Source organism: Stenomitos frigidus ULC18 (assembly GCF_003003795.1).
In the GTDB taxonomy this organism is placed as follows: Bacteria; Cyanobacteriota; Cyanobacteriia; order Leptolyngbyales; family Leptolyngbyaceae; genus Stenomitos; species Stenomitos frigidus_A.
The window spans coordinates 1-41,450 of the sequence record NZ_PVWK01000109.1 but is presented as its reverse complement, the minus strand read 5'-3'; the positions used below and the strand labels follow the sequence as shown (position 1 = coordinate 41,450).

General features: G+C 50.6%; 38 protein-coding genes, 1 tRNA gene and 1 riboswitch. Of the genes, 26 read left to right on the top strand and 13 right to left on the bottom strand.

Annotated features, from left to right (window positions below):
• Nucleotides 1-1,189: 1,189 nt before the first annotated feature.
• A complete protein-coding gene (locus C7B82_RS20230) occupies nt 1,190-1,624 on the bottom strand; it encodes an acyl-CoA thioesterase (RefSeq protein ID WP_106258076.1) in 435 nt (144 codons plus the stop codon).
• A 74-nt stretch (nt 1,625-1,698) separates the two neighbouring features.
• On the opposite strand from C7B82_RS20230, the gene C7B82_RS20225 reads away from it, so the two are divergent.
• Nucleotides 1,699-2,349, top strand: coding sequence for a TetR/AcrR family transcriptional regulator (locus C7B82_RS20225; RefSeq protein WP_106258075.1), 651 nt, complete (start codon nt 1,699-1,701; stop codon nt 2,347-2,349).
• A gap of 12 nt (nt 2,350-2,361) precedes the next feature.
• Here C7B82_RS20225 and ada read toward each other — a convergent pair whose 3' ends face one another.
• Nucleotides 2,362-3,447, bottom strand: coding sequence for a bifunctional DNA-binding transcriptional regulator/O6-methylguanine-DNA methyltransferase Ada (gene ada / locus C7B82_RS20220; protein WP_245940012.1), 1,086 nt, complete (start codon nt 3,445-3,447; stop codon nt 2,362-2,364).
• A 262-nt stretch (nt 3,448-3,709) separates the two neighbouring features.
• Here ada and C7B82_RS20215 point away from each other — a divergent pair, with 262 nt between their 5' ends.
• The 5 genes from C7B82_RS20215 to C7B82_RS20195 all read left to right on the top strand — a co-directional run bounded on the left by C7B82_RS20215 (nt 3,710) and on the right by C7B82_RS20195 (nt 10,106).
• Entirely contained in the window at nt 3,710-4,048 is a 339-nt protein-coding gene (locus tag C7B82_RS20215) for a Y-family DNA polymerase (RefSeq protein ID WP_106258073.1), read from the top strand.
• 524 nt (nt 4,049-4,572) lie between these two features.
• Nucleotides 4,573-5,919, top strand: coding sequence for a CmpA/NrtA family ABC transporter substrate-binding protein (locus C7B82_RS20210; protein WP_106258072.1), 1,347 nt, complete (start codon nt 4,573-4,575; stop codon nt 5,917-5,919).
• A 297-nt stretch (nt 5,920-6,216) separates the two neighbouring features.
• Nucleotides 6,217-7,056, top strand: coding sequence for a nitrate ABC transporter permease (gene ntrB / locus C7B82_RS20205; protein WP_106258071.1), 840 nt, complete (start codon nt 6,217-6,219; stop codon nt 7,054-7,056).
• 113 nt (nt 7,057-7,169) lie between these two features.
• Nucleotides 7,170-9,164: an ABC transporter ATP-binding/substrate-binding protein gene (locus tag C7B82_RS20200; RefSeq protein WP_106258070.1), complete on the top strand. Its 1,995-nt coding sequence runs from the start codon at nt 7,170-7,172 to the stop codon at nt 9,162-9,164.
• Between the two features lie 93 nt (nt 9,165-9,257).
• A complete protein-coding gene (locus tag C7B82_RS20195) occupies nt 9,258-10,106 on the top strand; it encodes a nitrate ABC transporter ATP-binding protein (protein WP_106258069.1) in 849 nt (282 codons plus the stop codon).
• A 67-nt stretch (nt 10,107-10,173) separates the two neighbouring features.
• Here the strand turns inward: C7B82_RS20195 and C7B82_RS20190 are convergent, their stop codons facing one another.
• A complete protein-coding gene (locus C7B82_RS20190; RefSeq protein WP_146141212.1) occupies nt 10,174-11,064 on the bottom strand; it encodes an SMP-30/gluconolactonase/LRE family protein in 891 nt (296 codons plus the stop codon).
• Between the two features lie 3 nt (nt 11,065-11,067).
• On the bottom strand, nt 11,068-11,850 hold the full coding sequence (locus tag C7B82_RS20185; RefSeq protein ID WP_106258067.1) for a hypothetical protein: 783 nt from the start codon (nt 11,848-11,850) through the stop codon (nt 11,068-11,070).
• Nucleotides 11,851-12,687: 837 nt separating this feature from the next.
• On the opposite strand from C7B82_RS20185, the gene C7B82_RS20180 reads away from it, so the two are divergent.
• The 9 genes from C7B82_RS20180 (at nt 12,688) to C7B82_RS20145 (ending at nt 24,597) form a co-directional block, all read left to right on the top strand.
• A complete protein-coding gene (locus C7B82_RS20180; RefSeq protein ID WP_106258066.1) occupies nt 12,688-13,578 on the top strand; it encodes a carbonic anhydrase in 891 nt (296 codons plus the stop codon).
• A 123-nt stretch (nt 13,579-13,701) separates the two neighbouring features.
• The gene (locus tag C7B82_RS20175) at nt 13,702-13,860 is read left to right on the top strand and encodes a hypothetical protein (protein WP_425443637.1); all 159 of its coding nucleotides are present in this window, start codon (nt 13,702-13,704) and stop codon (nt 13,858-13,860) included.
• Between the two features lie 138 nt (nt 13,861-13,998).
• Nucleotides 13,999-15,933, top strand: a complete 1,935-nt coding sequence (locus tag C7B82_RS20170; protein ID WP_245940011.1) for an iron uptake porin — start codon at nt 13,999-14,001, stop codon at nt 15,931-15,933.
• Nucleotides 15,934-16,409: 476 nt separating this feature from the next.
• Nucleotides 16,410-17,081: a MotA/TolQ/ExbB proton channel family protein gene (locus C7B82_RS20165; RefSeq protein ID WP_106258065.1), complete on the top strand. Its 672-nt coding sequence runs from the start codon at nt 16,410-16,412 to the stop codon at nt 17,079-17,081.
• Nucleotides 17,082-17,304: 223 nt separating this feature from the next.
• Nucleotides 17,305-17,487, top strand: a riboswitch (cyclic di-AMP (ydaO/yuaA leader).
• Between the two features lie 94 nt (nt 17,488-17,581).
• The gene (gene ntrB, locus C7B82_RS20160) at nt 17,582-18,439 is read left to right on the top strand and encodes a nitrate ABC transporter permease (RefSeq protein ID WP_106258081.1); all 858 of its coding nucleotides are present in this window, start codon (nt 17,582-17,584) and stop codon (nt 18,437-18,439) included.
• Nucleotides 18,440-18,541: 102 nt separating this feature from the next.
• Complete coding sequence (locus C7B82_RS20155; protein ID WP_106258064.1) at nt 18,542-19,957, top strand: ABC transporter substrate-binding protein; 1,416 nt, start codon at nt 18,542-18,544, stop codon at nt 19,955-19,957.
• A gap of 177 nt (nt 19,958-20,134) precedes the next feature.
• Entirely contained in the window at nt 20,135-20,974 is an 840-nt protein-coding gene (locus C7B82_RS20150; RefSeq protein WP_106258063.1) for an ABC transporter ATP-binding protein, read from the top strand.
• A 462-nt stretch (nt 20,975-21,436) separates the two neighbouring features.
• Nucleotides 21,437-21,601: a hypothetical protein gene (locus tag C7B82_RS32530; protein ID WP_219904607.1), complete on the top strand. Its 165-nt coding sequence runs from the start codon at nt 21,437-21,439 to the stop codon at nt 21,599-21,601.
• 191 nt (nt 21,602-21,792) lie between these two features.
• Entirely contained in the window at nt 21,793-24,597 is a 2,805-nt protein-coding gene (locus C7B82_RS20145) for a response regulator (protein WP_106258062.1), read from the top strand.
• A gap of 96 nt (nt 24,598-24,693) precedes the next feature.
• Here the strand turns inward: C7B82_RS20145 and C7B82_RS20140 are convergent, their stop codons facing one another.
• A complete protein-coding gene (locus C7B82_RS20140; RefSeq protein ID WP_245940010.1) occupies nt 24,694-25,041 on the bottom strand; it encodes a hypothetical protein in 348 nt (115 codons plus the stop codon).
• A 619-nt stretch (nt 25,042-25,660) separates the two neighbouring features.
• Between C7B82_RS20140 and C7B82_RS20135 the strand changes: the two genes are divergently transcribed.
• The 6 genes from C7B82_RS20135 to C7B82_RS20110 all read left to right on the top strand — a co-directional run bounded on the left by C7B82_RS20135 (nt 25,661) and on the right by C7B82_RS20110 (nt 30,411).
• Nucleotides 25,661-26,617 (top strand): formylglycine-generating enzyme family protein, encoded by a 957-nt coding sequence (locus tag C7B82_RS20135; RefSeq protein ID WP_106258061.1) that lies wholly within the window; start codon nt 25,661-25,663, stop codon nt 26,615-26,617.
• Between the two features lie 15 nt (nt 26,618-26,632).
• Entirely contained in the window at nt 26,633-27,595 is a 963-nt protein-coding gene (locus C7B82_RS20130; protein WP_106258060.1) for a CobW family GTP-binding protein, read from the top strand.
• 60 nt (nt 27,596-27,655) lie between these two features.
• Nucleotides 27,656-28,405 carry a nitrile hydratase subunit beta gene (gene nthB, locus C7B82_RS20125; RefSeq protein WP_106258059.1) on the top strand — a complete coding sequence of 250 codons (750 nt, stop codon included), beginning with the start codon at nt 27,656-27,658 and terminating at the stop codon, nt 28,403-28,405.
• An 11-nt stretch (nt 28,406-28,416) separates the two neighbouring features.
• Nucleotides 28,417-29,040 (top strand): nitrile hydratase subunit alpha, encoded by a 624-nt coding sequence (gene nthA, locus C7B82_RS20120; protein ID WP_181357582.1) that lies wholly within the window; start codon nt 28,417-28,419, stop codon nt 29,038-29,040.
• Nucleotides 29,041-29,176: 136 nt separating this feature from the next.
• Nucleotides 29,177-29,575 (top strand): nitrile hydratase accessory protein, encoded by a 399-nt coding sequence (locus tag C7B82_RS20115; RefSeq protein ID WP_106258058.1) that lies wholly within the window; start codon nt 29,177-29,179, stop codon nt 29,573-29,575.
• Nucleotides 29,576-29,847: 272 nt separating this feature from the next.
• A complete protein-coding gene (locus C7B82_RS20110) occupies nt 29,848-30,411 on the top strand; it encodes a hypothetical protein (RefSeq protein ID WP_106258057.1) in 564 nt (187 codons plus the stop codon).
• A 159-nt stretch (nt 30,412-30,570) separates the two neighbouring features.
• On the opposite strand, the gene C7B82_RS35220 is transcribed toward C7B82_RS20110, so the two are convergent.
• The 4 genes from C7B82_RS35220 to C7B82_RS20090 form a co-directional block, all read right to left on the bottom strand.
• Nucleotides 30,571-30,732, bottom strand: coding sequence for a hypothetical protein (locus C7B82_RS35220; RefSeq protein ID WP_219904606.1), 162 nt, complete (start codon nt 30,730-30,732; stop codon nt 30,571-30,573).
• 29 nt (nt 30,733-30,761) lie between these two features.
• Nucleotides 30,762-30,998: a DUF4327 family protein gene (locus C7B82_RS20100; RefSeq protein ID WP_245940009.1), complete on the bottom strand. Its 237-nt coding sequence runs from the start codon at nt 30,996-30,998 to the stop codon at nt 30,762-30,764.
• 131 nt (nt 30,999-31,129) lie between these two features.
• The gene (locus tag C7B82_RS20095) at nt 31,130-31,543 is read right to left on the bottom strand and encodes a protein tyrosine phosphatase family protein (RefSeq protein ID WP_106258056.1); all 414 of its coding nucleotides are present in this window, start codon (nt 31,541-31,543) and stop codon (nt 31,130-31,132) included.
• 161 nt (nt 31,544-31,704) lie between these two features.
• A complete protein-coding gene (locus C7B82_RS20090; protein WP_106258055.1) occupies nt 31,705-32,082 on the bottom strand; it encodes a response regulator in 378 nt (125 codons plus the stop codon).
• 146 nt (nt 32,083-32,228) lie between these two features.
• Between C7B82_RS20090 and C7B82_RS20085 the strand changes: the two genes are divergently transcribed.
• A tRNA-Lys gene (locus tag C7B82_RS20085) sits at nt 32,229-32,300 on the top strand.
• A gap of 143 nt (nt 32,301-32,443) precedes the next feature.
• On the opposite strand, the gene C7B82_RS20080 is transcribed toward C7B82_RS20085, so the two are convergent.
• Together C7B82_RS20080 and C7B82_RS20075 are read right to left on the bottom strand one after the other, a co-directional pair.
• Nucleotides 32,444-33,076 (bottom strand): response regulator, encoded by a 633-nt coding sequence (locus tag C7B82_RS20080; protein ID WP_106258054.1) that lies wholly within the window; start codon nt 33,074-33,076, stop codon nt 32,444-32,446.
• Entirely contained in the window at nt 33,073-34,347 is a 1,275-nt protein-coding gene (locus tag C7B82_RS20075; protein WP_106258053.1) for a sensor histidine kinase, read from the bottom strand. Before C7B82_RS20075 ends, C7B82_RS20080 begins: the two co-directional genes overlap by 4 nt.
• A gap of 149 nt (nt 34,348-34,496) precedes the next feature.
• Between C7B82_RS20075 and C7B82_RS20070 the strand changes: the two genes are divergently transcribed.
• From C7B82_RS20070 to C7B82_RS20055, 4 genes are all read left to right on the top strand, one after another.
• Nucleotides 34,497-35,771 carry an HlyD family efflux transporter periplasmic adaptor subunit gene (locus C7B82_RS20070; RefSeq protein ID WP_106258052.1) on the top strand — a complete coding sequence of 425 codons (1,275 nt, stop codon included), beginning with the start codon at nt 34,497-34,499 and terminating at the stop codon, nt 35,769-35,771.
• A gap of 125 nt (nt 35,772-35,896) precedes the next feature.
• Nucleotides 35,897-37,102: an ABC transporter permease DevC gene (gene devC / locus C7B82_RS20065; RefSeq protein WP_245940008.1), complete on the top strand. Its 1,206-nt coding sequence runs from the start codon at nt 35,897-35,899 to the stop codon at nt 37,100-37,102.
• A 66-nt stretch (nt 37,103-37,168) separates the two neighbouring features.
• A complete protein-coding gene (locus C7B82_RS20060; RefSeq protein ID WP_106258051.1) occupies nt 37,169-37,879 on the top strand; it encodes a DevA family ABC transporter ATP-binding protein in 711 nt (236 codons plus the stop codon).
• A gap of 265 nt (nt 37,880-38,144) precedes the next feature.
• Nucleotides 38,145-38,609 carry a VOC family protein gene (locus C7B82_RS20055; protein WP_106258050.1) on the top strand — a complete coding sequence of 155 codons (465 nt, stop codon included), beginning with the start codon at nt 38,145-38,147 and terminating at the stop codon, nt 38,607-38,609.
• Nucleotides 38,610-38,612: 3 nt separating this feature from the next.
• Here the strand turns inward: C7B82_RS20055 and C7B82_RS20050 are convergent, their stop codons facing one another.
• Nucleotides 38,613-39,806: a pyridoxal phosphate-dependent aminotransferase gene (locus C7B82_RS20050; protein WP_106258077.1), complete on the bottom strand. Its 1,194-nt coding sequence runs from the start codon at nt 39,804-39,806 to the stop codon at nt 38,613-38,615.
• A gap of 200 nt (nt 39,807-40,006) precedes the next feature.
• Nucleotides 40,007-41,389 (bottom strand): photosystem II reaction center protein CP43, encoded by a 1,383-nt coding sequence (psbC, locus tag C7B82_RS20045; protein WP_106258049.1) that lies wholly within the window; start codon nt 41,387-41,389, stop codon nt 40,007-40,009.
• Nucleotides 41,390-41,450: the final 61 nt, after the last annotated feature.

Sequence of the window (41,450 nt, the reverse complement as noted above, 5' to 3'; positions counted from 1 at the left end):
CGTCATTCAATTGAAGGCAAGGGAATCCTTCTCAACTTTACCCCCTTGTGACCCGTCAACAATTAATTGACAGACCACTAGCCTCTACACTAGAAGAATAATCAAATTATTTTTTTGCAGCTATTGAAAGCAGGAGACCTGCCTACGACAGCGAATGTGAACGGATGGGACTGCTTGCCCCATAACCTCAAGTTCAGCTAGATGCACCACGGGAGAAAAAACCTCAGCGGCGTTGTCAAGATGATGCGCTAACACTGTAATTTGCTTGTGTGCGAACGAAACCCTTACCTATAAGGCAAGCGCGATCTGTGAGTGTATGTGCTTCCATGACCCAGTGTTGTTCAAGCATTGGTGTTGAGCAGCAACTTAGCTTCAACTTGAGCAACACAACCGATGAAAACAAAGCGTGGTAGATACGAAGGAGTGAGAGCGTATCAAGTCTGAGCAATCTGTAAGTACTAGGCGATTGGGAGACTTGATGGTCACTTGAGATATGGCTCTGGTAGATGTAAAAACAACTCTCTGCTACACTCCCCGTGGATCGTGCAGCATGGGTTTAGCACCGTTTGGTTGCGGCCTTTGGATTGCGGCCTCTTCCCGTCCATCGTCCACATTTCACTTATCGTTTGACAAGAAATGGCTCAAGGTTTTACCGAATCTTTAAACTTCTTATCATACCCAACGCATTATAAAAGTATACCAGTACAAATGCTGAAAAAAGTCAGTACAAGTGCTACTGTCGTTGGTTGTACTCAGCCGTTTAACTGAAAAGCTCTTTGTAAACTAAAAAAATCTTTCTCAAGGCATGTGGGTTATAACTCGGATCACGGTTTGAGAGGATAGTTGAAAAGCCCTCGCTTATGGCACCACTTGCTCGTGCTTGGCAAGCCGGACTAACGAGAAAAAATTGTTGATAGAAGTTAAAAATTAAATCCGGTCATCGCTGTAGTGCGTTTGCATAGCGTGCGCGTACCACAGATGCCTCGTTTCTTCTCTGGAGAGGCTGTGCCACCGCCGGCAAGAGGGCCGCACTATAAATTACCCAAATAAATCTTTAACTTTATATCAATGGGTTCAAAGTTTGCTTGATCGAGCCTTAAGCCCTTTTTGTGACCGGATGGTGGAGCCGTTCCCCGTTTTTGATTTCCTTTTGTGAACGGTCTTCTAGCCTAGAGTGCTATCTTGCGACTCACGCCATCTCAATGACTGCCGTGGTTGAATGCAAATAAGTCGCAAACAGAGCACGCTCCTCGGAACGCAAGCGTCTGGGTCGCATGGTGTCGCGATCGACAAACAAGCCTTTTTGCCAACCTTCTGCTGTCAGCGTTTGCTGTTGGTTGTAAAAGCGAAATTGCATGACGGCAGAGGCCTGTCGTAATTCAGAAAGCCACAGCTCGACCCCCACCCGATCGCCCAAATACAGTGGTGACTTGTACGTGATGTTAGTTTGTACCAGAACAGGCGCAAACCCTTGCTGAAAGATGTCCTGCGTTGGCATACCGATCGCTTCGAGTAGCTTTGTCCGTCCAATTTCCATCCACTGTACGTAGACGATGTTATTGACATGGCCGATGAAGTCGATGTGAAATGAATACACTTCCAGCTCAAAGCTAATCTTCTCCATCGTTCGCCCTCGAAGTCACCGCTAAGTGACAACGTATCATAGTCACTAGCTGGTGACAAGTGGAGCGATGAGACATGGTAAGAGACAAAGCAGAAACGAAGGCTCGTATTTTGGCAGCGGTTGGCAAATTATTGGCGGAGTCGGGGTTTCAGCAACTTGGGGTCAACGCGATCGCCCGTGAAGCCGGTGTCGATAAGGTTTTGATTTACCGTTATTTTGAGAATTTACCCTCGCTGTTGCAAACCTTTGCCAGGGAAGGTGATTACTGGCTCACGGCTGACGCCTTAATCGGGGATACACGCACTGCGGGGGCAGAATCGCTGGATGAGTGGATGCTTTTGCTGCTCACTCGCTTTTTACATGACTTGCAACAGCGTCCCGTTACCCAAGAGATTCTGCGCTGGGAGTTGCTGGAAGGGAATGAACTAACCCAGGCATTGGCTCAGGTGCGCGATCGTATGGCAACTGAAAGCCTGGAATTTTTAGAACAAACGTGTTCGTTCCCACCAGACAAAGACGTACCTGCGATCAGTGCCGTTTTGATCGCAGGGCTGGTTTATCTAGTCTTGCGAACCAAAGTTAGCCCTACATTTCTAGGGATTGATTTTACGTCTCCTGCCGGGTGGCAACGCATTGAAGCCGCGATCGCCTCCCTGGTACAAGTGACTGTGCTAACCGGTATACCACCTGAGTCAGTAACCCAACCAACCAGCCACAACAGCTAAAGAGGCAGCCTTTTACTCGGTCAGTGTGGCTTCTCTGTCCAGTAGAGCCTGTTTACGATCGCGCCCCCACCGATAGCCTCTCAGACTGCCATCGCTGCCCACAACGCGGTGACAAGGAATGGCAACGGCGATGTGATTATGGGCGCACGCATTTGCCACTGCCCGTACGGCTTTAGGTTTGCCGATTTTCTGGGCAACTTCTGCATAGCTAACCGTTGTGCCTGGTGCAATGGTTTGCAGCGACTGCCAAACCTGCTGCTGAAAGGCGGTTCCCTGAAGATCGAGGGGTAAGTCAAACGCTTGTTGGGGTGTTTCAATAAGGCTGAGCACCTGCGTAACCCAGTGCTCAAAGGCACGATCGCCCTCGCAGAACCGTGCCTTCGAGAAATCAACCCGGAGTTGCTTTGTAAGTGCCTCAGGCGTGTCACCCAAGGCGATCGCGCAAATGCCTTTGGCTGTGGCTGCAACCAAGATCAAGCCCAACCAACAGGGCTGCACGGTATAGCGAATTTCAACGCCGCTTGCCCCGTTCTGGTATTGCGACGGGGTCATTCCCAGTAAAGCCGCCGACTGGTCGTAGAAGGTACTGCTGGTCTCAAACCCAGCTTCGTAGATGGCTTCAGTCACGGTTGCACTCTCCTGTAAATGTTGTCGGATGCGGTTAGCTCGATGGGCAGCCGCGTATTGCCTGGGGGTAATGCCCACAATGGCTTTGAAGACGCGCTGGAGATGGGAGGCACTCAGCCCTGCCATCTGTGCCATGACGCCTAAAGAAGGCGGTGTCTCCGATGCTTCAATCTGTTGGCAGACTGCGGCTATGACTTTAGCCTGTTGCTGCTGTGGCGAGATGGAGCGAGGGCTACAGCGCTTACAAGGGCGAAAACCAGCTGCTTCAGCTTCGTCACAACGGTCAAAAAATAAGACGTGAGCGCGTTTGGGCTGCCGCGAGGCACAGGTCGGGCGGCAATAAATGCCGGTGGTTTTAACGGCGTAGAGAAAGGTTCCATCCGCACTGGGAACGCGGTGAACGATCGCGTCCCAGCGTTCAGGCTCGGCTGAGACAATAGTTGTCTGATCCCTATCTGTCATTTTCATCATGGCGTTACTGCCGCTGTCAACTCAGTAGTTTAACGTTCTTAGCCTGACGCTTGCTGACGGCTGGAAGCATTCGGCATCAGTCTATTCTCTGAACATTCAATGTGTGTGACTATCTGTTTCTTGTGATGTAATTTTGTGGGCTGCACGGCTTGAGCAGCAGATGACTCGATCAGTTTTGAAAGTGCCTCCATTCGTGTCGAATCGTGTCGAAGAAGAGAGAGAAGATCGGCTATAGCTAGAACATCTGTACGTTGATTGCGCTATGACTGGGCAGCGTAAAGTCATCCACGTCGATCTGGATGCCTATTTTGCATCCGTCGAACAACGGGATTATCCGCATTACCGGGGCAAGCCTCTGGTGGTCGGCGGTTTTTCCAACAAGCGTGGTGCCGTTGCAGCAGCCAGCTACGAAGCACGGCAGTATGGCATTCATTCAGCAATGCCCTCGCGGACGGCTGTGCAGCGCTGCCCGCATCTGATCTTTGTGAAACCTCGGTTTGAAGGTTATCGCGCTATTTCTGAGCAGATTCGCAGCATCTTCTACCGCTATACCGATCTGGTAGAACCGCTTGCGCTCGATGAGGTATCTGGATGTGACTGACAACATGCCAGCGCGATCGCACCATCCTTGCGAATCACCCTTCAGAAGCCTCTTTCAGACCTAATATTCAGAAATTAAGCTATATTTTAATACATTTGTACTGAAAGGACGACTGTTGACGACACGTTTTCAGCGGCATGTCGTGCCACTACAGTCATTGTTCTGTAGCGATCGTGTTGCAAATGTGGCTTTGCTGCGTGGGGTGAGTCAGGCGAAATAAGTAAATCTTTATCTATAGGATAGAAACTCTGTATACCTGATCTAATTGATCTTTTAACCTTCTGCTATTAAAGTGATTTAAGGATAGAGTTTTAACTATCAAGTTTATAGAATCAATAGAGTAATATCGATATCTTTGTTGATCGCTTTACTTGCTTCTAGGGGGTAAACCTCAGCGTTTGGGTGTTTGCGGGTGGCTCAACCTGGCAACGGTCTCATGCGGTTGATGGTTTCATCTTGAACCTGAAAGTTTTGTCTTAACCCCTTTTTGTTTGCAGTTCTATGTCGGGCTGGTAGGAGATTCCATGACTCAATTTTCAAGACGCAAGTTTATTTATACTGCCGGGGTGGCAGCGCTGGGTTCTGCGGCGATCAAGGGTTGCGCCAGTGCTCCGTCAACTAGCGGTGGTGCCAGTCCAGTTGCTAGCCCAGCCGCAGCGACGGGTGGTGGCGGCGGATTGGAAACAACCGAGGTGCGTCTGGGCTTTATCCCCATTTTTGAAGCGGCACCCCTGATTATTGCCAAAGAAAAAGGCTTTTTTGAGAAGCATGGGGTGAAGGATGCCATGGTCATCAAGCAATCCTCTTGGGGCGTGCTGCGGGACAACACCGAAATCGGTACCGAAGGCGGCGGCATCGATGGTGGGCAATATCAAATGCCCATGCCTCACCTGATTTCGGAAGGCAAAATCACCAAGGGCAATAAGAAAATTCCGATGTACACCTTGGCGCAGTTGATCACCCACGCCAATGGGATTGCCATTGCCAACAAACACCTTGGCAAAGGCTTCAACATGAAAGATGGTCAAGCAAAAGGCAAGGCTTATATCGAAAGCCTCAAAGCGGCTGGCACGCCCTTTACGGCAGCACACACCTTCCCCCAATCCAACCAGGAGCTTTGGATTCGCTATTTTCTGGGTTCCCTGGGCGTTAATCCCGACACTGATGTCAAGCTGATTGTCATCCCACCGGCTCAGACCGTTGCCAACATGAAAGTTGGTACGATGGATGGATTCAGCACCGGCGACCCATGGCCTTACCGGATTCTGGCAGACAAAATTGGCTACATGGCAATCTTGACCGCGCAGATGTGGGAATTTCACCCCGAAGAATACTTTGCGATGCGTGCAGACTGGGTAGACAAGCACCCCAACACCACCAAAGCCTTGTTGAAAGCAATCATGGAAGCCCAACAGTGGCTGGATGTTGCTGAGAACCGCAAGGAAGCGGTGGAAATTCTGGCGAAGAAGCAGTATATCAACGTCAAAGCTGACTTGATGTTGCCCCCCATGGAAGGCAATTACGCTATGGGCGATGGTCAGCCGGATGTCAAAGACAAGAACAAGGGACCGCTCTACTGGAAGGATGGCAAGGGCAGTGTTTCCTATCCCTACAAGAGTCATGACTTGTGGTTCTTGACTGAGAATGTGCGCTGGGGCTTCCTGCCCGGTGATACTGATACCAAGAAAATTGTGGATGCGGTCAACCGGGAAGACCTGTGGAAAGAAGCGGCGAAAGAAGCCGGTATTGCCGCTGCGGATATTCCCACCGAGACTTCTCGCGGCGTTGAAACCTTCTACGATGGCGTCAAGTTTGACCCGAAAGATCCTTCAGCTTATCTGAAGGCGCTCAAAGTCAAGAAGGTTGCTTAGGAAAGGTTCGGAGATCCCCCTAAATCCCCCTTAAGAAGGGGGACTTCCGGATGGTTCCCCCCTTTTGAAGGGGGGCTAGGGGGGATCTCTACAGCCCACTCGTGGGCTGTCAACAGTGCAACCAAAGTTAGTCGATCCGGTGTGGCTGAGTGGGTGATGCTCACTCAGCCACATGACGAGGCAAGTGGCGTGTTTGTCGCAGCATTCGCAACGGTGACTGATGTTTGGCGTTTTTAGCAACGCCTTTATTTTTTACGTTAAAGACCATACGGGCAACACAAAGATAGGGAGACTCAAATGACTGCTAATGCTGCAACTCCGGCAAAGAATCCGTTTAAGCCGGATCACGTTCAGAATATTCTGAAGAACATCACACCGCCAGCGATCGCGCTCTTCGTTTTGCTAGCGTTGTGGGAACTGTTTGTCAGAATACAAGGTGAAAGCGCAACCTTGCCTTCGCCCCTACAGATGGCATCCGACCCAGATATCCGCAAGCTCATCTTCAATCCGTTTTATGACGAAGGCGACATCAACAAGGGGCTGGGTTTACAGCTACTTGCGAGCCTTGGTCGGGTTGCTCAGGGCTACTTCTTATCTGCCGTTGTGGGTATTGCGCTGGGTATGGTCATTGGCGTTAGTTCCTTGATGTATCGCGCGCTTGACCCCATCTTCCAACTCTTGCGGACGATTCCGCCTTTGGCATGGTTACCCCTCTCACTTGCAGCCATTCAAAAGAACGAACCTGCAGCGATCTTCGTGATCTTCATTACCGCTGTTTGGCCGATCTTGATCAACACGGCTGTGGGTGTGCGCCAAATTCCGCAAGACTACAACAACGTTGCGAAGGTGTTGAAACTGTCCAGGTTTAAGTACTTCACGAAGATTGTCTTCCCCGCTACTGTTCCTTATATCTTCACCGGTCTAAGAATTGGGATTGGTTTGTCTTGGTTGGCGATTATTGCGGCTGAAATGCTAGTCGGTGGTGTTGGGATCGGCTTCTTTATTTGGGACGCTTACAACAGCAACAAAATTGGCGACATCATCATCGCTCTGGTTTATATCGGTTTGGTCGGTTTAGTGCTTGATCGGCTTGTGTCGTTTATCGCGACCCTGGTTGTGCCAGCAGAGCAAAAGTAGAACGTTAGAAGTTTTGAGTTTTGAATTGGCTGCTCATTTCCAATCACCGATGACTCATGACGCATCGCTCTAATTTTGTTCACCTGTCCACCGAGTAACTGAGTTTAACTGCCATGTCTGTTTACGTTGCTGTCGATAAAATTGATAAGATTTTTCCCCTAACGGGCGGCGGCACTTATGTCGCCCTAGAAGGGATTGGGCTAGAGATGAAAGAGGGTGAATTTGTTTCCCTCATTGGTCACTCTGGCTGCGGTAAGTCCACCCTGCTGAATATTTTCGCTGGTCTCGATCGCCCCACAGAAGGCACTGTCATGCTAGGTGACCAGCCCGTGACAGGGCCGGGACCCGATCGCATGGTGGTGTTCCAAAACTATTCACTGTTGCCCTGGATGACCGTGCGGCAGAATATTGCCCTCGCAGTGGATGAAGTGCTGAGCCACCTACCGGCGGCTGAGCGGCAAGACATCATCGACCACCACATTAAAATGGTCGGTCTAAGTCATGCTGTGGATAAACCACCCGCTCAACTGTCGGGTGGCATGAAGCAACGGGTGGCGATCGCCCGTGCCCTAGCCATTCGTCCCAAACTGCTGCTGCTGGATGAACCCTTTGGTGCGTTGGATGCGCTCACACGGGGCAACATGCAAGAGCAGTTGATGCAGATTTGCGAAGAAAGCAAAGTCACCTGCCTGATGGTGACTCACGATGTGGATGAAGCGCTGCTGCTGAGCGATCGCGTGGTCATGCTCACCAACGGCCCAGCCTCCAACATCGGGCAAATTCTGGAAGTCGATATTCCACGACCCCGCAAGCGACTGGAAGTCATCAACCACCCCAGTTACTACAGCTATCGCAGCGAAATCATCTACTTTCTCAACCAGCAAAAGCGGATCAAGCAACTGCGTGCCCGCAAAAAAGGCGTCATTGCCCGCCACGGACTGGAGAAAATCAACCTGGAGATTGGCTTTGTCCCCCTGACGGCCTGCGCCCCCCTCGCCGTTGCCCACGAAAAAGGCTTTTTCACTAAGCATGGGCTAGATGAAGTTAGTCTGGTGCGTGAATCCAGTTGGCGTGGCATTCAAGATGGGATCGCGGGTGGGCACCTCGATGGCGCTCAAATGCCTTCCGGGATGCCCGTGTGGCTCACTCTCGGTGGAATGAACAACAAACCGTTGCCCATCGTGAGTTCGCTCACCATGACGCGCAACGGCAACGCCATCACCCTCGATAAGCGCTTTTATGAACAGGGTGTGCATACTCTGAATGATCTGAAGCGCATGTTGTTGGAAACCCCCGATAAGCGCCATACCTTCGGCATGGTGCACCCCGCTTCTATGCACAATTTACTGTTGCGCTACTGGCTGGCAGCAGGCGCGATCGACCCCGATCACGATGTTTCGCTCAACACGATTCCCCCGGCGCAGATGGTGTCCAACCTCCAGAGCGGCAACATTGATGGCTATTGTGTGGGTGAACCGTGGAACTTGCGGGCAGCCGTGGAAGGGATTGGTTATACGATCGCCACAGATCTCGAAATCTGGTCGGGTCACCCCGGCAAAGTGCTGGGTGTGCGGGAAGACTGGGCGCTTGCCTACCCCAACACCCACATTGCACTGGTTAAAGCCCTGCTGGAAGCCTGCCAGTACTGCATGGATGAAAACAACAGCGAAGAAATTCGCCAGATTCTCTCCCGCCGTGAATATCTCAGCACGGACTTGGAATACATCCAGCTTGGTATTCCGACCTCGCTCACCGAACATACCGAGCGTGAATACGCCCACCATCAGTTCTACGGCACCAGCGTCAATCGCCCCAGTCGTACCGAACACCTCTGGATCATGACCCAGCTCGCGCGTTGGGGGAACACCCCCTTCCCCCGCAACTGGGTCGAAATTCTAGAGCGGGTTTGCCGCGTGAATGTGTTTAGCACCGCAGCGCGGGAACTGGGGCTGAGCGATATAACCTATAGCCGTGGGCCAGTGCAACTGTTTGATGGCGTCACCTTTAACGCCGAAGACCCGATCGGGTACTTGAATAGCTTGGCGATCAAGCACGATGTCTACATGGCAGAAGTGGTGCTGGACGCTGCTTTGGCAAAAGCGGGTTAGTTATTTTGAGTGTTGAATTGAGGACACTACTTCAAAACTCATCACTCAAAACCCAAAACTCTTTCTTCCAAATTCATCCTTACCTTCTGAACCATGCAAACGTTAAGCGACACAGTAGACCAAGCTAGTCAATCCCAGCATCTAAGTGGTCAGGCTCCTTTTCTGGTCATTGAGGATGTGTCCAAAATCTATCCCACGCCGACGGGCACCTACACGGTGCTCGAAAAAGTCAACCTGACCGTTCAAGAAGGTGAATTCATCTGTGTGATCGGTCACTCTGGCTGCGGCAAAACCACTTTGTTGAATATGGTGGGTGGGTTCTCTAAACCTACTATTGGCAGCGTTTGCTTGCATGGCAAGCCGATTACTGAGCCAGGACCTGATCGCATGGTCGTGTTTCAGGGCTATGCGCTGCTGCCCTGGCTCACTGCCTTCGAGAATATCTACCTGGGCGTCGATTCAGTTTATCCCCAAAAGTCCAAAGCCGAAAAGACTCTGATCGTCAAAGAACACCTGAATATGGTGGGTTTGACCGAAGCTGCTGACAAAAAACCACCCCAACTCTCTGGTGGTATGAAACAGCGCGTGTCGATCGCTCGTGCCCTGGCCATTCGTCCCGAAGTGCTGATCTTGGATGAACCCTTTGGTGCGCTGGATGCCATCACCAAAGAAGAACTCCAGGAAGAGCTACTGACCATCTGGAACGAACACCGCTGCACCGTGTTGATGATCACCCATGACATCGACGAGGCACTGTTCCTCGCCGATCGTCTGGTGATGATGACCAACGGCCCCTCTGCCAACATTGGGGAAGTGTTGACGATTCCGTTCCCTCGCCCCCGCGATCGCGCTCGGATTATGGAAGACCCAAAATTCTACAATCTGCGGAACTATGCCCTTGATTTCCTCTACAACCGCTTTGCCCACGACGATGTAGAGTAAGCAACTGTCGTTGCCCGGTTTGCACTGTCGATACTGCGTATCGGCAGTGCAGGCTTTCCTTACTTTTTTACAGATTAATCTGGAGCAGATAGCCCGCATTGGTAGTAACAATCAAATTGCCATTGCTCACAACAATTCCCGAGGGAATGCCTAACCTTGCCTTGAGCAAATCCACCAATAGGGACGGTACACCTTGAGGGTTAACTCGAACAATGAGCCCAGCATTCGTCGTAACAACCAGATCATCCTTTCGCGCTGCCATATTAAACGGAATACCAAACCCGCCCTTGAGTAAATCAACCAGCACGGCTACTTTGCCGCCGGGACTGATTTGGAGCAGTTGACCATTCTGCTGTGCTACCACAAAGCCTCGTTGGGTGGCAATCACCCCAAACGGAATACCAAACTCACTGAGATTGGCGATCGCCCCCACCTTGCCCGTTGCACTCACCCTCAACAATGCACTGGTAGAATCCACTACATCCGTGGAGACGGTGACAATATATTCCCCGTTATAAGCCGCAACCCCAAAGGGCGCACCATAAAAGCCGCTTGTTTTGGATAGATCAGCGATTATCGTCAAGGCACCGTTTGGCTTGACCCGCACTAGATAGTGCACAGGCAGATACCCGGACACCGTAACGACAACATCACCGTTGGTTTCGGTAATGCCGAAAGGAATACCCAATTCTGCCTTGAGCAAATCCACCAACACCGTTACCTTCCCTTTGGGGGTAACTTGCAGGAGTTGCCCATCCAGAGTCGGTACAATCAGCGTCTGCTTGTCGATCGCCACCCCTTGCAAGGTGTAAATATTTAAGCCCTGGGCGATCGCGATCATCTTTGGTGCCGGATTTGGGCTGGGTTGAACTTTTGGTGATGGTGAAGCCGATGGCGATGGTGGCACCAATGGGCTGGCGTCAGTCGGTGAAGCAACAGGTGATGGCTCAATGTTCATCGTTTAAGCGAGGCTGACTGCCAATAAGCTGCCGGCGGTGGTGGTCACCAGGTAGCGCTGATCGCAGACCGCAATCCCTGATGGAATCCCAAACCCATCGGCGGTTAAGTTAGCGATCGCCGTCACTGCTCCACTGGGCGTCACTTGCAGCAGTTGTCCAGTATTGGTGGTCACAATCAACTGACACTGACTCACTGCTACACCAAAGGGAATCCCATAACCTGCATCAACCAAATTTACCAGCGATGTCACCGTGCCATCCGTAGCAACTTTGACCAGGTTGCCCTTTTCTTGCGCGACGACAAAGCCACCGTTGAGCGCTGCTACATCAAAGGGAATGCCATATGCCGACAGGTCAGCCAGGATGGTGATGGCTCCAGCATGGTTTACGTTGATGAGGCATCCGGTGGAAGCTGAGACATCCGTAGCGATCGTCACGGCGTAGCCATCTTTGGCGATCGCCACACCAAACGGTGCTCCAAAGCTCCCGCAAATATCCGATAGATCTGTCACGCCTAAGACTCTGCCGTCAGGGGCAACGCGCACCAAAACATCGCCAGATTCTTCCGCAGAAATCGCCACAACCAAGTCCCCAGCGCACTGAGTCAGACCAAAGGGAATACCGTAGTGAGAAAGATCTGCCAGCGTTTCTGTCTTACCATCCGTTGAAACTCGCACGAGACGACTATCGAGGGTTGTGACCACGACGCGACCCGCCGTCGCAACAACGCCTTGAAACGTAAATAAGTTTAGCCCGGTGGCGATCGTAGAAACATTGACTGTCAAGCCGTTACCTCCAAGCTTGCATCTAGCAGTGCTAAAGATTGATGAGAGGGAGAGCCGTTGGAAGTCAGGATTCTGTAGGAATCTCTGCTCACAATTCAAACTAGATCGTCATAGGCTCTAATCGATTAGTAGTCCGTCAGAATAGATTTGAGTTACCCCCCTCAAGTCTACGAAGCCCATTTTTGAGATGAGGCTCTCTCCCATCTATTCATTATAAAACTAAATATCACTATTACTAGAAATTGATGTCATTCATCCAAATTTATAAATTGATTTTCCATCACTTTTATTTTTTTAGACTTGAGCCCTCTAACGACCAAATTTTTTTGACAAAAATAGCGCGCTCTTGTATCTAAGTTAAGCTATTTACATGATTGAATTGTCTCTATGCACTTGCAGAAGATGATTTTATTCAGAATTCAAACTAAAAGCTGAAACCTTCTCCCAGAAAGGGTTTAATTAGGCGAAATGAGATTAATTGCGGGATCTAATCATGACGCTTAAGTTACTGAATCGATAGACTATGGCAGGGCAATAGACCGAAAAGTTGCTGCATTTAGAAAACTTATTGGTGAGCTTGATAAAATTAATTTTACGAGCGATCGTCTTATGAGACACTTCACTGTATAGTTAATTCCATGTTCAGATAATTCATCAATTGATGCAGTTAGCAAAGTAAGAAAATGCAATATTAGCTGATAGATCTTTAGGCTTTGCTGCACGATTTAGTTGTGTCTATCCAAACGGCAAAGCATAGAGTTTGCCTTTAGTTCATGTGTTTTGTAAAGGTTCATGTCTTTCATAACGATCGTTCTCTTTTGAGTTGGAGGTATTGGTATGGGTCGTCGATTTTACGGTAATTTGGGTCTTGGTCGTCGAGATTTAATTAAGGCATTGGGTGCTGCTGGGGTCGGTTTCGTGGCAACAACTGCTTGCAGTTCTGCTCCTACAAATCAAGCGGGCAGTCAGGCGACCGCACCAGCTGCCAGCCCGGTTGCCGCAACCAGTCCCGCTGCTGACACCGCAGCCCTCAAGCGACCAGATGCAGAGAATATGACGCCTGATCAGGCGCTCAAACTTTTGCTGGAAGGCAATAAACGCTTCACAGAAGGCAAAACGGTTCATCCCCGCCAAAACCGGGCGCGTCTAGCTGAAACGGGTGCGGATCAGTTTCCGTTTGCGGCATTCTTGAGCTGCGCTGACTCTCGCGTACCCGTTGAAGAAATCTTTGACCAGGGGATTGGTGACTGCTTTGTCGCCCGTGTTGCGGGTAACATTGCCACACCTGAGCAGGTTGGTAGCTTAGAGTTTGGCACATTAGTGCTTGGTTCTAAAATCCTGCTGGCGGTCGGGCATGAGCGGTGTGGTGCAATCATCGCCTCGATGGGTCGCATTACGCTGCCCGCCGATCCAGGCAAGATTCCAACCCTGGTGCCTTACATTAAGCCTGCGGTCGATACCGTTGCGGCAGAAACGAAAGCGAAAGGGATTGCCGAGGTTGGCAATGACGTTGAGCTAACGGTCAAACAGAATGCCAAGAATCAGGCTAATGCTCTGGCGAAATCCACCATCCTGGCTTCGCTCGTCAAAGACGGCAAATTGAAGATTATTCCTGCCTACTACGACCTTGATACCGGCAAGGTTGAACTGCTCAATGAACAGAAACAAGCCTGGGTAACCAGTGATCATTATCTCGCGATGCTGCAAGGCGAGACATCAGTTGCCTAAGCATGCCGTCAGTGAGGGTAGGTGGGCAATGCCCACTCTGCCTAAATCTGGTTGCTATAGCAGCCAAATGCCTCAAAGCAATTCATTGATGAAGCACTATTCCTAGCCGATCGCCTCGTGATGATGACCAACGGTGCTGCTGCCAAGATTGGCGAAAGCATCAACATTCCCTTTCCCAGACCCTGCGATCGCGATCGCATTATGGAAGATCCGGAGTTCTACAAACTACGGATCTACATTCTGGATTACCTCTACAACCGCTTTGCTCATGATGATGAGTAAGCCAACTTTTCAAGCTCTGATGGCTTTAAAGCAATAGCGGCAATGATGGATCTCGCTCAGTCAGCCATTTTACCCATTGCATCGCCCATGAGGAGCTGCATTTCACTAAACAATTCAAATTTTGCGTGAGGAGTCACTGTGCAGATCAATTCAAGTTTCAGTCTTTTAGTGTTTCGCTTTCACACTAGCCTTTTGAGTGTATGTGCTGGTGCTTTAATAGTAGGGTTGTTGCCTGTTTATGCTGCGGCTACTGCTAATTCATCACTATCAGTTGAGCCATCTTCTCCTCAACAAGCAACAGATGATCAGGCGATCGTACCTGAAGCGAAACAGCTTCGTCTTGCCCAGGTAAGCCTTCAGGGTCAGGGCGATCGTGCCTCTTCCCAGTTGGAAGATTCCCTCCTCCAAACGCCAGAATCGATGGCTCAGGTGACCTCCGTCTCTCAGTTATCGGATGTTAAACCAACCGATTGGGCGTTTCAAGCGCTGCAATCCCTGGTTGAGCGCTACGGTTGTATTGTGGGGTATCCCGATAAAACCTATCGTGGCAACCGTGCACTGACCCGCTATGAGTTTGCGGCTGGGCTGAATGCCTGCATGGATCGCATTAACGAGTTGATTGCAGCAGGTACGGCTGACCTTGTTAAGAAAGAAGACTTGCTGGCGGTGCAAAAGCTGCAAGAGGAGTTTGCGGCAGAACTGGCAACCCTGCGGGGTCGAGTGGGTGCGCTAGAAGCCCGCACGGCAACATTGGAGAAGCAGCAATTTTCTACTACTACCAAGCTGAGTGGCGAAGTCCTTTTTAGTCTGGCAGCCGCCTATGGAGCCTACCCTGGACCCAGACGGAATGCGGCACCGTTTAACACTGCCCGAACGGGACTCGGTGCAGCAGCCGATACAACACCTGGAAGAGACGCACAGGTCGTTTTCAACGATCGTGTGCGGCTCAAGCTGCTCACCAGTTTTTCGGGCAAAGATTTGTTGATTACAGGCTTACAAGCCTATAACTTTGGCGGCGGTGCAGGTAGCCTTGCTTCTCGCTTGGGTAGCCTGTCGGGAACGCTGGGCTATGGTGATGGCGTGTTTGGCACGGCGAGTAACGTCCGGTTGGCGTATGAACCTCAATTTGGCACAACCAACCCATCAACGTTGGGTAACGCTCCAGGAGCCAACAATTCTGTCGGCTTGTATAAATTGCTCTACATTTTTCCTGTGGCTTCCACCCTCACGGCGTTTGTGGGTACAGGGGCAGAAGTGGATGATGCATTCCCCACGATCGTCCCCTTCTATGGCGATGCTCAGGAAGGCATTTCCCGTTTTGGACAGATGAATCCAATCTTGCGGATCTCTGGTGGAACGTCAGGTATTGGCTTAGCAGCAGCAGGTGGTTTGATTTGGAATGTCTCCAATGCGATCGATATTCGAGCGCTCTATGGCAGTGTAAACGCCAACTTGCCAAGCAATCTGGGTTTTCCAGGAACACCGTTAGGGGCAGGCGTGTTTGGCGGCAGCTATGTGGCAGCAGCACAGTTAACGCTGAAGCCATTTAAGACGTTGGACGTGGCGTTAAACTATGCCCACAGCTATCATCAAATCAACATTCTGGGCTTGGGTGAATCGGCAGTGGCGATCGGGGCGATTCCCAATGTTGCGGCTACAACCTCTGTCAAGTTAGATTCGTTTGGCTTGACGGCGGCCTATCGCCTCACACCGAAAATTAGCCTCACGGGTTTCTTCTTTTACAGCATGGTGGATGCCGCATCCGGTGCCGACGCGGGAACCGACTTGCTGAGTTATATGGGTGGTATTCACTTTAAGGATGTGCTGAGTTCTGGCAGCACGGCGGGCATTTTGTTTGGGCAACCGCCTTCTCGTGTGAATACGTCTGGTCTTGCCTCACGACTGCCCACGCTCGAAAACGCCAAACCTTACCATCTTGAGGTGTATTACAAATACCGCCTCAGTGACAATATCAGTATCACACCCGGACTCTTTGTGGTCTTCAATCCAGAAGGGTTTAGTGGTAACCCAACGGTGTTTGTTCCCGTCATCCGCACAACGTTTAGTTTCTAGCGCCTGTTCAGGAAAGCTCTTTTGCAAGCACCCTTTTGCCCTCTAACGCCTTGTCTCTCAGCCTTGAGAGACAAGGCGTTAGAGGGCTTGAAGTCCTTCTCCCAAGCTTGGGAGAAGGATTAGGCAGTGCTTTAAAACCTTCGGGTCGTTTCCTTGACTCCTGGTGATCCCCCTTAAACTCCTCTTCAAGAGGGGGACTTTGAACAGTCTGGCTCCCTCCTTTTTACTAGCGCCAGCGGCGCGAAGCGCGAGAGTTGGGGAGGATCGAGGGTTTTAAAACACGCCCTAAGGTGAGGGCAGAGAGTTGGCAGCGCAAAAGAGGTCTGTTGAAATCACACCAGGTGTTCCTGAAATTCTTGTAGTACTGTTGTTAGGCGCTTTTTACCAGGATCTCATCTAGAGAAAGCAAACAAAGCCATTGCTTCTCGCAATGTTGTAACTTAGCAACTGTACACTCAATTAAACGTTCATTCACTATGGTTACATTGTTCAGCCTGGTTCAAAAAGGTGGCGTTATTATGGTGCCAATTTTGCTTCTATCCATAGGCACGATCGCTTGTGCCTTGGATAGAGCCTGGTTTTGGCATCGCTTATTGAGCCAAGAAAAACAACTGGTTCACGATATTCTTGCTGCCGCTAGAGTTGATTTGCGGGAGGCCGCCATCATTGCTGAAAAAGCTCAAAGTTCTCCAATTAGTCGCTTTCTCTTGGCTGCTTTGCAATTGAAACAACCCAGTCCTGAAACGTTTCGTTTGGCAATGGAAACCGCTGCTGACGAAGAATTTATGCACATGTCTCGAGGGAATACAGTACTGGAAGCAAGTACGACGATCGCACCCTTGCTCGGCTTGCTTGGGACGGTTACAGGTCTCATTATCACCTTCAACAATTTGAATATTGGCGGTGGTGGTAGTAATGTTGATTTATCTAAAGCTGCTGTAGGCATCTCTGAAGCGTTAATCACAACGGCTGGCGGCATGATTGTTGCCATTATTGCAGCCAGTCTTCTGCGTTTGTTTTCAAGATTACAACGTCAGCAGGTGGACTACTTTGCTCAAGTGGGCAGCAAGCTAGAATTAATTTATCGGCACGTTTGGTATGAGCCTCACTTTCAAAAGAACCAGACCTTTTCCGAAACAAAGGTTTAGTCAGTGCCTCGTTTAGCCAATGTCCAACAGCGCTGAAAAAATATTCTTTTGACGTACCGATCACCCTTCCCGAGCGATCGGTATAAGTGCTGTGGGCGAATGGCTTGTGATTATTTGCCTCCCTCGCAGCGTCTTTCCGGAGAAAGATTGCCTGATCCCCAGGATCATATGCTACATTGCATAGCTATAACTGTAGCCAGTCAGCTTAATCCATTTTGAGCCAGAGCCAGAGCGGCTTCGGCATGCAATGGAGCGGAGGACCCAAACCTTGGGGCGAACCATTGAAACGGTTAAGGGCTAAAGGTACACAAAATAATCCTTTATCCTTCATACTTTATCCTTTCCATGGAGGGCATCTCTCAGCCCTAGCCCGTCAGCTAACCCCGTCAGCATTGAGGGAGGACTGAAAAGCCAGCATTTTAAATGCTTCAGGCTCATCGGTGTCTCTTGCTAGTACTGCTCAGTTTTTTGTACCTGCTTTAGACTCTGAGGCACTGAAGATGATTTTTCAGATAAATTTGGCAGCGGTGTTTGCTGCTGTAGCTCAGGCTAGCTGGCAACGAACCAAGCCTGTGCTCCTTCGCGATACGGTGATTCTCCCAGCGCTAGGATTCTTTGGTATTATTCTGCTGTGGTGGGTGCTAGCGCTGTTCCGGCGCGACTTGATGCCGACTCCAGCCGAAGCCTTGGTGAATGACCTGGACTTGATTTTGCACCCTTTCTACCGGAGAGGTCCGGGAGATCTGGGCATTGGTTGGCTGTTACTAGCTAGCCTGCGTCGAGTGCTGTTGGGCTTTCTGCTGGGAGCGGCAGTCGCGATTCCAGTTGGTTTTTTGATCGGCATGTCTCGCCCGGTGATGCTGGCCTTGAATCCAATGATTCAAATTTTTAAGCCTGTATCGCCACTAGCCTGGTTGCCCATTGCCTTGGCCATTTTCAACCTTGCCGATCCATCTGCCATTTTCGTGATTTTTATCACATCCCTATGGCCTACCATCATCAATACCGCTTTAGGTGTCTCTAGCGTTCCTCAAGACTATTTGGATGTGTCACGGGTCTTAGAAATGCCGCGGTGGAGACAGGTTGTTAAGATCATCTTGCCTGCCAGCCTGCCTTACATTTTTACCGGACTGAGAATTAGCCTGGGCATTGCGTGGCTCGTTATTGTTGCCGTAGAAATGCTGACTGGTGGCGTGGGGATCGGTTTCTTTGTGTGGGATGAATGGAGCCGCCTAAACTTGAGTTCTGTTTTTCTGGCAGTCTTTGTCATTGGCTTCACTGGCATGTTGCTCGACATGGCCATCGGTCAATTGCAAATTTGGATTACCCATCGACGGCCGACAGCAGCCAATCTTTAAAAGGCTAAAAGCTAAAGGCTGAAGGCTAAAAGCTAAAGAGTGAGCTTTGAGCCTTTAGGTTTCCTTACACCTCACACCTCACACCTCACCATCAATAACGCCATGAATCACTGGACGCGACGAAAGTTCGTGCTGGGCATGGGTGTCACGGCAGCGGGAGCCGCATTGTCATCCTGTGCAATTAACGCCGATCGCTCTGCTAAGGGTCTCACGGAAGAAGCCAGAGCGATCAAACAAGTGGTTAATCCTGGCGAGCTGGAAAAGCCGGACATTACGGTTGGCTATGTACCCGTGAACGATTGTGCACCCTTTGCGATCGCCTGGAAGAAAGGGTTTTTCCGCAAATATGGGTTAAACGTCCATCTCAACCGTGAAGCAAGCTGGGCAACCTCTCGCGATGGACTCATTTTCGGTCGTTTGGATGCGTCCCCGGTAGTATCAGGCGCAGTGACCAACGCCAGAATTGGAGCCGAAGGCGCACGCCATGCGCCTCTGTGTGCGGGGATGACCATTCATCGTCACGGTAACGCCATGACCATGAATAAAGCCATGTGGGATTTTGGCTTGCGTCCCTGGCACGAGTACAACGGCAACCTGGAGGAATTTGGCCGGCAGTTCCGTAACTTCTTTGAAAGCCAACCCCCCCAAAAAAGAGTCTGGGCAGTCGTGCTGAGTTCGGCTATTTACGAATACTTCATTCGCTATCTGGCGGCAGCAGCAGGCGTAGAGCCAGACAAGGAGTTTCGCATCATCATCATTCCACCACCTCAAATGGTGACCAATGTGCGCATCGGTGCCATGCAGGGATACATGGTAGCGGAACCGTGGAATACCCGTGCCATTACCGGGAACGACAATGTTGGGTTCACGTTTGCCCAGGGTAAAGAGATCTGGTTAGGGCACCCCGATCGCCTGCTGGGAGTGATGGAATCCTTCATTACCGACTACCCCAAAACCTATCGATCGCTCCTGAAGGCCATGATTGAAGCCTGTCAGTATTGCAGTAAACCGGAAAACCGAGAAGAAGTGGCGACATTAATTACGGATCGATCCTTTACCGGAGCCAAACCCAAAAAAGGACCTGTTGATAAATTTACTCGCCCCGCGATCGTGGGTGAGTACAACTACGGCGGCTTTGATGGCAAAGAACGCATTATCAAAGCAGATGACACCACTCTCTTTTTCGACATTCCTAACAGCGTTCCACATCTGCCTAATGAACATTCCACCTTCATGTGGCGATCGCGCAGCCTCTGGCTGATGACGCAGGCGGCCCGTTGGGGTCAAATTAAAACGTTTCCTAAAAACGCTGAGGAGTTAGCCAAAAAAGCATGGCGAACGGATATTTATCGCGAAGTCGCTGCTGAACTGGGTATTGCTTGCCCTCAGGATGATTTCAAAGTCGAACCCCCAGAGGTTTTTATCGACAAAAAAGGCTTCGATCCCAGCGATCCCATTGGCTATCTCAACAGCTTTGAAATTCGCGCCGATCGTCCCACGAGAATTTATCTGAGCTAGGGGAGGGCTGAAAGTGGGGGCTGAAGGCTGAAGGCTAAAGGCTGAAAGCTAAAGGCTGAAAGCTAAAGAACTCAAAACTCCTACACCTCTCCCCTCTCCCCTCTTCCCTCTCCTGAAACTCAAAACTCAAAACTCTCCCCCCTCATCCCCCATTCCCCTTCCATCCAAGGAGCCATCATGACTAAATCAACGCTCTTCTCATCAGATACAAACCCAAACAAGCCTGTCAATGTTGATTTTTTGGTCATCGAAAATTTGACTAAGGCCTATCCAACTTCAGACAAGGGTGAATTTGTCGTGCTGGATAACATTAATCTCACCGTGCGAGAAGATGAATTTGTTTGCTTGATTGGGCATTCTGGCTGTGGTAAATCGACCTTGTTAAAAATCGTGGCAGGGTTAGAGCGATCGACGTCTGGGCTCGTAACGCTGGAAGGGAAAGAAGTTCGCAAGCCGGGATGCGATCGCATGATGGTCTTTCAACAATATTCGCTGTTACCATGGCTGACAGTGCGAGACAATGTGCGCCTGGCGGTAGATGAAGTGCTGAAAGGGCTTTCCAGCAGCGAAAAAGCGCAAATCGTGAATGAACATCTGGCAATGGTGAACTTGACAGCCGCTGCGCATAAATATCCCGATGAAATTTCGGGCGGTATGAAACAGCGAGTTGGCATTGCCCGTGCGCTGGCCATCCGCCCCAAAATGCTGCTAATGGATGAACCCTTTGGGGCACTGGATGCCCTGACTCGCGGTAAGTTGCAACGACAGGTACTGAATATCTGGGAGAGCCAGCGTCAGGCTGTGTTGATGGTAACTCATGACGTGGATGAAGCCCTTTATATGTCCGATCGCATCGTCATGATGACGAACGGCCCCTCTGCCAAAATCGGCGAAATTCTCGAAGTGCCCTTTTCCCATCCTCGCGATCGCCAACAGCTGCGAGAATCACCTGAATATTTTGAGTTGCGGAATCATGCACTCAATTTCCTCGATCGCTACTTTACAGCGGACGATTAATGAGAGCAATGGCAACTGTAGAGAGCCATAGGTTGGGTTGAGTCTAACGAAACCCAACAGAATGCTGGTGTCAAGCATTTGGCATGGCTGCGCTAGGGTTTTCATGCTGTTCAACCCAACCTATGATTCTGTTAATTACTTGGGCAGCTTCCTAAAGAGAGCCTGTTAATGTCATGCCTCTACAGAATGATGGATCTAACACTATATCTGTGTCGGGATATGGCATTGACATGCCCCTATACATGATGGATCTAACGATGGATCTGTAGAGATCGTTCGCTGAGTTGGTCGCATTTAACGACTCCAGCTTTAACATCTTCTCGAAACGTTACTGTGCTTAGAGACGATGCTTTGGTCTTAGAAGGCATCCCCTAACAGGCATGCTCCATGTCGAGCTGAGGCTTGCTTATGGATCTTTTCAAAGGTTCCGGAGAACGCTATTCCCTTGTGGATAAAGGATGATTGATCCTCCATCGCGGTATTTTGGATGGTCGAGCCGGTTGGTATTACGCCTTTCAGCGCGTCTTGGCAGAAATCTTGCTGTCCCTTCACTTACTCAAGGCATGGCGGCAGGAGACAGCACCACTGGCAAAGTCATTAACCGGGATCAGCACAGATTCGCTTTGACTGTCAGATAAGCGTTCTATCGCAAGTGCAGCGTCAAGTCGTTCGTTGTTAATGCAGCTATTACTGTTAGCGAGTAGTATGATTCTTCAGCTCACATTAGAGGCACAATTTGAGGAACTTGTGGGGAAGGAGGGTGTGGGACAGTACCATAGTCTGTAAGGCTGCGATCGACTGCTATTCAACACGGTGATATGAAAATCCTGGTTGTAGAAGATGACGCACTGACGGCTGAAGCACTCGTTGCAACGTTAACGCATCAAAACTATGCCGTTGAGGTTGCCTCTGATGGGCAGGCAGGATGGGCGTTGGCGGAAGCCTTTGTCTACGATTTGATCTTGCTGGATGTAACGCTGCCTCGGTTAGATGGTATTAGCCTGTGCCAGCGGCTGCGATCGCACGGTTATCAGATGCCGATTCTGCTCTTGACAGCGCACAACAGCAGCCATGACAAAGCAGTTGGGCTCGATGCAGGAGCTGATGATTATGTTGTCAAGCCATTTGAACCGGAGGAGCTAACGGCTCGCGTGCGGGCGTTGCTGCGACGAGGCGGCGTGGCAACCTCTCCTGTGCTGGAGTGGGGCAAGCTCCGGCTTGATCCAAGCGTGTGTGAGGTGAGCTACGCTGATCAACTGCTGCTGCTGACGCCTAAAGAGTATGCGTTATTGGAATTATTTCTGCGCAATCCCCATCGAGTTTTTAGCTGCGGCATGATCCTGGAGCAACTCTGGACTTTTGAAGAGATTCCTAGTGAAGAAGCCGTTCGCACTCATATTAAAGGGTTGCGACAGAAGCTAAAAGCAGTTGCAGAAGGCCATTTGGTCGAGACGGTCTATGGCATTGGCTATCGGCTGCATGCAGGGAAGCCGCAAGGCGAAAAGCGAACGATCGACGGTGCCGGTGATCCACCTGATGCTACCTTCGCCAGCAGTGGCAAACAAGTGGGGCAACAAACACTCGCTGCGATCGCTGGCGTATGGGAAAAATTTCAAGCACGGATTCACCAGCAGGTTGCCGTCTTAGAAGCGGCCATAACATCTCTGGAGGCGAGATCGCTGGAGCCAGCACTCAAGCAACAGGCCATTCAGGAAGCCCATACGTTAGCAGGGGCGTTGGGCACTTTTGGCTTACCAGGAGGCTCTGATTTAGCACGACAAATTGAGCAATTGTTGAAGTCAAAGCACGCTTTAAAGCAGAGCCAGGTTAAGGCGTTGCGGCAATTAGTTATGGCATTGCGACAAACCGTTGAGCGATCGCCTGCTGATCCAACCCCATTAACTCAAGCTCCATCAACTCAAGCTTCATCAATGTTGTTGGCGGCGAGTGAGTGCGATCGTCCGCCAGCGCAGACAGCCCAAGTTAGCGTGATGGTAGTCGATGATGACCCCAAGATCCTCGCTCTTTTACAGAAAATTCTGGCACCCTGGGGACTGGCGCTAACAACGCTGGAAGACCCGCGCCAGTTCTGGGAAATCCTGGAAACGAGTGCCCCTGACTTACTGATTCTGGATGTTGAAATGCCCTACAGCAACGGCATTGAACTCTGTCAGGCCGTGCGGCATGATTCGCGTTGGAGTGGCTTGCCCATTCTGTTTCTCACGGCTCATACCAATGCCGAGCTTGTGAATCAGGTGTTTGCCGCTGGTGCCGATGATTTTGTCAGTAAGCCTATTGTTGGCCCTGAACTAGTGACTCGCATTCTCAATCGTCTGGAACGAGTGAAACTGCTCAAAAACCTGGGCACGTTGCGCCAGTCTGAGCAGTCAGAGCGCCAGCACACCGAGGCGACTCTCCAGAAAGCGAAAGATGAATTGGAACTGCGTGTTGCCGAACGAACGGCTGAGTTGGTCAGCGTGAATGAGCAACTCCGGGCTGAATTAAGTGAACGCAAACAAATTGAGGAAGAACTGCGGGTGTCGCAGGCTCGGTTTGCTGGCATTCTAGAAATTGCCGATGATGCAGTGATTTCGGTGGATGCTAACCAACGGATTACGTTGTTTAATCACGGAGCGGAACGGATTTTTGGCTATACGGCTCAAGCGGCGATCGGTCAGCCGTTGGATCTGCTCTTGCCGCTTCGCTTTGCAGTACCCCACCAGCAGCACGTGGCTGCTTTTGCCACATCGCCCGGTGAAGCACGCAAAATGGGTGAACGCCGCGAGATTGTGGGTCGTCGCCAGAATGGGGAAGAGTTTCCAGCGGAAGCCTCCATCTCTAAGTTGCAGCTTAAGGGCGAAGCGGTGTTTACAGTGATTCTGCGTGATACAAGCGATCGCAAAGTGATTGAACGCATGAAAGATGAATTTATTTCAGTGGTCAGCCACGAACTCCGTACCCCTTTGACCTCTATTCATGGATCGCTGGGCATGCTGGCAAGTGGCTTGCTGGATGCCGAACCTGAAACTGGAAAACGCCTACTCGACATTGCAGTTGATGGCACCGAACGTTTGATCCGCTTGCTGAATGACGTTCTTGATGTGGAACGGATTGAATCGGGCAAAGTCACGATGGACAAACACCGCTGCAATATTGCCGCTTTGATGACCAATGCTACGGATGTCATGCAAGCAATGGCAGAAAAGTTTGGGGTAACATTATCGTTTTCACCCTTATCGATTCATGTATGGGCGGATGGCGATCGCATCATCCAAACCTTAACCAACCTGTTGAGCAACGCCATTAAGTTTTCAGCTCAAGGTGCTACGGTTTGCCTATCAGCAACCCAACAAAATGATCACGTTTTACTCCAGGTCAACGATCAAGGGCGTGGCATTCCGGCAGACAAATTGGAAACCATCTTTGAACGCTTCCAGCAAGTCGATGCCTCCGATTCTCGCAATCAGGATGGCACTGGTTTAGGTCTGGCAATCTGTCGCAATATTGTGCAACAGCACGGAGGCCGTATCTGGGTCGAAAGTACGTTAGGAGAGGGCAGCACGTTTTACTTTACGTTACCAGTTGATGGAAAAGAGGGTGGGGCGATCGCCCCTACTCACTGATTGAAGCGCTAACGGCAAAAGGCAGAGGTGGCTCTGGCTCGCAACTAATTCAATCGTCGCAGCCGCTAACCATCAAGGACAGCAAACTAAGATGCATTAGTCTCCCTTCCCTAACATTGCAGGCACACCGATCTCTTTAAGGCAGGTGGCTCGCGACAAGGAGAGAATGCAATCAAGAATGCTCAAAAGATCCGTTAGAGGAATTGCCTCAGCACTCAATAGATTATCTGCTGCGAGATCAGCCAAAACTTCAGGTGTGCCGACATTATCAGGATTAATCACCGTCACACCGATTTGTTGCGAACGCAATTCTTCGCGCAATGCATGCACCACACCCCGCAACCCAAACTTAGACGCACTGTTGGCAACTTCTTGCAAATTTATGCCTAAATCGCCGCGCCTCATTGCTGAGATACCAGTATCGACTGGCCCAATCCATTCCATGCAGAATTAACCAGAGGTAGTGCACGAGCTTTCCCATCGCGATGTTTTGTAAAATCTCGACCGCAAGCCATCTCATACTACTTTGTTGAAGCGTGTACAGGTTGGAAAAAAATCATAGCGTCTCTAACTCTGAAGATTGTCGAAGATGGCAAGCTTAACTGTACAGACAATCGAGAATGGTTTCGTATAGATTGACACAGTTTGTTGTGATTGATGGCATTTCATCACACGACTGTAATTTGTATTCCCAGGCACTATTCCTGCCTGTATTTTAGCTTTATCGTCTCTAAAGATTATCTAATTCAGTGTTTTCGCTTATGAATTATTTGCAAGCTTAGTGATTCAGTGTCTCAGTGTTATCTCGTTAAACCGACTAAGAGTCACTATCCATCTGCTCCTAGTTTTCAGGTTTTCTAAACGGTAAGCGTTTCAAGAATGCGGTTAGAGATTGCTTTATGTTTAAGCTGTGACTTAGCCTCAATAGTTTTTTTGAGAGAGTTTTAGACTTCGAGTTTTGTAGATCCATCACTGTTCTCTGTCCTGAGTTTGATCTGGCAAGTTTTCATGCTGGTAAAAACAAAGACGCTATGAAATAAAATTATCGGTGGAGGAATGCAACATGCGACGACGGCGGTTTGTTCAGTATGCGGGGTTTGGCGGCGTTGGATTGGCGGTAGGGCTGGGAAATCGTTCGCTGGCGGCGTTGTCACCTACCAACCTGGATTTAGGTAGTACCCGATCGAATCTCCAAACGTTTGCGTTTGAAGCCATCAACGTGGGTCGTGATGGTCAGGAGAACGACCGTCGTTCCCATCAAGCCCAATTTTTTGCGGAAGCCCTGGAGGCTGGGCTAACCATAGATATGGTCGCCATTTCCAAAGGTCGCTTTTTGATGGGTGCAGCCACCACCGAGCGTTCTAGCCTGGACAGTGAGAGGCCACGACGTCGGGTGACGGTTCCCGCTTTCTTCATGAGTCAGCAGCCTGTGACGCAAGCACAGTGGCGTATGGTTGCTACCTTGCCGCGAGTGAAACGCGGGTTGCCTCTGAATCCATCTCACTTTAAAGGCAATGATCTTCCTGTGGAATCGGTGTCCTGGTTTGATGCTGTGGAATTTTGCGATCGCCTCTCCAAACACACGGGCTCGACCTACCGCTTGCCCAGTGAAGCAGAATGGGAATATGCCTGCCGTGCGGGTACCACGACCCCCTTCCATTTTGGTGAAACCATTACCAGTCAGTTGGCAAACTATGGCAGCGCCTTTACCTACGCTTTAGAGTCCGAAGGCGATTATCGTCAGTCAACTGCGCCAGTTGATGGTTTCTCATACAATGCGTTTGGTTTAGGCAATATGCATGGGAATGTGTGGGAATGGTGTGCCGATACCTGGCATGACAGCTATAGCGGTGCATCGAGTCGTAGCGTTGCCTGGGTCAACGGTGGCACGTCTGATTGGCGATCGCTCCGGGGTGGAGCCTGGTCAGATACCCCTGATCAAGCACGTTCTGCGAAGCGATCGGGTTATCCGGCTGCTGCTTTGAATCGCATCATTGGGTTTCGCGTGTGCTGCGCTTAGTGGGAAGGAGAAGAAATGGCACTGGTTAACAAAATGCCTGTCACCGTGTTGACTGGTTACCTGGGAGCAGGCAAAACAACCCTACTGAATCGCCTTTTGACCGTCCAACACGGTCAAAAAGTGGCTGTGATTGTGAATGAGTTTGGTGAAGTCGGGATTGATCATCAGCTAGTGGTTGGTGCCGATGAAGAAATTTTGGAGATGAATAACGGTTGCATTTGCTGCACTGTACGCGGGGATTTGATCCGGCTCATCGGCAAACTGCTCGATCGGCGGGAGCAGTTTGACCATCTGCTGATTGAAACGACGGGGCTTGCCGATCCCGCACCGGTGATCCAATCGTTCTTTATGGATGAGGTGATGCAGACTCAAACAGCCCTGGATGCGATCGTCACTGTTGTCGATGCTAAACACATCTGGGAGCACTGGGATAGCAGTGAAGTCCAGGAGCAAATTGCGTTCGCTGATGTGATTCTGCTCAACAAAATTGACCTCGTTACCCCTGAGGTGCTTCAGATCCTAGAGCACCGGGTACGAAGCATGAACGCGATCGCCAAAATCTACTCCACCCAAAACTGTGATGTGGATCTGAAAGCTGTTCTAGGGATCAACGCCTTTGACCTGAAGCAGGCGTTAAGTATCGACCCTCAATTTTTAGAGGAAGCGGCGCATGAACATGATGAGTCAGTCTTTTCGGTGGCTATTACTGAATCAGGGACGGTGAGTAGCGACAAGTTGAATCGCTGGCTCTATCAGTTAGTGCAAGCTCAAGGTGCCAACATCTTTCGGATGAAAGGAATTATGAATGTGGATGACGAGGATCGCCGCTTTGTCTTTCAAGGGGTTCACATGACGCTAGAGGGTAGACCAGGCAAACCCTGGAAACCCAGTGAAACTCGCCGCAATGAATTGGTTTTCATCGGACGCGACTTAGATGAAGTCGCGTTGCGGGATGAGTTTCGCACCTGTCTGGTTTAAGTTTCAATGCCGCGATCGTGGTCTCAATTAAACACTGCATAGCATCAAGAGGAGGAGTGTATGAAATTACAGCATCAGCTGGGCGGACTTGAGGGTTTGGGGCCCGTTACCTTTCAGAAGCGCGTCTTTGTTGAAGAGTGGGAAGAGCGCATTTTTGGTATCCATGTTGCCATGATGGGATTGAGTAACCATCTAGATGAGACCTTGCCGAAGTACCCCATCAAAAAAGTGCCAACCGCCTTCAAAGACTTTTGGACGTGGGGGCATCTGCGCATGGGTGCTGAGGGGATGAATCCCTTCGATTACTTCCGGTTGCGCTACTACGAAAAGTGGTTGGGTGGTATTTCTGGTTTCTTTATCGAAAAGGGTTATGTCACCCGCGCAGAATTGGACGCCCAAACCTCTGCGTATCTGGCCAGTGGCAACCTGGGTCAAGCGCCTCTACCGAAGGGTGGCAATCCCGCGATCGATGACCAGGTGATCCGGTACTTGCGCGAAGGCGATTCACCGAAGCGAGAGGTGTCTGCGAAGCCCAAGTTTGCAGCGGGTATGAAGGTCAAGGTGAAAAATATTCCACCCGTCGCCCACACTCGGTTGCCCGGACATTTAAGAGGCAAGGTTGGGGTGATTGATTCGGTCTATCCCGATGCTTACACCTACTTCTTCCCCACAGGGCCAGATGGTATCGGGACTCCGATGCCGGTCTACCTCGTCTCGTTCCGGCCCAAAGATGTTTGGGGCGAAGCACTGTCTGAACTCAACTCAACCTACTACGACGACCTGTTTGAAACTTACCTTGAAGCTGTGTGAGGAGAATGCTGATGAGCAGTTATGACCATTTTGATTACGATACCGATCGCGAAATTTACAGTGCGGCTCGTGTACGGGCACTGGAAGCATTGCTCATTAAGAAAGGAGTCATTACTGGCAACACTGTTGATAAAGTGTTGAACTACTTCAAAACGGAAATGGGCCCCTTTAACGGTGCCAAAATTGTTGCTCGTGCCTGGGTTGATCCAGCTTTTAAAGCCCGCCTTTTGGCAGATGCCAACGCCGCGATCGCTGAGATGAAGTTTCCACCCGGTATGTCAGGCGCTGAAGGGGAACACATGAAAGTGGCTGAAAATACGGCGAAAGTGCACAATGTCATTGTTTGTACCCTCTGTTCCTGCTATCCCTGGACAACCTTGGGGCTACCGCCTTACTGGTTCAAAGACCCAACGTTCCGATCCCGTGTAGTGCGAGAGCCAAGGGCTGTGCTGAAGGAATTTGGCTTGGCGTTAGCTCCATCCGTCGAAATTAAGGTCTGGGATAGCAGTTCCCAAATTCGCTGGTGGGTACTGCCTGAACGTCCGGCAGGTACTGCTGGCATGAGCGAAGCCAAACTAGCCTCTTTATTGACCCCAGAAGCCATGATGGGTGTCGCGAAAGTGAGTGTTGCTTGATGTAAGAGACTGTAAAGAAATAATGTCGTGGACTGCAGCGGCCAGCGATTAGCAGTCAGCAGTCAGAGAAAAGCTGATCGCTGACCGCTAATCCAAACGTATGCAGTTATTTTTTAACCAGTCCTAAGGAGGAATAATGCAAACGAAGTTTGAACACTTTGCCGCTACCAGTATGCTAGGTGCTAAAGACTCTCCACCGCGGTGTAATGGGGAACTGAGCTTTGACGATTCGTGGGAAAGCCGTGCTTTTGGTATGGCGATCGCGCTCTCTAAAAAGGGGCATTACGAATGGGAAGAGTTCCGTCAGCAGCTCATTGCGTCTATTGCTACATGGGAAACTGAGCATGCGTTAGATGACCCAAGCTGGAATTACTATCAGCGATGGCTTGCTGCGCTGGAGCATCTAGCGCTGGAATCGGCGTTAATTACTCCAGAGGAGTTAGAGCAACAGATGGCAGAGTTTGCAGCAGCGACGGTAGGGCTCAACAGTGGAAGTCTTAATACACCGGGGCAAGAGAACTGCCTGATTGACTAAGGGGCCGTAAAGAAATAACGTCATGGACTGTAGCGGTCAGCCGTCAGCGGTCAGCCATTGGAGAAAAGCTGACCGCTGATGGCTGATAGCTGATCGCTAATCCAAAAGTATGCAGTTATTTTTTAACAAGGCCTAAGGAAGGAACGGAGCGATCGAGCTTAAGGTTAGTAGACGGGCAAGGCCTGAAGCGCTATACTAATTGGTGTGAGGAGCTATGTAGAACTGAAAAGCCCCTGGAGTCGAAACACGGACAGACGCCCAGGGGCTTTTCTATGCCAGGAAATACGCTGATGCCCAAAAAAACACCGAACTCAGTGAGACAGCCAAACCCGCAGGTGCGCGCTATCCCCTTCTTGCCGCCACCGCCAGCGTTTGAGTATCAGGCTTTTGGCTTTTTGGCCGGAACCTTGAGTGAACAGGGAGAGCCCTATTTACTGCTTAACGACGGTGAGAAGCTCACTCTGCAAGGTTTCGACGAACGGTTGCGCCGTTGGCTAGACACTCAGGATCACTCCCCTTCAGGCTATTTCGGCTTGTATCCCAGGTCTACCCGGAATGGCCCTGTTTTCTGGGCTAAATCTTTTCAGACTGAAGAACCGGAGCCGGAGCCAGGCATCTTTCTTATCGCTGGACAACTGTTCTCAACCAAAGGCAGTAAGCATCTGTTGCGCATCCATCGCAACCGAGCCAATAGTCTAGAAAAGCCGTTTATGGTCAAGGTCTCCGGATTCTTACCGCAGGCGAAACCGGGGCAGTTCTGGAAATTGGAATGTCTTTGGGAAGCAGGGCACTTTGCACTTCAGGATGGGTACCGCTTGAACGCTGCCGCACGCTAGACTCCTTTCTGAGTTGAGTTCTAGACTCAAAGGCTGGGGCGGAAGCGGCGAAAACGAGACTAATGTCTATGTCATATTGGTTTCTGTCAATAGCTTCCGATAGCCAGTCACAATGCGGCTGCCATCTTTAAGAATATGGATCTCAGTTTGGTCGCTGGTTCAGGTTGTACGATCGTTCAGCGCTGGATTGAAAATATGTACCCGTTGATTGGTCGATGAAACAAGAGAATCGGGAGCATGGATGACTAGCGACTCTACATAAGGGCCAGAGGCATTTCCATCAGCGCGATCGATGGATTCACTTTCTGGTTTTTCATGCATGCTCTCCTCATAACTGAGGCCTATAGAATTTAATCGTTAGTCCAGTCCTCGCGCCCCAGCAGGTCAATGACGGGGTCTCGGAGTAAATAATTGTTACTTTCTAGTTCACGCTCTGCGCAGAGCCATTCACGATAAGGAATATACCGACAGAGTGTATAGATGGGTTGATAACGGCTGACAGTGCCTTTTTCAACCAGGTGTCGAACATCATCTCTGAGTGCATCAATGCTAAACGCAGTCACCTTATGTGCAGTCATTTGTTTCATGGCTTGTCCCTCAATTCTGCTTGCGCATACTCCTTCGTCATCTGTAGCAATTTAGCGTGAGTCTAAGAACTAAACATAGATGACAAAGATGAGGAACTTGTGAGGATACAACGACTCATCAGGGAACAGATTCACCTCGCAGAGGACGTCGGTACTGGCTGAACCGAGATTCTAAAGAGCCCAATTTTTTCCGCTCGCTTAAAGGCTTGTGGGAACGTTTCGCCCTGACGCATCGCAATGTACATTAACACCATTGCAGCCGCAAGCATTTCATTGCTGCAATAGACCAGTGTGGGCTTAGCTAATTCATTCAGTTGTTGAATGACTCTGAGTACAAGCTCAGCACTCATGACTTCATGATCAATCGGTAGGTGGGCATAGCATAAGCCCAAACTTTCAACGTACCGTTGCTCGTCGCGCAGGCGATACGTGTCCAGCGATCGTAAATTCAATACAGACTTAAAGCCTGCTTCGGGAAGCTGCTGTAACTGCTTAACTGTAACGAGTCCCGCAATTGCAAGCTCATCATTAATCTGCCTGACCATCTCCACTGAATCCCTCCCAAGCCAACCACAACTACATGCGGCGTGAGATTCTACTCCCAGGTTAGGCAAACAACTTGAGAAACTTGTGAGGATGGTAGGAACTGATGAGCATTGAGTTGAATAGTGTGAATTCAGAAAGCCACTCAACCTTGATCGTTTTTTCAAAGCTTCCAGCCTAGAACGTTTGCAACCTGACTGGCTAGCTGTAGCGGATTGAAGGGCTTAGCGATCGCGCCTTTAACACCCATCTCATCATAGCGACGGCGATCGGATGCTTGCACTTTTGCGGTGAGCAAGATGACTGCAATCTGTTGGGTGGCTGGATTCTCTTGCAATTTTTGAAAGGTTGTCGGTCCATCCATATCGGGCATCATCACATCCAGCAGAATCGCATCGGGCTGTTCAGCTTCTGCTTTGGCAATGCCTTCGCGTCCTGAGCTTGCCATCAAAACTTGCCAACCGGCAGTCGCTCGCAAGCAAATCTGCGTTACTTCTTGAATGTACTGCTCGTTATCGATGACAAGAATGCGTTTAGTCATTGGCCAATGGTTTCATAGCGTCTTGCTTTTTATTCTGGAGCAATCGTATCCGGCTATTCACTATCGTTGGGCGAACTAACCAAAACCCTCTAAGCGGGTGTATAGCAGGCACACCGTTTGTTTGCTATGATAGGCTCTTAACTAATGGGTGACTGGCGCAATGGCAGCGCATCGGACTCTTAATCCGCTGGTTCTGGGTTCGAATCCCAGGTCACCCATTGTCTAGGCTGTTTTTACAGGCTGATGACTATGCCTTTGCCCTCAAGAAACAATTCTAAGGGCAATTGACAATGGCATGGTTCACCAATGCAATTGCTCAAAGGTTACCCGGTATCCGCACACAAAAATACCGGGTAAAGTGTCACAAACACTTTTGTGCCCAAAGTGCTGCCTGCAAGCGATCGCGCACCCCAAGCTGACATAAAATCCGCGTGATGTGATTTTTGACCGTCCCTTCAGTCAGATGTAGCTTCTGAGCAATTTCGCGGTTGCTGTTGCCTTCGCCAAGCAGTTTCAGCACGTCTCGTTCGCGATCGCTCAACAGCCAATATTCAGTCCGTTTTGCTAGCGTTGCAGGTGACTGAAGCTGGGCAAATACTTTAGGCGCGATCGTGGGTCCCAGTTGGCTATAGCCCTCATGCACGAGTCGGATGGCAGCAGCGAGTTGCTCGGACGGTGTATTTTTGAGCAAATACCCTGCTGCGCCGACTTGTAGCGCTTTGAACACATACTCATCTTCATCAAAGGTTGTGAGCACAAGAATCCGCATCTGGGGATACCGTTGGTGAATGTCACGAGTGGCGTTCACCCCGTCGGCGATCGGCATCCGCACATCCATCAAAATCACATCGGGCTGCAGTGTTTCAGCCAGGGCCACCGCTTCTCTGCCATCGCTCGCCTCACCAACAATCGCCAAATCCGGTTCCAGGGAGAGTAAAAATGCTAACCCTTGCCGAAAGAGAACCTGGTCATCTGCCAGCAGCAATTTGATCATTGTGGAATGCTGACCTCAAGCTGAGTGCCCTCACCGATCGCGCTCTTGACCGTGAAATCTCCCGCAAGAAGACTGACTCGCTGCTGAATGCCCTGTAAGCCAAACCCACTACAGGGCAATGTCGGATTAAAACCCCTACCATCATCGGTGAGTGTCAGATGGATGCGTTCTACTGTGCTGTAAAGCCGCAGTTTGACACAGGAGGCACTGGCATGTTTGCGCACGTTGGTTAACCCTTCTTGCACAATCCGATAAAGCTGTTGGCTGGTCTGTGGTGGCAATGATGGGAGATTGATTTCAGTGGTAATCATCAACGTTGTGTTTTGCCTGACCTGGTCAATTAGCACCCGTAACGCCTGGTCAAAATTGAATTCAGAATTATTGGTTGTGTGCAGTGCCAGTCTGACATCTTCCAGGCATTGATCGGTCAAGGCTTTCGCCATGTCGATCGCATCCAATGCCTGCTCCGGATTGCGCTGGCGCAGTTTCTGAGCCACTTCCAACTGTACGCCCAAGGTAGTGAGGGTATGTCCCAACGCATCATGAATGTCTCGCGCGATACGGGTGCGCTCCACAGCTGCCGCTAGAGTTTTTACCTCCTGGGCCAATGTTTCTGCCCGTTGCCGACTCTCGCGCTCAGCCACGATGACAAAGCCGAGTAGGATGACAAAAATGCTAATGCCCAAGTACTCGATCGATGCCGAGGAGAGAACAGCCAGCGGGTTTAAGAGTTCTCCCAGTTGCTTCGAGTTGGCAAGCTGTTCCAGGGTTTGTTGTTGTAGTTGGCGGATATTGCCGACTACGCTGGTGAGATAGCCTGCCCCTACTGCAATCATGAGGAACACAACTTCTCGACGGCTGAGAAAGAAGCAGCTTTTGATGAGAAAAAAATAAAGCAGAATGCTGGATTCAATGCCCATAAAGCTGGCAACCAGCACCAGGCCCATCTCGATCGCAATATAAGCGCGGCGCTGCCAGAGTGGACGCTCGATCGGAAACCAAAAGCTCAGCAGCAAAAAGAGACTGTTGAGCACAATCACCCTTGGCAGCAGCGTTCCGGCATTAAAGGTCACAGGGAAAAACCGCTCGATCGCATACAACAACGTCATCATCAACAGCAGCACCCATTCAGCGTACCGGATGATTTGCCGCAGCGGTGCCGATGCAGGCGCGATCGTGGTGGGACGATCGCGAGGCAGCCAGGGAAACTGTTTCAAGTGCTTCATCGGCGTATCAGTAGCCACAATGAGTGTTGTCGCAATACTTACCACATTTTGCAGTATCCATCCTTTTTTCTACCATGACCAACGTCATTGCCATGACATGACTAATGGCAACCCAGCTTGATGATGTTTGGTAGGGTCAGCAGCCCTGTGCTTTGCGTATGCTGCAAAGAGTGTAGTTCAAGCGTCGCAAGTCTATGTGGATTCGCCATTCTATCGGTCAGGTACGGAGGTTTGCCGTATTGGTGGGAGTTGCCAGTTTGTGCGCGGCTTGCGGTCTACCCAATCCCACGGCTTCTTCACAGACTGCAGTGCAGGCAGCTCCTGTAACGGCAGTGGTTGCCCTCGGACGCTTAGAGCCAGAGGGTGAAGTCATCAAGCTATCGGTACCCAACGCTCAGGACAGCCGAGTGAACCGCATTTTGGTGAAAGAGGGCGATCGCGTGCAGGCGGGACAATTGATTGCCCTGCTGCAAGGCATCGATCGCCGACAAGCCGATGTGCAAGATGCCAGAGCCGATGTGCGGTTACAACAGGCGACTCTGGCGAAAGTGACGCAAGGAGACGCTAAACAAGCCCAAAGCGTGGCTCAACAGGCGACGATCGCCCGCTTGGAAGCGCAGCTTAAAGCAGAAACGCAGCAGCGCAAGGCAGCGATCGCCAGCGCCGAAGCAACTCTCCACAATGCTGTTTTAACCTATCAACGACGGCAAACTTTGCAACAGGAAGGTGCGATCGCCCGTGCCGATCTCGATACTGCCCAGCGAGAACTCAACACGGCTCGCGCTGATCTGGCAGAGCGTACCGCTACATTGCAGCAAACTCTCACCACGCTTCCTGCCGAAATTGCACAAGAACGCGCCAAATTAGCCGAACTGCGAGAAGTGCGTCCGGTGGATGTGCAAATTGCCACCGCGCAGTTAGACAAAGCCAAAATTGCCGTCCAGCAACGTCAAGCGCTGCTAGAAGATGTGCAGGTGCGCGCTCCCATCTCAGGGCAGATTCTCAGAATCAACACGCACGTTGGCGAACAGGTGAATACAGCTCAGGGCATCATGGAACTGGCACAAACGACCCAGATGATTGTCACCGCTGAGGTTTCAGAAATTGATGTTAGCAGAGTGCGGAACGGGCAACAGGCAACGATTACCAGCGAATATGGCGGGTTTAGCGGCGAGGTTCGTGGCACGGTCGAGTTCGTTGGGCTACAAGTGGGTCGCCGATCGCTGCAAGAAGCGAATGCCGTTAACACCCCCACCACGGATAACAATGCCCGCACCATTGCCGTCAAAATTCGGGTTGATCCCACCGATAACGCTAAGGTTGCTGCGTTTACCAACATGCAAGTGCGCGTCAAGCTTACGGATGCTAGACGTGAACAAGCCAGCCGTAGAGCTATTGCATTTTTACCATTCACCCAGAGGGAGAGGGGGTTGTTAGCGGTTAGAAGCAGGCTGACCGCTGACCGCTGATGGCTGGAGTTTTGAGTTTTGAGTTTTGAGTTTTGAGTAGCGCTTTGCGCCGACAAGCTAGAGCATTTTGCGTTGGGTGTCCTCTACTCCTGCCCTTGCCCCCCGTTCCCATCTGGATCAACACTATGACCAAAGCACACCATCTAGTGGATTTCAAAGCATTCAAGTCGTTGCTCAATGCTTGGCAAATGCAGCGACCGCTTGCCTGGGCACAGCTTTCGCATCAAAAGGTGCGTCTGGCAGTGGCGATGGGTGGCATCTCCTTTGCTAATGTCTTGATTTTCATGCAGTTAGGTTTTCTGTCGCTCTTTACTGGTGGTGCAACGGCCTTACCTCAAAGTCTAAAAGGGGACTTGTTTTTGCTCAACCCCAGCACCGAGTTTTTGGGATCGAACGGCTTCGATCGCATTCGGTTGTATCAAGCGGCTGCCGTTGAAGGCGTGCTCTCTACGACGCCGCTGTACATTTCGCCAACGTCCTGGGCGTATTCCGAGCAAAAGAAATCCTTTGAAGGTCGAGTTTTTGCCTTTAACCCAACGCAAACCGTGTTTGACCTTCCAGCGGTCATCCAGCAGCAGCAACGGCTGACGACGCCCAATAGCGTGCTGTTCGATCGACAAGCCAAGCCTGATTTTGGCCCCATTCCCCAGCTTTTGGCCGAAAAAGGCACTGTCATGGCAATGCTAAACAACCGTCGAGTCACTGTTGAGGGGCTTTTTAACCTCGGCAACTCGTTCTTTTTGGGTGGTGGCAACGTGATCATGAGCGAAGCAACGTTTGCTGATATCTTTGGTGCCAATTTGCTCAATCAAGTCAGTGTTGGTGTGGTGACACTAGCAGCCGATGCAGACCCTGAAGCGGTGAAAGCTGGGATTGAGAAAAGCGTCCCAGGCATCAAGGCATACACCCACGCAGAGCTGGTCGCGAAAGAATTGGCGTTCCAGGAAAGCACGGCTGTAGGCCCAATCTTTAGCTTTGGCACCATCATGGGCTTTATCGTCGGCGTAGTGATTGTTTATCAAGTTCTTTACAGCGATGTGAACGATCATTTGGCGGAATACGCCACGCTCAAAGCGATGGGTTACTCCGATCGCGCCTTACTCATGGTGATTTTTCAGGAAGCCACGATTCTCGCTGTTCTAGGGTTTATCCCTGGATGGTTGATCTCCGTCTGGATGTATGGCTTTCTCGGTGGTTTAACTCGACTGGAACTGCTCATGAGTCCAGAAATTGCCCTCACGGTTTTTGTGTTGACGTTTGTGATGTGTACGGTGTCAGCCGCGATCGCGTCTAACAAGCTACGGTCTGCCGATCCTGCAGATGTTTTTTAGCCCTTTACTTTCCACCCTTTGTCTCTGTTCAAGCTTTACCTCGCTGCAAACTTTGCTTGCCAGTCTATGCTCCAAACTACTGTGTTGCAAACGTCGGTGATTGCGATTCACAAGCTGAATCACACCTTTGGTAAAGGCATACTGCAAAAACCGGTTCTCATTGATATCAATCTTGAGATAAAACCCGGAGAAATCGTCATCCTGACCGGTCCATCCGGCAGCGGCAAAACCACATTGCTAACGCTGATTGGCGCACTGAGGGGAATGCAGCACGGCAGCCTGAAGGTTTTGAACCAGGAATTGAATGGCGCCAGCCAACGCAAGCTCATGCAGGTGCGCAATCAAATTGGCTTTATCTTTCAATCGCACAATCTACTCAAGTGCCTCACTGCCTGGGAAAATGTGGCGATGTCACTCAAGCTCCATCACTCCATCCCACCACTAGAGCGGAGACACAAAGCCACTGCCATGCTTCATGCCGTTGGACTGGCAGACCGAGTCGATTACTATCCCGAAACGCTTTCTGGTGGGCAAAAGCAGCGTGTGGCGATCGCCCGTGCCTTAGTCAGCCAGCCTCAATTGATTCTTGCCGATGAACCCACAGCGGCACTCGACAAACAATCCGGGCGCGACATTGTCGAACTGATGCAAAAACTCGCCAAGGAACAGGCGTGCGCCATTTTGCTGGTGACACACGACAACCGTATTTTGGATATTGCCGATCGTATTATTTATATGGAGGATGGTCGTTTAGCTGATCCGCCAACGTTAACCTAGCAACTGAATCAGCGAGATACATGATGAGGCATGCTGAAATCATTTGTTAGTTACGGCGATTGCTTCATGATGGAGGCAAGCTGTGGTTTCAGGTTTTATCATCTCGAATGATGATCTCGAACCCTTAAGCTGCTGGTTCTGGGTTCGAACTCCAGGTCACTCATCTCTAAGGGATGCCGCGATAAAAGCTTGGCAGGCTTGATGTTTCAGGTCTTGATCAGTCAAAATCAGTTTTAGTCAATACTCTACCGATAGGCTCAGTGCCATGTTAGCGACATCTCAATTAACCAGTGGTCTTGCTGTAGGGGCACTGCGATCGGTGCATCATATCGCTTTCAATGTGAAAGATATGCAGGTCTCCCGTCACTTCTATGGCATGTTTCTGGGGTTGCGTGAGTTGACAGGCGATGCCGTGCCAACCACCCTTAAGGCATTGGTTGCCGAGGGCAAAGTTGCCAACTTTGTGACGCCTGATGGTACGGTAATTGATTTGTTTTGGGAGCCGGAGTTGTTGCCGCCTCATCTCGATCCATGTCAACAGTTTACCCGTGCTAATCATCTGGCCTTCGACGTTGCGCCTGATGGATTTGACCAGGTAGTAGACATACTACAAAAAAGCCAGGTGACCATTGATCACGGCCCCGTGACGCGCCCGACCGGACGAGGCATTTATTTCTATGACCCGGATGGCTTTTTGATCGAAATTCGCTGCGATCCTGCCGACTGTTGAGCGCTATTGGATTCTCGATGCTCCGATGGAGCCACTTCGTGAACGCACAAATTTATCCAATCGCTCCATGCCCCGCTTGATGGTGTCCATATCGGTAGCGTAGGAAAGGCGAATAAAGTCATCAGCGCCAAAGGCAATGCCAGGAATCAAGGCAACCTTTTGTTCTTCTAACAAGGCATCGCAAAACTCTAGCGATGTCATGCCTGTTTGGGCGATGCTGGGCAAGAGGTAAAAGGCACCATCTGGTTTCGCACAACTCAATCCAGGTATCGCGTTGATGAGGTCAAACATAGACTGACGGCGTTCGGCAAAGGCGACTCGCATGGACTCAACGCAGTCCTGAGAACCTTCCAGCGCCGCGATCGCTCCCCATTGAGCAAACGTACAAACGTTCGATGTGCTGTGCCCTTGAATCAACGTCGCCGCTCGAATAATCTCTACTGGTCCCGCTAACCAACCCACTCGCCACCCGGTCATAGAATAGGCTTTCGCAAAGCCACTGCTGACCAGGGTTCGCTCATAGATCTCTGGGCCGAGTGCGCCAATACTAACGTGTTGGGCACCGTCGTAAATCAGCTTTTCGTAGATTTCGTCAGAGACAACCAGTAGATCATTGGCAACCACGATCGCCGCCAGTGCCTCTAGTTCCGCTGGTGTATAAACCATCCCAGTGGGGTTGGAGGGCGAATTAATAATAAAAAGCTTCGTTTTGGGTGTGATTGCTTGCTGGAGCTGCGCGGGTGTGATTTTAAACTGGCTTTTCTCATCGGTTGGTACAATCACCGGGATGCCACCTGCTAGCTTCACCATTTCGGGGTAACTGACCCAAAACGGGGAAGGAATAATTACTTCGTCGCCAGCGTCAATAATGGCCAGCATCAAGTCAAACAATGAATGCTTGCCGCCATTCGTGACAATAATATTTTCGGCACCAAAGCAAAGCCCATTATCCTTCTGCAGCTTTTGGGCGATCGCCTCTCGTAAGCGGGGTTCACCAGCGGCTGGACCATAGCGAGTCTTACCGTCATCAAGCGCTTGCTTTGCGGCTGCCAGAATATGATCTGGTGTTGGGAAATCAGGCTCCCCAGCGCTAAAACTGCAAATATCCACTCCCGATGCCTTCAGAGCCTTGGCTTTGGCATCGATCGCCAAGGTCAATGAGGGCGTTACCTGCTCAACTCGCTTTGCCAACTTCATGCTGCTTTCAGAGCCTTTTTTGCCGTAATTTCGATTGTGATTACGTTCAGAATACCCCAGTTGCTGGAGACCGCGCATGGATTTTGGTGCGTTTGTCAGTTAACGACCATCAAAGTTATCACCATCAAACTGAAAGGCTCCCACTTCACAGTAGGGGCCTTTCAGTTAAACCCAAACTAGCCTTGATTGACGCTCAAGCGTTAGTCGAGGTTAGGCATGGAAAGCACGGGCTCAGTGTCGCGATCGATCCCCTTCTCAAAGCCAGCCACCGCGGCACGAGCACGACCCGCATGCCAGAGGTGACCCACCAGGAAGAAGAAACCCATCACAAAGTGGAAACATGACAGCCAGGAACGAGGAGACACGTAGTTAAAGGAGTTGATCTCCGTTGCTACGCCGCCCACTGAGTTCAATGAACCCAAAGGCGCATGGGTCATGTACTCGGCTGCCCGACGTGCTTGCCAGGGTTGAATGTCGTACTTGATTTTGTTCAAATCAAGACCATTAGGACCACGCAGAGGCTCCAACCAGGGGCCTTGGAAATCCCAGAAGCGCATCGTTTCACCACCGAAAATAATTTCGCCAGTCGGAGAGCGCATCAGGTATTTACCCAGACCGGTCGGGCCTTGTGCAGACGCCACATTGGCACCCAAACGCTGGTCACGAATCAAGAAGGTCAATGCTTGCGCTTGCGACGCTTCAGGACCCGTCGGACCGTAGAATTCGCTGGGATATGCAGTGTTGTTAAACCAGACAAAGCACGCAGCGATAAAGCCCATCAAGGACAACGCACCGAGGCTGTAGGAAAGATAGGCTTCGCCAGACCAGATCAAGGCGCGACGAGCCCAACCAAACGGCTTAGTCACGATGTGCCAGATACCGCCTGCAATCAGAATCAGACCCAACCAAATGTGACCACCGACAATATCTTCCAGGTTATTGACGCTGACAATCCAGCCTTCACCACCAAAGGGAGACTTCAGTAAATAGCCAAAGATGACTGCAGGGTTAAGGGTTGGGTTGGTAACGACACGAACGTCCCCACCACCAGGTGCCCAACTGTCGTAAAGACCACCAAAGAACATGGCTTTTGCTACCAGCAAGAAAGCACCAAGCCCAAGCAAGATCAGGTGAAACCCGATGATGTTGGTCATTTTGTTCTTGTCTTTCCAGTCGTAGCCGAAGAAAGAAGAGTAATCTTCCAACACTTCAGGGCCACGAACGGCGTGATAAATACCGCCGAAGCCGAGTACAGCAGACGAGATCAAATGGAGGACGCCAACAACAAAATAAGGGAAGATGTCAATGACTTCGCCGCCAGGACCAACGCCCCAACCTTGGCTTGCCAGGTGAGGTAGCAGGATTAAACCCTGCTCATACATGGGCTTTTCAGGGATAAAGTGGGCGACCTCAAAAAGAGTCATCGCGCCTGCCCAGAAAACAATCAGTCCCGCATGAGCAACGTGAGCGCCCAGCAGTTTACCAGAGAGATTAATCAGGCGAGCGTTACCGGCCCACCAGGCAAATCCAGAGGATTCCTGGTCGCGGTTGCTGCCAACGATATTACTAGAGAGCGTTACCACGTGGGAGTACCTCTTCGGGGAAGCTAAAGTGTTCATGCGGTTGGTCTTGAGGGGCCATCCA

What these genes read in the sequence shown, in the direction of transcription:
- C7B82_RS35220 (WP_219904606.1), bottom strand. Translation starts at nt 30,732, where the DNA reads ATGCATGAAAAACCAGAAAGTGAATCCATCGATCGCGCTGATGGAAAT.
- C7B82_RS20140 (WP_245940010.1), bottom strand. Translation starts at nt 25,041, where the DNA reads ATGGAATGGATTGGGCCAGTCGATACTGGTATCTCAGCAATGAGGCGC.
- C7B82_RS20190 (WP_146141212.1), bottom strand. Translation starts at nt 11,064, where the DNA reads ATGAACATTGAGCCATCACCTGTTGCTTCACCGACTGACGCCAGCCCA.
- C7B82_RS20195 (WP_106258069.1), top strand. Translation starts at nt 9,258, where the DNA reads ATGCAAACGTTAAGCGACACAGTAGACCAAGCTAGTCAATCCCAGCAT.
- C7B82_RS20100 (WP_245940009.1), bottom strand. Translation starts at nt 30,998, where the DNA reads ATGAAACAAATGACTGCACATAAGGTGACTGCGTTTAGCATTGATGCA.
- C7B82_RS20175 (WP_425443637.1), top strand. Translation starts at nt 13,702, where the DNA reads ATGACCAACGGTGCTGCTGCCAAGATTGGCGAAAGCATCAACATTCCC.
- C7B82_RS20090 (WP_106258055.1), bottom strand. Translation starts at nt 32,082, where the DNA reads ATGACTAAACGCATTCTTGTCATCGATAACGAGCAGTACATTCAAGAA.
- C7B82_RS20110 (WP_106258057.1), top strand. Translation starts at nt 29,848, where the DNA reads ATGCCAGGAAATACGCTGATGCCCAAAAAAACACCGAACTCAGTGAGA.
- C7B82_RS20060 (WP_106258051.1), top strand. Translation starts at nt 37,169, where the DNA reads ATGCTCCAAACTACTGTGTTGCAAACGTCGGTGATTGCGATTCACAAG.
- C7B82_RS20095 (WP_106258056.1), bottom strand. Translation starts at nt 31,543, where the DNA reads ATGGTCAGGCAGATTAATGATGAGCTTGCAATTGCGGGACTCGTTACA.
- C7B82_RS20080 (WP_106258054.1), bottom strand. Translation starts at nt 33,076, where the DNA reads ATGATCAAATTGCTGCTGGCAGATGACCAGGTTCTCTTTCGGCAAGGG.
- C7B82_RS20180 (WP_106258066.1), top strand. Translation starts at nt 12,688, where the DNA reads ATGGGTCGTCGATTTTACGGTAATTTGGGTCTTGGTCGTCGAGATTTA.
- nthA (WP_181357582.1), top strand. Translation starts at nt 28,417, where the DNA reads ATGAGCAGTTATGACCATTTTGATTACGATACCGATCGCGAAATTTAC.
- ntrB (WP_106258081.1), top strand. Translation starts at nt 17,582, where the DNA reads ATGATTTTTCAGATAAATTTGGCAGCGGTGTTTGCTGCTGTAGCTCAG.
- C7B82_RS20145 (WP_106258062.1), top strand. Translation starts at nt 21,793, where the DNA reads ATGAAAATCCTGGTTGTAGAAGATGACGCACTGACGGCTGAAGCACTC.
- C7B82_RS20135 (WP_106258061.1), top strand. Translation starts at nt 25,661, where the DNA reads ATGCGACGACGGCGGTTTGTTCAGTATGCGGGGTTTGGCGGCGTTGGA.
- C7B82_RS20150 (WP_106258063.1), top strand. Translation starts at nt 20,135, where the DNA reads ATGACTAAATCAACGCTCTTCTCATCAGATACAAACCCAAACAAGCCT.
- C7B82_RS20115 (WP_106258058.1), top strand. Translation starts at nt 29,177, where the DNA reads ATGCAAACGAAGTTTGAACACTTTGCCGCTACCAGTATGCTAGGTGCT.
- C7B82_RS20215 (WP_106258073.1), top strand. Translation starts at nt 3,710, where the DNA reads ATGACTGGGCAGCGTAAAGTCATCCACGTCGATCTGGATGCCTATTTT.
- C7B82_RS20055 (WP_106258050.1), top strand. Translation starts at nt 38,145, where the DNA reads ATGTTAGCGACATCTCAATTAACCAGTGGTCTTGCTGTAGGGGCACTG.
- C7B82_RS20050 (WP_106258077.1), bottom strand. Translation starts at nt 39,806, where the DNA reads ATGAAGTTGGCAAAGCGAGTTGAGCAGGTAACGCCCTCATTGACCTTG.
- C7B82_RS20070 (WP_106258052.1), top strand. Translation starts at nt 34,497, where the DNA reads ATGTGGATTCGCCATTCTATCGGTCAGGTACGGAGGTTTGCCGTATTG.
- ntrB (WP_106258071.1), top strand. Translation starts at nt 6,217, where the DNA reads ATGACTGCTAATGCTGCAACTCCGGCAAAGAATCCGTTTAAGCCGGAT.
- C7B82_RS20230 (WP_106258076.1), bottom strand. Translation starts at nt 1,624, where the DNA reads ATGGAGAAGATTAGCTTTGAGCTGGAAGTGTATTCATTTCACATCGAC.
- C7B82_RS20225 (WP_106258075.1), top strand. Translation starts at nt 1,699, where the DNA reads ATGGTAAGAGACAAAGCAGAAACGAAGGCTCGTATTTTGGCAGCGGTT.
- C7B82_RS20210 (WP_106258072.1), top strand. Translation starts at nt 4,573, where the DNA reads ATGACTCAATTTTCAAGACGCAAGTTTATTTATACTGCCGGGGTGGCA.
- nthB (WP_106258059.1), top strand. Translation starts at nt 27,656, where the DNA reads ATGAAATTACAGCATCAGCTGGGCGGACTTGAGGGTTTGGGGCCCGTT.
- ada (WP_245940012.1), bottom strand. Translation starts at nt 3,447, where the DNA reads ATGATGAAAATGACAGATAGGGATCAGACAACTATTGTCTCAGCCGAG.
- C7B82_RS20165 (WP_106258065.1), top strand. Translation starts at nt 16,410, where the DNA reads ATGGTTACATTGTTCAGCCTGGTTCAAAAAGGTGGCGTTATTATGGTG.
- C7B82_RS20155 (WP_106258064.1), top strand. Translation starts at nt 18,542, where the DNA reads ATGAATCACTGGACGCGACGAAAGTTCGTGCTGGGCATGGGTGTCACG.
- C7B82_RS20200 (WP_106258070.1), top strand. Translation starts at nt 7,170, where the DNA reads ATGTCTGTTTACGTTGCTGTCGATAAAATTGATAAGATTTTTCCCCTA.
- devC (WP_245940008.1), top strand. Translation starts at nt 35,897, where the DNA reads ATGACCAAAGCACACCATCTAGTGGATTTCAAAGCATTCAAGTCGTTG.
- C7B82_RS20130 (WP_106258060.1), top strand. Translation starts at nt 26,633, where the DNA reads ATGGCACTGGTTAACAAAATGCCTGTCACCGTGTTGACTGGTTACCTG.